Below are 57,671 nucleotides of genomic sequence, written 5' to 3'. Positions count from 1 at the left end.
GGTTAAACAGTTGCGACAATTTTTATCGGTTGATCGGTTGCTCATTTATCAATTTGAGCTACAATACCTGTCAACTGTAGAAGCCCCTGAATTGGACTGGGGAGGAGAACGAACATTAGAACAATCATCCCAGTTCAGGGGTGAAGATGTCCCAGGATATCCCTATGGAAAAGTGATCTATGAAGATCGCTCTTCTCATAAGATTCTTTCCGTTTTAAATTTATCAGAAGATCAGCATTGTTTTAAACAAGAGTGTAGTTTTTTAGATAAATATCGTCAAGGTTTTATTAAATCCGTTTCTAATGTAGAACATGACTATGCTCACACTACCTGTTTTATTGAATTTTTAAAACAATTTCAAGTTCAATCTCTCATCATTGTTCCCATTGTAGTTCAAGACAACCTTTGGGGTTTATTAATTGCTCATCAATGTCTCAAACCCCGCCAGTGGAAAACAATGGAAAAACGATTTTTAAAAAAAATTACCCAACATTTATCCATTGCGATTCACCAAGCTCAACTATACGCCCAACTTCAACAACAAAAACAAACCCTAGAACAACGAGTCCGCGAACGAACACAAGCCCTTCATGATGCTTTATTAGGCGCGCAATCTGCCAACCGAGCGAAAAGCCAATTTTTAGCCACCATGAGTCATGAATTACGCACCCCATTAACTTGCGTGATTGGCATTTCAGAAACGTTATTACGCTACTCTGGAGAACAACAAGCCAATCAAAAAATGCCCCTTGATAAGCAGCAACGGTATTTAAAAACAATTCATGATAGTGGCGAAAAGTTACTGGGACTGATTAATGATATTTTAGATTTATCTGAAGTAGAAGCCGGAAAAACCGTCCTCCAAATTAGTGAATTTTCTTGGTCTAAATTAGTCCATCAAAGTCTAAATTCTTTTCAAGAAAAAGCTCAAACTCATCAGATCAATCTCACCAGTGATATCAAAATAAAACCTCATCAAAACCGATTTACAGGAGATCATGAACGGATTCGGAAAATTATCTTTAATTTATTAGAAAATGCCATCAAATTTACCCCAGATGGCGGTCGAGTTACCTTAAAACTTAAGGTAGATAATAATATCGCTATTTTGCAAATCGAAGACACGGGAATTGGAATTCCTGATGATAAAAAGCCTTTATTATTTGAAAAATTTCAGCAGTTAAATTCCGCTTATGATCGTCAGTATGAAGGGACAGGGTTAGGATTAGCCTTGACAAAACAATTGGTTGAATTACATGGCGGTGTCATTCATGTTGAATCTACAGTGGGTGTCGGTTCTATCTTTACCGTACACTTACCCGCTTTACCTTTAATGTCTAAAAAACCTCAAGGTGAAATTACTGAATCTCCGTTTAAAACTTCTTTGCCTTCAGTGTATCTCAATTCTCCTCGTCGCAAGTGTGTTTTAATTGAACGGGATGAAGAAACCGCAACTTTAATTTGTGACTTATTAACCGCCTCTGGATATCAAGTGGTTTGGTTAATGGAAGGATTTACCGCCGTTAAACAAATTGAACTGTTACAACCGGATGCGCTCATTATTGACCTGAATTTACCGGGACAATTCAGCCATGAAATTCTCAATCAACTTCATCATCAACCCCAAACCCAAAAAATTAAAATTTTAGCCTTAACCTATGAAAGCTGCTTTCTTGATTCCAAAGTTAACCCCTCTTTTGAATATTATGATTGTTTAGTTAAACCGATTCAACCCGACGAGTTACTCAATAAAATGATAGCCTTAAAAATGAATTAAATCTTAACCCATTTTACCCTTTACTATTCACCTTAAACCATGAAATCGGAAATTTTGTTACCCTTAAAACACGGATTAATTGTATCCTGTCAAGCTCCTGTTGATTCCCCATTGCATAATCCAATTGTGATTTCAGCGATGGCGGAAGCAGCCGTTAATCGAGGTGCTGTAGGGGTGAGAATTGATACCCCAACTCATATTGAAGCGGTGCGTCAACAGGTTTCTCAACCGATTATTGGTTTATGGAAACAACAAATTTCAGGGTTTGAAGTGTATATTACGCCTCGATTTGAAGATGCTGTCGCCGTTGCTAAATCTGGTGCTGATATTATTGCCATTGATGCGACATTGCGAGAACGTCCCCAAGGAGAAACTGTTCGGAATTTAATTACTAAAATCCATCAAGAATTAGGGAAATTAGTGATGGCGGATGTGGATAGTTTAGAAGCCGCTAAAATTGCCGCAGACGCAGGTGCAGATTGTGTGGGAACAACATTATATGGTTATACCCAAACCACCCAACATCAGTCTCCCCCCAGCTTTGATTTATTAACTCAAATGGTGAATCAGTTATCAGTTCCGGTGATTTGTGAAGGGGGAATTTCTTCCCCAGAAATGGCGAAACAAGCCTTGGATTTAGGTGCTTATGCCGTTGTTGTTGGGGGGGCAATTACCGGAATTGATCTGTTAGTTCAAGCGTATCAAAAAGCGGTTTCTTTATCATAAAACAGGGAATAGGCAATAGGCAATCTTGCTATAGGGAAAGGGGAATAGAGCCAACAGTTTATGTTATTGGGTGAGAATGATCTAAAAATCGTTGATCTAATTTAGCTAATAATGCCCCCACTGTTTCAGCGATAATAGTGACTAATCGATAAAAAGTGATGACACTTAATAAAATTGGGGCGGAAAATTGGTGACTCAATAATGCTAAAGCCATTGCTTCAAAAACCCCTAATCCTCCTGGTGCGCCGGGAATTAATAACCCTAATAACCAAGAAAAACTATAAGCTCCCAATAACAACGAAATTTGATTAAAATGTACGGGCTGGAAAGCTAATAAAACAAACATAAACCCCGACCATCTTAATAAAATAAACCCCACTTCTCCCAATAAAGGTCTGAAGGGGTAATGATCTAATTGACAAGCGGGTTTTTCAGGAAGTTCAGAAAGTTTTTTTTTAAATTTTGACTTTTCTAAAAATCTAAGAATCGGGTTTAAAATAATAGGATGAATTCCAATACCCAGAACAATTAAAGCTAGAATTTGTAAGATCCAATAAGGACTACGATAGCTGACTAAAGCCACCCCTAATGCTGCCGTTGCCATCATTAAGGGTTCTAATAATACACTTAAAGCAGCAGCTTCTAGGGCAACACCAGAATCCTTCATTGCCACAATTCGCCCATAAAAATGCCAAATATTCCCCGGCAAATATTTAGCAATATTAGTAATTAAATACAGTTGTAATCCCCAACGAGGTCTAACAGGTTGCTTAAACTCTTTGACAATTCCTAACCACACCCAGGCTGACCAAGCATGGGCAAAAAGCGTCACCACAAGAGCTACGGCGAGATACATCCAACCTGTTGAGGTAATCTCAATTTCAGAAATTTCTTGCCAATGCTTTCTAAAATTTGCAGCCAAGAAAAATAAGGTTCCGCCTACAATTATCCATTTTAAATACGGTTTAACAAAACCGAGGATGATTTTTATCAGCTTGAGGAAACCTCCAGTGGTTTGAAGTTCTGCATCTGAGTTTGGCTGGTGAATTTTAAGTTTTGTGGGTTGCATTTTAGAGTCCTAATGAGTGAGTTGAAGCAGTAGGTTGATAACTAGAAATGACTCGTCCTACCCCTCGCAACTGTTGAAAATAATACTGAATACAGGCATCCCCTTCTGGTGATAAGACATCTATTTTAATTCCATTTCGACCGTGTTCACGCCCCGAACTGTGGATATATTGTCCTTCTGTGAGGTACAATCCAACGTGGGTGGCTTTTTGGGGCGTTCCAAAAAAGATTAAATCCCCAGAAAGAAGACTAGAAAAATCTAAAGGGTCTCGATGGAAGGTTATCGGTTGTGTAAAGGCTTCCTGTTGATACGCATCTCTCGGTATCCAAATTCCCGCCGAAGCAAATGCAGCTTGCATTAAACCCGAACAATCATAATTAGGGCTAACTGTCCCTCCCCACAGATAATAATTGGGGGTTTCCATTGCAGCTTGAGTAAACTCAATAACCTGGGGAATGGCCGCTTGAATTTCAGCATCGGAGAAAACCGGGGCGTGATAAGGTTGAGTCGCCATCTCTAAATGGTTTTGATCACCCGTGGGTAACCAAGCCGTATAATCGTCTTCGCAGAGTTGTACTAAAATACTCGTTGAACGATTAATCTGATTTTGGGGTTCAGGAAGCCAACGTAAATAACGTCCTTTTCTCGCTTGCGTCGCTAAAGTTTTGCACTCGCTCGAATCATAGAGATCTAAATTCTCTCTACAGATATACTCAATCGAATCTGATAAACATTCAACCATGATAGATGAGTCGATAGAAAAATAGACATCCACTGCCAACCGTTAACCATTAACCCTCAACCATCAACAACAATGACTTTTTTCCATTCCGATGAACAATTAGAAACCCTGGGCAAAGGCATTATAGATGCAACGCGCACACAATTTCCATCTGTAGCCGAAAATCAACTCGCCATGACCTGGTTAGTATATGACCCCCCCATTTCGGTCAATACCGGAGGCGCCTTAACCCCGGAAGAGTTTTGGAAATATCCTGTTCGTGGATTTCATTATCGGGGAATTGAACGAATTTATCCGGCTAGTATTGTGAAATTGTTTTATTTATTAGCTGTTTTTGAATGGAAAGAAAAGGGGATGTTACGGACAACCCCAGAATTAGAACGGGCGACGAGAGATATGATGATTGATTCAAGTAATGATGCCACCAGTTTAGTCGTTGATGTGTTAACGGGAACCACCAGTGGCCCCGAATTACCCATAGGGCCGTTCGAAACGTGGAAAAGTCAACGTAATTTGGTCAACCGTTATCTGAAAACCCTCAACTGGCCGGAATTTGAATCGATTAATGTTAATCAAAAAACGTGGTGTGATGGCGCCTATGGTCGGGAACGAATTTTTTTAGGAGAATTAATGGAAAATCGCAATATGTTAACCACGAATGCAACAGCAAGATTATTGCATAGTATTATTGGTGGTGTTGCGGTTTCTTCTATGGCTTCGGGTCAGATGATGAAATTAATCAAACGCAGTCTTGACCCCAAAGAGTTAGCAGAAAATCCAGAAAATCAAGTTACGGGTTTTTTGGGTGGTGGACTCCCGAAAACTGCAAAATTGTGGTCAAAAGCAGGTCATACTAGCCAAGTTCGTCATGATGCTGCTTATATTGAACTTCCTTCTGCTCGACCATCCGTATTAGTGGTATTTACAGAAGGAAAAGCTCAAAGTAAAAATCAAGAACTCTTACCGTTTATTTCCCAAAAGGTTGTAGAAGCAATGAAAACCCTTTAAAGCAACTCGAACGAAGATAGCTCTTTCTTAAAGTGGGTTTTTACTAAACTTTTAGAGACTAATGAACCATGTCACTTAAGGTTATAGACAGGCATGGTTTGCCAACAATGACGACAAAACCAATAAATATTTTGGTTTTGGATATTTTTATAAATCGTATACCCTGTCTTTCCTTGATAGGAAATTCCCAAATAATAGCATCTGGCTGAGAAAGTTTTGCTTGTTGTAAGCCGTCTAAAGTTGAACTAGCCACTTACACACTCCACCCCCCTAAATCAGTCAAGCAAGCCTGTAAAACTTCCCTTAAGTGTGGGTTTTTGTGAATTAATAAAATTGTTTTTGGGGTCATCACCCCCCTCTAAACCCTTCACTTACTCTGATGTAATAAATTCATCCCATCCTAAAATCTCTGCTACTTCTGTGATTAAGGTCTGAGGTTGAATGGGTTTAGAAATCACCCCATAAACACCCATCTGGGCAAATTTGGCTCGATCACTGGGTAACACTCTGGCGGTGAGTAAAATGACAGGAATTGAACCCGTGCTAGAATTCGACTGAATGCGTTCATATACAGTAATTCCATCCATTCCCGGCATCGATACATCCAGCAAAATGGCATCTGGTCGTTCAGTTTCAAGGATTTGTAAACATTGCTCACCCGATGCTGCTCCTAGGGTTTCCCATCCGGCTAGGTCTTCGAGGCACATCCGCACCAGTTCCCGTAGATGTTCTTCATCATCAACGACTAGAATTTGTTTACCTTTCATAAGCACTCACAGATAATCGGATGAGAGTTTGAGGCTCAAAACTTGACGGGAAAGGGGAGAGTGAAGAAAAATGTACTACCTTCGTTTAGTATACTCTCAGCCCAGATCCTTCCACCGTGCTGCTCAATAATACTGCGACAGATGGCTAATCCTAAACCTGTTCCTCCTTTTTCACGGGAGTCCGATCCATCAACTTGTTGAAAACGACCAAAAATTGCTTCTAGCTTATCGGTTGGAATACCCCGTCCGTGATCCCTGACTTTGAACAAAACACAATCAGCCTGGGGTTCTGCACTCAGGTGAATCGTGGAATGGGCAGGGGAAAATTTCATAGCATTACTGAGTAAATTTGTCAAGGTCTGAATAATAGCATCTGCCGCAACCCAGACTTCGGCATCGCTAAGGATAATCACTAAGGAGATTTGTTCTTGAGAAGCGATCGCCTGTATTCCATCGACCGCTTGCTGCATTAAATCCGTAGCGTTACAAACGGTTTTATCGAGAATCGCTCGTCCCGACTCCAACCGTTCTAAATCTAAAATATCATTAACCAAATTCACTAACCGCTTGGTATCTAATAACGCAATCTCAATCATGCGTCGGAACTTTTCAGGTTTTTGAGCATAAATTCCTGTATTTAAAAGTCCCAAGGACATTTGAATGGCGGTCAAAGGGGTGCGAAGTTCATGGCTAACAATTCCAATAAATTCATCCTTAATTTTTTCAATTTTTTGCCGTTCAGTAACATCTTCGCCAATACTAATCATTCCAATAATCTTTCCCTGTAAATCTTGCAGCACCGTATTATTCCAAGCAATCAATCGTGTTTCCCCGGATTTTGTCAAGATAGCATTGCGATAATAGGGATGATGATTTTGAGTTAAAATTTCTGAAAAAACTACTTGCATTGAGTCTTGAATCTCGTTAGGACAGAATTTTTCAAACCAGCTTTGACCCAAAACTTCTGTCTTGTCATAGCCAGTTAAACTCAATAAAAAAGGATTAACATAGTTAATATTGCCGTTGCAATCGAGTTCGACAACAATTAACTGCACATTATCCAACAGCGATCGCCAACGTCGTTCCGCTTCTCGTAATACCGCTTCGGTTTGTTTGCGTTCTTGGAGTTCCAGTTTAAGTTGTCGATACAGATCCGATTGCTGAATTGCGATCGACAATTGACTAGCGATTTCTTGTAATAATTCGATTTCCCAGGATTGCCATTGACGAGAGGTAGAATTTTGGTAAATTGCTAACAATCCCCAAACCGTTTCTCCTAAAAAAATCGGGAAAACCGCATAACTTTTAGCTTGAAATTGTTCTAATAATTCAATATGACACGGTTGAAGCCCAGCCGTGTAAATATCATTAACAATAAAGTTTTCTTTATTACGGAAACGACCGCCTTGAGTATCTTGGAGATAGGTATCTTCCCAAGATTTTTGAACCTGATCTCCCACCAATTTGAGCCAACCCGGAGCCACTGACTCGATAACAAAATCCCCACTCCAATCGGGATTAAATTGATAAATAGCAGCCCGATCCGTTTGTAAAGTTTGTCTAACTTGTGTTACCGCATTATTGAGAATGGCATGGAGATCTAACGATTGGCGAATGGCTTGAGTGATAGAAAACAGTAGCTCTTCCTTTCTCGATTTCTGGCGTAAGGCTTCTTCCGCGTGTTTGCGCTCGGTGATATCCTCAACCACAAAGGAAAATAGGGTTCTGTGAGTAGAACTGTTAACAATAGGGCAAACCGTAGCCGATAGCCATTTCTGAGTTGTTTCAGTGCGATGCAGATATTGAAATTTTACAGGAACACCCGTGCATTCTGCTTCCCGATAGTAATTAAGCCACATTTCTATATACTCTTGCTGGACACCGATCTCGCTGGCAAAGTGATTTTGCAGGGTATCAGATTCAATGCCAAAAAACTCGGTGGTGGCAAGATTACTCGAAAGATGAAAGATATCATGGGGGTAAATTTCAACGATACCCATCATCATTTGCCGAAACTTTTCTTCGCTATCGAGGAGGGCTTTTTCAATCCGTTTGCGATCGCTAATATCGGTAATCATACCCAATGCCCCCATAAACTGTCCCGCCTCATTGATAATTGGGTTAGTGCCGATAATGCACCACAACTCTGAACCATCTTTACAGCGAAACTTAAAGTCATGTTGCTCAGAAATTCCCTGACGGCGAGCTTCCAACTGAGCCGTAGCGAACGCTCGTTCCTCTTCATCCATAAAGACAAACAAAGATTGATCCATCATTTCTGCCACCGTATAGCCTAACATTTCAGCCATCCGAGGATTGACAAACGTGGTATAGCCTTCTGCATCAATGATCCAGACCCCTTCATTAGCCAGGTCAATAATCTGACGATACTTCTCCTCGCTGACCTTGAGAGCTTGTTCTAGTCGGTTTCGTTGAGTGATATCCTGTGCAAAGGAGAGAACCGAGACTAAATTTCCTGATTCATCCAAAAGAGCCGAGTTGTACCATTCACAATCAATCACCGTGCCATCTTTGCGATAATTGCGATTACGGCAAATGATGGGTTGACCTCTGAATAAGTCTTGCGCCTTGCGGTTAACCATTTCTTCATCTCTTTCAAAGATAAACTGCCATTCGTACATAGTTTTACCGAAGACTTCTTCCGCCGTCCAACCCAAAATCTTCTCAGCTTGTTTTGACCAATATTGTACCCTCATTTGAGAATCCCAAATGACCGTAGCCAAGGGTGTATTTTCGATATGAAAACTTAATTGTTGCAGGGTTTTCTCCAGTGATTCTTCAATTTGTTTGCGTTCACTAATATCTCGAACAATTCCATATCTAATAATACTGCCATCTGCTTGAAGATGTGCAACGGCACGGGCATGAACCCACTTTAACTGACCCGATGGGGTAATAATTCGCAACTCGTGTTCCAAGGGTTCTAGGGTTTGCAGAGAGTGAGTTAATAAGGCTTTATAGACCGGAATATCTTCTAAATAAAATTGTTCAAATATGAGAGAACTATTGTTGAGAATTGGCTCGGACTCCCATTCAAAAATAGCGCAAAAGGCAGGACTAACATAATCAAATCGAACGGAACCATCCGGGGCATAAATAATGGTATAAATCCCTCCAGGTACATTGGCAACCAGGTATTGAAATTGAGTTTCACTTTGTTCCAAAAGATGACTGGTTTGAGTCAGTTCTCCCGTTCTTTCTAATACCCGTTGTTCGAGTTCAATATTCGATTTTTTTAGGTCAAGTTGTGTCTGTTTACGCTCGTCAATATTTATGATCGTGCCCATCATCCGCACGGCTTGGCCTGTTTCGTTATAAAAGGTCTGTCCCCGTCCTTCTACCCAATGAATACTGCCATCGAGCCAAATAATTCGATACTCGTACTGATAAATCTGGTGTGTTTGGATCGCTTGTGCGACGGCTTGATTAAAACCGTTAACATCCTCTGGGTGCAAGCGAGCGAGGAAGGTTTCATATCGCTGATCATATGTACCTGCAACCCACCCCGATAACTGTTCGGCTTCCGGTGATGCTTTGAGTTCTCCAGTTAAGATATTCCAATCCCACATTCCCATCTGGGCTGCTGATAGGGCTATGCGTAATTGTTCTGCATTTTCCTGGGCTAATTGTTGACTTAATCGTTCAATCTTTTTTTTACTTTCTACAAGTCTGCTATTGAGGAGATTAATCATTAGGGCGACTACGAGGAAAACACCTAACCGCAAGAAATCCTGGGGTTGAGTCAGTACAAATTGATACTTGGGGGGGATAAAGGCATAATCAATGGCTACTGTAGATAGGATAACGGCTACAATTCCGGCTCGAAAGCTTCCATACCCGGTACTCAGAATAATGGCAATGTAGAAAAATGCTCCAACTGTGCGAACTAAAAGCGGTTCTAGCCAAAGAGAGAGAAGAAAGGCAATAGCGGTTAAACTCATAGCAACTGCATAAGGTAAAAATCGCTGATACAGTCTCATGGCGGCTTCCTCTCCCTGGCGGTATATATTAATTGTCGCTTATGGATGGCGGGAGTAGGTACGCTCAATGAGACCGATCACCCGCGTGACCCAATCGAGGATCACTCATTTGGATTGGGTTTGTTGAATTCTTGTCTTAAGGCAGTGACTTGTTCAGAAAACTGGGCGATTTCTGTTGAGGTTAGGGGGGAATCATGGATTAGTAAATGCTCAATCATCCGGGCTAGGTGGGAGCCATTGGGATATCCAAAGGTTGCTAATGATCCGGCTAATTTATGGGCTTCTAGTGTGGCAGATTGTTTTAACTCTGGATCTAATTTTCCCGTTAATAAAGCAATTTTTGCTCGTTCTAATACGGCTATTTGTTCGCTAATTACCCCTCTAAAACTGTCCAACAATTTTTTAATTTCAGCTTGAACTTTAATCCGAGATTGTTCTTTAGAGTCCCCCTTTTGGGATGAATTTTCTAGTGGAGAATCCGGCTTAAGTCGATATCCCATGCCATAAAAGGTTTCAATAATTTCTTCTGTTAAGCCCCCATTTTTAAGTTTCTTGCGTAAATCTTTAATATGAGTAATAATAGCCCGTTCTGTTGGGGCATCATCAAATCCCCAAAGGCGATCCAGAATGGCACTGCGGCTAAAAATTCGTTCAGGATTTCGCAGGAATAATTCTAGTAAATTATATTCTGTTGCTGTCAGAGGAATAACACTTTGATTAATGCTGACTCGACCCGAATCGGAGTCTAAACAAAGATTTCCCCAAGTTAATTGAGTTGATGGCTTCTGAGTCTGATTTCCGGGGGAAACTGCGGCAGAACGTCGTAATAATGTCCGCATCCTAGCTAACAAGACTTCTAGGGTGTAAGGTTTGCTAATGTAGTCGTCGGCTCCTGCATCCAAGCCTGCTACCACATCGGCATCTGAGTCTTTTGCCGTGAGAAGTAAAATGGGTTTATGGTAGTCTTGCGATCGCAATTGCCGACACAAACTAATCCCATCAACTTTAGGAACCTGCACGTCTAGTAAAATCAGGTCGTACTCAAAGGTCGTTGCTAAGTCTAGCCCTGTTTGCCCATCACCAGTGAGATCAAGAGCATAGTGATGTCCCCTTAACTCCTGTGCCAAGGTAGCACTTAGCAAGGTATCATCTTCTACTAATAGAATTTTGAGTCCCGGCTTACTCATAGCCATATTATTTTAATCAAACCCTACCTCTAAGGTAAACCCAACATACTCGGAAAATATCAAAAAATTAGTAGCTCGGTTGTAGTTAATTTTAGCCCCTAAATCGTCCATATTGGCTACAGGTCAGAACCTAATAGCAACAACACCTATCCCTCTTCTGTCAGTTTCCGAAAAACCTTGCATTTTTTGAATCCTAGAGCCTAGACAGAGCAAGTGATCGCGTTATTTTTTCTCAGTAGCAATTCCTGAGAGTGCGAAATTAGTCAAAATGCGATCGCCACATCCCAGACTGTTGACTATAACGTGGCTTTGGAAATTACTAATCATAGGAAAAACCGGAGAGTGACAGAAGAGGGATATCATAATTTTGTCAAAAAATTGTAATCTTTTAATGTTTCTGTTGTTCCTAGATGAGCAATGGGTAATCAGCAACAGGCCTTGTCAGGAACCTTGACCTTTTGGGACTCCATAGCCATAAACAATATGACCTTGACCTGCTAAGACAATGACCTGAAAATCTGGGTTATTTTTAACAAAATTTACTATCGCATCTGCCATGGTTTCATCCCATAAAATTTGAGCTTGATGATCTTTAACATTATTGTGAGTTTCCCCTAAATAAATTACCTTTGCTTGGGTTAATTCTTGAATCACAGAATCTCGATTCATTGAAGTCACAACAACTGGAGCATCTGATAAAGAAACTGCCAACCCTGATTGAGTAAAAGTTGGCAGACTACACAATAAATAAATTCCAAAAGAATAGGTTAAAACTGGTGTCAAGGAATAAATATTCATCTGCTATTTTTGACCCTAATTAAACAGTTAAGCATTTAACTGAATCACTCCACAGCCTAAACGTCCCCCTCCAGCACCGCCTTTGACTCCAGTTGTACCTTTATCTTCATCAACATGAACAATAATGGCACTACCATCTTCATCAAATAAACTTAATGGCCCTGGTGATAAACTCACCCGATTTGTGGTGTAAGTTAACACTGCTTTTCCATTCGCATCTGCCACTAAATTGGGTAAATCTCCCATGTGAAACGGATGGTTAGCATCAGGATTTGTTTCTCCAAAAGGCCCTGGATCAAAATGAGACACAAGGCCGCGTTAAAATCCGGTTCACAACTGCCTTTTTGATGAATATGAAACCCGTGTTTTGTATTAGCAGGTAAGCCATTAATTTCGGCTTGAACCCTCACTAACGGTAAAATACTATCGGTTTGAATTTGTGTTAAGGTTACTGTTCCTGATAACTGTGATTCTGAGGTTCCCTGCACAACAGCCTGAGCTTTTAAAGCATTATTCGCTTCCGAACTATTGGGTTGAGTACAACTGACTAGAAATACTAAGGTTAATAAACATCCCCAGAAAAGAGAATTGATCTTTTTTAGGATTGCCATTGGATTTTCTCATCAAGAATAATATTAGTTTATCACATTAAATCTGATTTTTACAAAGGATAGGGGGTAATCCCTATTTAACCCCCTATTAAGTCTTAGGTTTTTCTGTATTATTTACTAATCCGAATTTGTTCTCTGGAGTTAACGACCTCTGTAAAATAGTCTTGAATTAACTTGGGGTCAACAGTTATAATTCCCTGGGGGCCAAACCAACGATTAACAATTTCAACAGAACTCGCTTCTCCATCAAGATAACCTTGCATGAGTCGGATAATTGAATAGTTGACAATATCCAAGAATTTAGAGTTATTTTCAGGAACGATACAGGCAATTCCTTCTCGATTATAAGGTTGATTAACGGTGGTCATAAACGCATTCGGTTGGCTGACAGTTTGACGATATCCTTCTAAAGCAATCATATCGGATGCTAAGGCATCAATACTCCCTGAAGCAACGGCTTTAAATCCTTCTTCCAAGGTAGAAATTGAAACAAATGTTGCATTGGGTTGAACCAATTTAATCACCTGTTCTGCAATCGTTTTCGACAATACTCCAATGCGTTTACCTTGTAAAGATTCGGGCGAACCTAAACTACTTCCTGATTTTAATAAAAGGGTTGTACCACTTCTGGCTAAAGGCACAGAGAAATCAACAAATAAATCCCGATTCCAAGTAAAACCCACATTACAAGCTAAATCAATTTCTCTCTCCTCCATCTTCACCATTACATTTTCAGGGGTGATTGTGACAAAATCAATTTGAATTGAGCGTCCCAATTGTTCTTCAACTCGTGCTTTAATTAAATTCACTAAATCTACAGAATAACCGACTAATTGACCTTGATCATTCACATAAGATAAAGGAACAGCTTCCGTTAAAGTTCCAACGGTTAAAGTTCCCGTCCGTGCTGCCCGTTCTAAAACGGTTTCTGCATGGCTGGTTAAGGAAAAACCCAAAGTTAATCCTAAACTCATTAATACCGTCAACACTGTTTTTTTAATCATGGATACTCCTCGCAAATTGGGTTAAGGTGATGGAAAATAATTGTAAGATTATAGCAAACTCTTGCAATATGAGATATAATCCTGACAGAAAATAGATTGACCGGAAAATATACCACCCAGTAAAAATAACGACATGAAAATTCAAACAGCAACCGGATTTGTCGGTTTTATCTTATCTCTTTCAGCCTTAAATGTTGCTGTCGCAGAAGCTACAACTGCATCTCCATCTCCATCTTCTGAACAATCTGTGACCACCATTGAAAAACGGTTGTCTCGGTTATCGGCTACGGTGAAAGCTCAACAAGAACAACTCTCTGAATTGGCACAATTACCCCCAAATATCGGCATTGGCCTAGGTTGGGCTAATGGTAACGGTCGAGGCTGGGTAAATGGTCGTGGTGGTGGAGGTTGGGTAAATGGTCGCGGTGGTGGAGGTTGGGCTGATGGGGGGGGCGGTTTCTTTAATCGTCGTTAGAGTTTAGGGAATCAGGCTTAGAGCCTTAAGTCTTAGCCTGGTTACTGAATTGCGATTGTACTCGGTTTCATTTTATATTTTTGGTATGATTCCCGATTTTAATCTTGCTGATTTTGGGCCGATTAATTTAGTTGTTTTGCAAACAACATCCTTCTGTAATTTAGATTGTGATTATTGTTATTTACCTAATCGAGAACAAAAAAATCAATTATCTTTAGATTTAATTCATCCAATTTTTAAAACCATTCTAACGAGTCCATTTGTACAGCATGATTTTAGCGTCTGTTGGCACGCGGGAGAACCTCTGGCTGTTCCGATTTCTTTTTATGAGTCGGCTTTTGAATTAATTGAAGAAGCGAGTCAAAAATACAATTCAAAATCCTATAAAATCTGGCAATCTATTCAAACCAATGCCACCTTAATTAATCAAAAATGGTGTGATTTATTTAAAAAACATGATGTATTAGTTGGCGTGAGTCTTGATGGCCCTGATTTTATCCATGATGCTCATCGTAAAACCCGTAAAGGAACCGGAAGTCATGAAAGTACGATGCGGGGAATTTCACTATTACAAAAAAATGATATTCCGGTTTATATTATTGCGGTACTCACCGAACAATCATTAGATTATCCTGATGAAATCTTTAACTTTTTTATCGAAAATAACCTGACTGATGTGGGGTTTAATTTAGAAGAAACAGAAGGGGTTCATCAATCTTCTTCCCTAGCCAACCGAGAACTTAAAGACCGATATAAAGCCTTTATTAAGCGAATCTGGGATTTAACCACCGAAAACCAAGGACAATTTAAAATCCGAGAATTTGAAAACCTCTGTAACCTTATTTATAAGGATTGTCGTTTGGATAAAACCGATATGAATTCTCCCTTTGTCATTGTTAGTGTTGATTATCAAGGGAATTTTTCAACCTTTGACCCCGAATTATTATCTGTCAAAACTAAAGACTATGGAGATTTTATTTTAGGTCATGTATTAACCGATAGTTTGGAGTCGGTTTGTCATACAGAAAAATTCCATAAAATTTATCACGATATGAAAGCAGGCGTCGAACAATGTCAGCAAACCTGTCAATATTTCGGAGTTTGTGGGGGTGGCGCAGGAAGTAACAAATATTGGGAAAATGGAACCTTTATTTCTACAGAAACCCATGCTTGTCGTTATCGAACTCAAATTATTACAGATGTTATTTTAGAGGAATTAGAAAAAATCTATCATATAGCGTAGGGAACAGGGAACAGGGAACAGGGATAATACTTCTGGCTGTTTCATATCAGTTGTGAATTATTACAACCTATTTGCGATTGCTATAGCAAGTCTAAATAGATTGTAAAATCATAATCATGGCTGATACAAATAAACTCGCTGGCAGTGTTCTTAATCTTTTGGATAAAGCTTCCACACTCACTTACATCGGTTCTATCTACAGCATTCCTTCTCAGGATTACAATACGGTCTGGTCTGGATTTTCTGTGTTGACTTTTGATCCATTTAATTCTGTTAATCGGGTTAATAGTTCTTCACGGGATAAATGAGGCAATTGTATAATAAATTGTGTTAATTCCATAGTAGATAATGGTAATAACTGTTCGATGAAGAAGTATAATTGATCATCTAAACAACCATAATAGGAACAAAATAGGTTTTCTATTAAACTGCGTCTTTCTTTGCATCTAATTTCTTCTAACTGTTGTGTCACCAGATAAGAAACTTGCATCACTAAGTTTTGATTGATTTGGTGATCAAGGGTAGGTTGACCTCTATTTTGAGTCTGATTTCTATTCTCTTGTGTTTCATCATCCTGGGTTATAGGCTGTTGAATATCAGATTGGAAGACATTTGAATCACTGAAACCAGAACAAAATTTAGTGATATTTAAGTTAGCCCCTATCAAACTATAATCGTTTAAACTAGCTCCACTCAAATCAACTCTGTTATGATTTACAGTAGATTGATGTTTTTTAAAGTATCGTTTAATAACTGCTTTTAGATTTTCTTTTTTAACCTTTTCATCAAAAGCTTTTGATAATTTTTTCCAAAGTTTAGCTCCTACATCTTTAATATAATTAGTCTCATAGCCAGAGTCATTCGCAATTTCTCCATAAGAACGTCCAGCCCAACATTCTCGAAATACTAATTCTTGAACTTTATTGAGGTATTGATCGTCTAAAACAACTTCCACAATTGCCAGAGCTTCATCAACAGTCATATTTCAAAACGGTTATAAAATTTATTGGAATAAGTCAACAGAAGTATAGAGATTTCTTGTTTGTCTCCAGTTCAGATCGTTTGTCTTATTTAAAAGAGGTTCGCGCTATTATATCTGTGATATCCTCGACAGGTCAGGCTAGATTATATCTCTGATCAATAAAAATCTATCTTGGGAAATAGATTTTACCACAATTTTAAGCAAGATATTACTTTTTACTTACTTTTTACTTACTTTTTACGACAGTCAAAATGGATACAAACCGCTACACTCTAGGCAGAACAGTTAGCTAACTCTTCAAACCCTTCGCCTAAGTAATCATTATACAGGCGAAGCCATTCTGTTTTGACTTATTTTTCTTTGCACCAGACGTTTTATCGAACGGCTGTCCTTCAACTTAACACTCTCTTCTTTACCTTTCTATAACAATGCCAAACAACTTCAAACTGATTTTCACCTTCTCTGACTTCATTCTTGATCCAACTTGTTTATCAGGACATTTGATATTGATTTTATGAACCATTCAAGCACCCCCGCACTCCTAACCCAAGCATCACAGATTTTTCCAGTGAGCAGACAACTATTCAGATGATGAAGGTAATGCCAGATGACCAACAGCCCAGATCCCAATGGCCCTTGGAAGTGTTCAGGAAATCCGCCAGGGTCGCACCCAGAAGTCGAAAATTATGGGGACAAGTGCCTTTTGTGTCCTAACACCCGTTTAGGGAAGCCAAAACCAAACGGCGGCTCTCCAGGTAAAGATAAAAGCAAATTAGTTACTCTTGTTTCTATTTTAGTTGTAGCTGCTATTCTGGGTGTCACCTGGCTACTGCTTAAACCCCGCCAGGAGGTAGAAATAGCTGGCCCCGAACCGATACCCACACCAACAACAACATATAATCCTCCACCACCGCCACCATCCCCAACTGTCGAACGTTATAGCAGTGGGGAACGGGTTCTGTTGATTGGAAAATCCAATACTGATCGGGATCGGGGGATAGAAGCGTTTAAAGCAGGGAATTATAGCCAAGCGGCTCAAGAGTTTGAAAAGGCAGTATTGGGCGATCGTACCAATCCCGAACTGCAAATTTACCTCAACAATGCAAAAGCTCGTCAAGCAGGCACTCCGTTTGTTTTAGCTGTTGTTGTTCCCATTGACTCCAATGTGACCTCCGCCGAAGAAATCTTGCGGGGGGTAGCCGATGCTCAAACTCAGTTTAACGATGCCAAAGGCTTAAACAACCAATTATTAGAAATTGCCATTGCTAACGATGGTAATGATCCCGCTATTGCCACAGAAGTTGCCCAAAAACTTGCCAATGATCCCAATATTTTAGCGGTGATTGGACACAACAGTAGTGATGCCAGTAAAGCGGCTTTAGTGGAATACGAGAAAGCCGGAATCGCAATGGTATCCCCCACCAGTACCAGCACGGAATTATCAGGAAATAGCTTTTTTAGAACCCTGCCTTCTGATGCAGTTTCTGGGGCTAAGTTAGCTGACTATGCCTGGAATACCTTGCTTTTGGATAAAGTCGTAATTTTCCATAACCCTAACAGTAGCTATAGCAAGAGTTTAGAACAAGCTTTTGCTACCCAGTTTCAACAGTTAGGGGGACAAGTTGTCAAAACCATTAATATTGCTGATCCAAACTTTAACGCTGAACAGGAAATTAAAGCAATTCAAAATCAGGCTCAAGCTGTTATTTTGTTTCCCAATACCAAAACTACATCAACAGCCATTGGTGTTGCAGTTGCCAATAGCAACCAACCTGCTACCCAACGCCTCAAGCTCTTAGGAGGAGATGCTCTCTATACTCCTGCAACTCTAACGTCCGGTAGTAATGCGGTTGAGGGGTTAATTTTAGCGGTTCCCTGGGTTGCTGAAACTGAGTACGCCAAAAGAGCCGAGCGACGCTGGTTAGGAGGGGTAAATTGGCGAACAGCCATGAGTTTTGATGCCACCCAAGCGTTAATTAAAACTCTATCGAGTAGTGCTTCTCGGACAACAGTATTGCAAAACCTGAAAAATACAAATTTGTCTGCTTCAGAAACCGCAGGAGAGGCACTGATCTTTGAGCCCACAGGTGATCGCCAAGCCTACCCCATTTTAGTTCAAGCCGTGCGAAGTTCTGGGGGGCCAAGTGGTTCACCCTTTGCCTTTAAACCCATTAAATAAGAGGAGAGCAAATGCCACTTTATCCCAATCAACCTTTTTGGCGCTATGGGATTTTTCAGATCTTTGCAATTTTAACCGCAGTCTTCCTCGTATTAGCATTACTGACTTCTCAACTGGTTTTATTTCAAGAATTAGTCACAGTTCAAATTGCCCTAGATCTTAGCAGTAGTACATACGAAAAGACTCAAGTTTTTAGAGGCCCAGGAACCATTATGCAGCAGGAAATTGAGGCAGTTAAAGCCTATGTTGCCAAAAATGCCAACCTAGCGGAACCCAACCTGATATCGGTTTCAGGATTTGCAAATAGAGTCATTCCTATTACCCCCCAATTTACCCATAATCCCCAAGACATTTCTCGATCCATTGATCAAGTCGTCCAACCTGTCTTGGCTTCGCAAATTGGAGGTCAAACTAATATTAATTTAGCAGTTGAAAATGGGTTGTCTCAACTCAAAACTAAGTCGGGAAGATGCTCGCAATTATTAGTAATTACGGATGGAGAGTTTGATCTTGCTGAACCAACCGTTAATCAAGGTCGAAACAACGGGGTAAAATTCAATTTTTTAATTGTGGGTCAACCCGTTACTCCTCAAATTTCAAACTGGGCAAAGAAAACAGGAGGAATTGCTTTAAATGCGACTCCAGAAAATATCTCTCAACTCCTGACGAATAAAGTATTTAATCGATTTAATCAAAGTCCTTTTACCCCTTGGTTTTTAGGCTTAGGATTTATATCATTTATGTGGATGTTATTACTTCCTTTAGATCGATTCCTCTTAAAAGTCTTAAGAATTCGTCCTGATGTTTCAGGAGTTATTGCGCTTTACAATGCCTTATCTTGGACTGTATTAACACCCCTATTTCTTGTCTTTGCAGTTGGAAATCCATTAGTCGGGTGTTAATTGATAAAAATAGCCACTAAAAAATTATAATTATTAGGAGAAAAATCATGGTTCAACAACAAGACATCAAAAGCTTTGCTCGTACTTTAGTCATTGGGGTTGGGGGCACAGGATTAGAAGTGATTACTCGGATTCGGCGGTTAATTGTTGAATCCTACGGCGGTTTAGCCAACTTTCCGGTTATATCCTTTTTGCATATTGATACGGAAGAAAACTATCAAATTAAAGACAAAAATATGGCAGGGCCAGCTTTAGAAACGGCTGAAAAGTTTTGGTCAAAAGTTAAGTATGAAGATGCCGAGGATATCGTTAAGAATAAAAGCAACTATTCTTGGTATCATGAATGGCTACCCCCAGAATTAACACCCGAACAATTAACCTGTCAAGAGGGCGCAGGTCAAATTCGGGCTTGTGGTCGTTTTTCCTTTTTTCATAACCGCGATGATATTAAGCAGAAATGTCAAGAAGCAAAAAACAGAATAACTAACAACGCTCAAGTAACAATTGGGAATGAAATTTTTCCTATTAAACCCAAACTTAATATTTTTGTTGTTGCGTCTATTTCAGGGGGAACTGGAAGTGGAATGCTGATTGATTTCGGTTACTCCTTAAGAGATTGGTTTCAAGGAGAAAATCATTTAGAACTGACCGCAATTGTTCCTTCTCCTGATGCTTTTACAGGGGTTGGTGCTGGACTGAGACTCAAAGAAAATGGTTATGCAGCGTTAATGGAATTAAATTATTTTTATGATGCCAACACACAGTATAGCGTTAAATTTGGGCCTTATGAAAGTGATCGAGTCACACAACAACGTCCGCCCTATGACTTTATGTATGTTGTTGGAACACAAAATCAGTTAGTAACTATAGAAATTAAGCAAATTCGGGAAATGATTGCTCAAAATATTTTCCTCGATTTAGTTTCAGACTTTTCTGCCTATAAGCGCACGGTTCGAGATAATATTAAAAGTCAAATTAGCCAGGTCACTGATCAACCGATCAATGAAGAATCTGAACCCGTAGGGCGGAGTTACCCCCGCAATTTTTATAGTTTTGGAATCTCTAGCATTGAAATTCCCATTCATCAAATTCGTAAGTATTTATCTTCCCGTTTAACTTCTGAACTGTATCAGTGGTGGTTAAAAGCTCAAGTTAAACTTCCCAGTGATATGACCGTTGAAGTTGAGCAAGAACTCAGAGAATTAAAACTCCTGACAGAACAAATTCGGGGTGAAGTTTTAATTAGTGCTGATGGCTCTCGCTTTGAACAAAAAGTTCAACAATGGATTAAGTCTTTAGAAAAAGAAATTATCGACGATCATCTTCTTCAGTGTACCGCACAATTGCCCAACATTCCCCCCTTTGCTGAGGAGAAAGGGAAAATTTTAGAATTTAACCCTTATCTGAATGATAAAGTTGAGGAATTCCGGTTGGACAATTGCCGAGATGATCAACGAAAGCGCGGACAGTATATTGAACGGATGTATAACAATAAAGAACAATTGATCATTCTAGCAATGAATGATTTAGAACAAAAAGTGTATTTGTATCTTTTAGATAGCAGTCGTGGTTCTCTGTTTTTACAAGCGTTTTTGAAAGAAACTGAAGAAAATTTTAATCGCCAGATTGAGAAATTAGAACGGGAAGCCAGCAAGACTTGGGAAGTTGTAGAAAAAGCCAACTTAGAAAAATACACTAAAGCCATTTCAAGCATTCAGGAGTTTTGTACTCGTTGGTCAGCGACAAAAGAAAGTGATATGAAGCGATATTGTGATGATGCTTTACAAGCATTAGAGACTTATCTGCAAGCTGAATTACAACGTCAATCTCGACAGATTACGGCTGAAATTTTACGGAATTTAGTGCAAACTGTTCAAAATTTAAAAATCAGATTAGATCGTTGGATTGGACAAATTCAAGCTTCATCAGCGAAGTATAAAAAATTAGCCAAAGAAGAAGAAAATCAAGTCGAGAGCCTAGAATTTGTTGGCTTAAAGTTATTTCAAAGATTAGAACTCCAAGAACTATATAGTGATTTTTGCACAGTCCGAAATGGGCAAGAAGTTCTATTTCAACAATTAACTCAGCAAATTGTTCAACAAACCCAGCAAGAGAAGTTTTGGACACAATCTCATGGAAACCAAAGCTTTCAATTATTTGATGTCGAGAAAATTGATAACATTCAGTATCCTCAATTTGAGCAACTGGTTGATCAAATTTCCCAACAAGTAATTAAAGATGCTCCTGCTAACAGCAAGTTAGCTCAAGATTTAGATGCTTGTAATCGCTTTATGAAACTCTACCCAGATCCCAGTAATCAACAACGTGAAATTGGGTTATTATTCAACCGTTCTAAACCTTTAGTTCGTTTAGAACCCAATATTCCTAAAGGTCGATTTCAATATATTGAACTTCATCTAGCAGGAGTTTTTGGTGGCGAGAATACCAGTGAACCTGCTGCTCAAAAACAGGTAGAACTCCTGAAAAAATTCTTTACTCAAAAAGAGGCGATCGCTCCTTTATCTAACCGAGAACGTCATAAACTTTTAGCAGTTCATGAAGTCGGTGGATTTTCCCTACGTTGTTTAGCAGGAACAAAAATTCTCCGTAAAGAATATCAAAAATGGCGAGGAGAACGGATTCGGACAGAACGAGCTATTCTTAAAGGACAAAAACAAGAAAAAGATTTACCTATCCCAGTTCATCTGCAAAAAGATATGGTTTTTTGGGATCTGGTTCCGCCTGATTCTACTTTGGAAAAGTTAGTTTTAGTCAGTCGAGTTTTTGCTTTACTGCGAGAAGAAATTAACCAAAAAACTCAAAAATCAGTTATCCGTTATCGCAAAAAAACTGAGCTTGGAGAGGATGTGATTACTTTATCTTCGAGTTGGGAAGATGCTATTCAAGTCTTGGAACTACCAGATTGTCGGGAGGATAGAACTGAGATTGAACATCAGTTAGAGGAATTATTAGAAAAGGCTGAAACCGAACCGCAAAAACAGCAATTGAGAAAACAGATGGAGGATTTCTTAAAAGAACGTCTGCAAACGGTTTATCGTAAAATTGGTGCAGACGATCCGCTATATTTACGAGAACGAACTATCATTCAAGAATTCATCACTGAACATAAATTAGGAACTAATATTAACCCAACTCCTCCTAAACCAACTGCGACAACAGATCATAAATTGGGGTTTAGTGTATCTGATCAGCCTCAACCTCCTTCTAACCGTGCAGTAGAAGTTGAATATGAGCAATATTTAACTCAATTATCCGGTATTGGAATGCCAGAAGAAGCTTTGCAAATTTCAGCTAAAAATAAAGCCAATCAGCTTAATTTGAGTCAGGAAGTGAGCGATCGCATTTTAAAACGATTTCTCAATTCTTAATAAATGGATCTTCAGGGCGGGTCTATCCCGTCCTTGACTTATTGTTAATGAAAAAGTGAGGCGATAGTTTTATGAAAAGCTCAGTTACAGATTTATTAGGAAATACTTTAACAATTGCCGTCAATCAAACTGCGATCGCAGCTATTACAGGATATCAAAAATATATCTCTCCCCGTAAAGGTTTTTCTTGTGCTTATCGAGTCTTACATGATAGCGATTCTTGTTCGCAACATATCAAAAAATTGATTGCAAAATATGGTATAATTGATGCAATTCCTTTAGCTCGTAAACGATTAAAAGCTTGTAAAAACGCTTATATAATTCTCAAAAGTGAAACAGAAGAAGAACGACAGCGACGTCAAAGTCGAACCAGTTGTCAGCCCGGTTGTGATTGCAAACCTGATCTAGAAGATTGCTGTACAGGGTGTGATGGGCCTGATTGTGATGTAGGTGATTGTGGTTAAAATTCAAAATCACATCCAACTTGATGTGTTAGATTTTTGGCATCATCTTGATGATATTAGATAGCAACCCTTCTACTATAGCCTTGTTGATTTTTTTTGTAGTTGCGATCGCACCCATCAACTCCTCAAACCTAAGAGGTTCAAATCAGGGGTCAGCGTAACCAAAAGTCCGTCAACTTAACCCACGTTAGCCATGAACTCAAGTTCGGGCTGTAGAGACCTTGCATGCAAGGTCTCTACGTTATCTAAAGATGACTCAAGAGTTGCCTTTCTTAACCCGTAAAACGGGTTTGAGCTTTCAGCCCGAACTTTAGTTCAGGGCTAAGTTAACACCAATGGGCGCGCCTCGCCCCTACGATGAATTGGATTTTAAGTTCAATTTTCTTGAAGAGAAACAAGGAAACAGCCCTGGGCTTATTTACAAAACTCAAATTGAGCAATTTCTTTGGGTAAAGCTGGAGCATGGGGAACTTTAACTCCTTTGGGGGCTAAAATTCCAATTCCATAAACACAGCCATCTTTAACACTACAGGTGGCCATATTGAGATTAAGTTCATAATCTTTGAATTCGGGGGGTTTAAAAGTCATGACCGATAAGGTATCTTTCTCCGACTGTAAAACTTCTCCGCCGAGGGTTTTAATACTCAAATTCACATCGCTACAATTTTCGTCACAATAGCCGACAAATAAATATTCTATAGAAGGGTCAAGCCGCATGGTTAAAGGGGCGTTGGCTTTCGGTGGGCCTTTACGGACAACGGGCCAAAATGCCAATTCATAACCGTCTCTTCCCGCCTCCTTAACGACTTCTTTGAGTTTACAAACCACTGTTTTCTCGTCTGCGGTGAGTTCCTTAGCAACCGCAGCCCCCAGGAACACTGTACCTAACAGCAGCGCAAATCCAGGCCCGATTAAATGTTTGCTATTCATCGATAATTTTTGGGAAGGGATGGTATGTCGCAAAATTAGAAATATCAGGAGGATATCATATTTTTGCTTCGTTGTTGATAGCATTATGGGCTTTTAAGTCATCAATTGTAAATAAGCGATGAAATTCTAAGCCTTCCGCCGCGTAGAGTTCCCCGCCTCCCTGTTGTCGGTCTACTAAGGCAATAATATGATTTACCGCATAACCCGCATCTTGGAGGCGTTTAACGGCTTTCATCGCCGACTGTCCCGTTGTCACCACATCTTCTAAAACCACCACTGGAGTTCCGGGGGGTAAGGTTGGCCCCTCAATATAAGCTTGGGTTCCGTGTCCTTTGGCTTCCTTACGAATAATTAAAGCAAAAACGGGTTGGTTTTCATAGGCTGAAACCACACTCACCGCCGAAACAATCGGGTCAGCACCCAGGGTTAATCCGGCGACGGCTTGGGTATTTTCGGGTAACATTGCTAATAATAAACGGCCGATGGCTAAAGCCCCTTGAGGGTGGAGAGTAACTTGTTTACAATTAATATAATAGGAACTCTGTTGACCTGAAGAGAGGACAAAATCTCCTTCTTTGTAGGCTAACTGACACAATAAATCTAGTAGCCATTGTCGCAAAGTGGCTAAGTCTGTTGTGGCGACAGACTCGTTTAAAGTGACTTGCTGTTGTTGTTGATTCATTGATAATGAGAAGGGATTTAGTTCATTATTTTATTCTACAGGAAAGATTGCCTGCTTTTATAAAAATTTATGATTTTTGATAAAGATTAATAGTTGCCACTTGCTGAGAATTATAATAGGATGTATCCAGGTTTCTCTGGATTAACGGAAGATATGAATCGCAAACAAACAAGTCTCCTCAACTTGCAACTATTCCAGCGAATTCCGGTTTTGTTCATAACCCGGATTATTTTTCCTACAACCCTCTTCATTTGCTTATTTCCTGCTGCGATAACAGCCCAAATTATTCCGGCGCAGGATGGAACCGGAACCCAAGTTACACCCCAAGGAAATCAGTTTAATATTAATGGGGGTCGTTTATCGGGAGATGGGGCGAATTTATTTCATAGTTTTGAAAAATTAGGACTGTCTCAAGGAGAAATTCTCAATTTTATTTCTAATCCCACGATTCAAAATATCTTAGGACGAGTCACCGGGGGAGACGCTTCTTTTATTAATGGATTAATTCAAGTTACGGGGGGTCATTCTAATTTATTTTTAATCAATCCTGCCGGAATTGTCTTTGGGGAAAACGCCAGTTTAAATATTCCTGCTGCTTTTACCGCAACAACAGCAAGCTCTATTGGATTTGGGAATCAGAATTGGTTTCAATCTATCGGTGAAAATCAATGGCAAACCTTAGTTGGAACTCCTAGGAATTTTGTCTTTAATTCTGAAAATCCAGGGAGTTTAGTTAATTTAGGAAATCTCACCGTTTCCCCCGGAGAAAATATTACCTTATTAGCAGGTACGGTTTTAAATACAGGAACAGTATCCGCACCAGGGGGACAAATTACCATTGCGGCGGTAACGGGGGAAAACTTAGTCAGAATTTCCCAAGACGGACATTTATTAAATTTAGAATTAACCTCAGATATTCCCCAAACTTACTCCCCTTTTACTCCCCTATCCTTACCTGAATTATTAACAGGCGGGAACTTATCGACGGCGAATCAAGTTCAAGTCAATGAACAAGGACAGGTGATTTTAACCGCATCGGGGGTTGGCATTCCGACAGAACCTGGAACTACGATTGTATCAGGAACAATTAATGCGAGTTCTCCCCTCCAAACCGGGGGAAATATTCAATTAGCGGGAGAAAAAATTGGACTAATTAATAGTACCTTAGACGCATCGGGGTTAACTGGGGGAGGAACAATTTTAATTGGGGGAGACTATAAAGGATTAGGGGATTTTCCGACGGCTGAAAAAACCTTTATTAGTTCCGATTCTTTTGTCAATGCGAATGCTTTAGCAACCGGAAATGGCGGTCGAGTTATTGTTTGGTCTGGGGACTTAACTCAAGTTTATGGTGCGATTCAAGTTCGAGGAGGAACACAAAATGGCAATGGCGGATTTGTTGAAACCAGTAGTCGCGGTATTTTAGACATTAACATAGCACCCGATATTGCAGCACCCTCCGGGTTAGGGGGAACGTGGTTACTTGACCCGAATAATATTGATATTGTCGATGATACTCAGGGAAATACAAACCTGAATGAAAATTTTTTATCAACAGGTGAATTATTATTTAATACCACTGATGATAATGCTCGGTTAAGTGTATTTCTCTTACGAAATGCCTTAACCGAAGGAAATGTTGTTGTAGAAACGGGAGATGCGGGAAACAATTCCCAAGAGGGAAATATTACCTTTCAAACTTCCTTAAACTTTAATGGGATAGGGGGAGAACGAAGTTTAACGTTAAATGCAGCCGGAAATATTATTTTAGACGGACAAACAATTAGTGATAGTAATCCTGGTGATAGTGATCAATTAAACATTAATTTTAATGCCGATTTTGAAAATAATAATAATGGTTCTATTTTTATTCGTAACGCTATAATTGATACAAACGGAGGAGATTTCACCGCATCAGGTCAAGGAAATCCTACGTTTCTTTCTGGGGTTTGGATAGATAATAGCCAACTGAATACCCTGGGAGGGAATATTAACCTTGAGGGAATTGCCGTTGATAACTTACCCTTTAATCATGGGATTTTATTAACCAATAGTAGCTTAAATTCTACCAATGGGAATGTTACCTTAACGGGAACCAGTGGCGCACAAACTGATACCAATATGGGGGTATGGTTACAACAATCTACCATTAATTCAGACGCAGGTAGTATTAATATTTTAGGAAATAGTCAAGGCAGCCAAACTAATAATATTGGAATTTTACTCAATAATAATTCTACCTTACAAAGTACAACGGGAAATATTAGCTTAATCGGAAGTAGTGACAATGGCTTAAATAGTTTTGGAATCAATTTAAACCAAAGCCGGATTTTAACCGTTGATGGCACTATTCAACTGACAGGAACTCCCGCCGGAAGTGATGGGAGTGTGGGAATTTATGTCAGTGAGAGTAATATTGCTTCAACGGGAACCGGAATTATTGATTTGCGCGGCAATAATAACGCCACTGGGGATAATAATGATGGAATTTCTATATTAAATAACGGACTTATTTTTTCGGCTGGAACTGGAAGAATTAATCTATCCGGGGTGAGTGGTGAGGGGAATAATAGCGAGGGAATATTTATTGCTGATGGACAAATACAAACTCTCGATGGAGATGTTTCAATTCAGGGTTTAGGACGGGGTTCAAATACAAGTCCGGGGATTTTCATTGGGGATAGAGGCGAAATTGTTTCTAGTGGAATTGGTAATATTAGTTTAGATGGATTAAGTAATGCCACAGGAAGTGGGAGTCATGGTATTTCCTTATTTGGAGATGCAAACCTTACCGCAAAAACAACAGGAAATATTACCCTGGTTGGAAGTAGTAGTCAGGCTACAAATAGTCAAGGTATTTTTATTCTCGATAACCCTATTCTTCAAGTTAGTAATGGAAATCTCAATTTAACAGGAGTGAGTACAGCACCGTTTAACGGACAGGGTATTTTATTAGGAAATAGTCTGCTAACCTCATCAGGAACAGGAACCATTAATTTAAGTGGAACGGGGAATGGCACTGGGGGAGATAGTAATGGTATTCTTTTAATTAATGGTACACAAATTAATAGTTTAGGTTCTGGGGATATTAATGTACAAGGTCGTGGTGCTGCGGTTCCTGAGAGTGAAGGGATAGGAATTTTTCAAGGAAGTCAAATTCAAACTAATACGGGGTCAATTTTAATCGATGGCGTGAATAATGGTGAGAATACAACCAGTGTTATTATTGGAGAAAATAGCCCAGTTACAACAACAGGTTCAGGAAGTATTACCATATCGGGAAATCAGAATTTATTGATTAGTTCTTTGACAAATTCTGGTGGTGCAATTAATCTCAAAAGTAGCGAAGGAAGTATTAATAGTAGTTTTGGAACTCTGGATAGTAGTTCGGCTGTTGGAAATGGGGGAACTGTTACGGTTGATGCGGCGGGTAATATTACTATTGCGAGTATTAATTCCAGCACAACTGCTAATTCCAGTAATACTCAAGCGGGAAGCATCATCCTGACTTCTGCCAATGATACGGTAACAATTACTAATAATATTAATGCTTCAGCAACCACAGGTCAGGGAAATAATATTACGATTTCTGCACCTGTTCAACTGACCCAACCCACCACTACTTTTAATACCGTAGGGAGTACCAGTAGTGGGAATATTATTTTTAATAATACGGTTGATGGAACCACACCGGGAAGCAATAGTTTAATTCTGCAAGCGGGAACGGGAACGGTCAGTTTTAATGATAGTGTGGGGAATATTAACCTCCTCAATGGGTTAACAATAACGGGGGGTAATATTAATAGTATAGCACCGATTAATATTGCTACTTCTGGATTAACTATTAATGCTAGTGGAGCAGTTAATTTAGCCGATGTTTTAGCTAATAAGGGCGGAATTGTCAATATTTTAGCAACGGGAAATATTACAACTCAGGATATTATTACTGAGGGTCAAACTATAACCTTAACCAGTAGTAACGGTGACATTAATACCCAAAACGGAATTTTAGAAAGTCAGTCTGCAAATAATAATGGCGGAAACCAAATTATCAACGCATCGGGAACGGTTACGTTAGGAGAAATCAATACCAGTACCACCTCTAGTTCAAGTAATAGTCAAGCCGGAACCCTAGATATTACATCGGGAAATAATACCATTAGTTTAACCGGAGATATTAATACCTCTGCGGCTCAAGGTCAGGGGAGTAACGTTAATTTTAACGCTAATGTTATCCTTCCTAAAGATAACGTAACGATAACAACAACGGGAAATAATAGGAGTGGTAATGTTACCTTTAATGGAACTGTAAATGGAGGTCGTGATAATAATTCTGGGACTAATAGTTTAACCCTACAAACGGGAGAGGGGAATGTTAATTTTAATCAAGCGGTCGGAGATAACATTCCTCTACAAACTTTAACGATAAATAGCAGAAATATTGTTACTCAGTCTCCGGTTACTGTTGATAATGGCGGAATTAATATTACCGCAACGGAAGATGTTACCTTTGGCGATACCGTGACAACGAATAATAATAGTCCCGTTGATGTTGTCGCTGAGGGAGACATTACCACAAGGGATATTATTAGTAATGGAGAACGAATTGTGCTCACCAGTAATACGGGAAATATTAATACAACGGCGGGTATTCTTAATAGTAGTTCTACCACCGAAGATGGAGGAAAAATTAACCTGAATGCGGCTCAAAATTTAACCGTCGGTGAAATTAATACCCGGACTGAATCTAATTTAGAAACCTCTCAAGCTGGAACCCTAACTCTGGCTGGAAATAGTATCACGTTAACCAATAATATTGATACATCTGCGACTATCGGTTCGGGTAATAATATTACGTTTAATTCTCCCGTTATTTTAGATGCGGATACTGTAACTTTAACGACATCAGGAACCGCAGGAAGTGGAAATGTTACCTTTAATAATACCGTTGATAGTAATACACCCGGAAATTCTAATTTAAACATTCAAGCTGGGACAGGAACTGTTAGCGTTAATGAAACTATCGGAGGAACGAATACACTAAATGGCTTAGAGGTTAATAGTGGAGATATGAATAGTAACGCTGCTATTACTGTTGACGCAGGAGGCGTTAATCTTAATAGTAGTGGAACGGTTAATTTAACTGAACCTATCACCACCACCAATACCGGAACGATTAATATTAATGCAGAAAATAATATCACTACGGTTGACCTAAAAACCCAAGGTCAAGATATTAACCTCAATAGTAATACCGGAACTATTAATACCAGTTCAGGAACTATTAATACCAGTTCAACCAATAGCAATGGCGGTGATATTAATCTGACAACAACCGCAACCGTTACCCTCGGTGGAATTAATACCAGTACCCAAACCAACCAAGCGGGAACCCTAAGCGTTAGTGGTGAAACTATTGCGTTAACCGGAAATATTAATACCTCTGGAAATAGCGGTACAGGAAGTAATTTAACCTTCAATAACCCCGTTGAACTAACTCAACCTGTTAATATCAATACCTCTGGAACATCGGGAAGTGGAACTATTACCTTTAACAATAAAGTTAACAGCATTCCTGCTAATAATAACGGTTTAACCCTGCAAGCGGGAACCGGAGATATCCAATTTAATAATAGCGTAACTGTTGGTGGATTAGATATTACGGCCGGAACCGTTAATAGCACCTCTCCTGTTACTGTTGATACTGGAAACGTCAGAATTAATTCCAGTGATACTGTCACCCTTCCCCAAGATATTACCACCACAAATGGCAGTCAAGTTGAAATTACCGCGACTAATAATATTGTCACCGAAAATATCACCACCAACGGTCAACCTATTACCCTCAATAGTTCTAATGGAAATATTACAACAAACCCCGGAACTCTCAATACCAGTTCCGAAAATAATGGCGGTGCTATTACCATTAATACCCCAGGAACTCTCAACTTAGGCGGCGTTAATACCAGTACCAATAACGGTCAAGCTGGAACCCTCAATATCAATACTCAAAATAATCCGATTATTTTAAATAGCGATATCAATACCTCTGCAAATAATGGTGATGGAAGTCAACAACAATATAATAGTCCCGTTCAACTCGCATCCCCTAATATTACCCTAACTTCATCCGGGAGTAATAGCAGTGGAAATATTAGTTTTAATTTCCCGGTAAATGGGAATAGCAATTTAACCGTTAACGCCGGAAGTGGTAATATTACGTTCTCAACCGTTGGTGATAGTAACCCCCTCTCTAATTTACAAGTCAATACCACTGGAGTAACAACCCTACAAGGCAATTTAAACGTTAATAATATTGTTGATTTTAGTAATGCTTTAGGAGGAACCCAACTCGCCAATAATATCAGTATTAATACCGCCGCCAATAATGGCAATATTCTATTTAATAATAGTCCGATAACAGGTTCCCAAACCCTAACTCTTAATGCAGGAAGTGGAACCATTTCTCTGAATAGCGTTGGTAATAATAATAACCCCGTAAACGGATTAATTTTCCAACAAGCAAACGCCGTTAACCTGTTTGGCGATATCTACACCGCCACCGGACTCGATTTCTCTTCCGTAAATACCGCAAATATTGCTGGAAATCAAGTTACATTAAACACTAGCATTGGAAATGGAGCCATTAACTTTCTCGGCTCAACCCTTACTGGACAAGGACAATTAACCCTCAATGCCGGAAACAATGATGTAAATTTAGATACCTTTAATTCCGAAACTCCCCTCAACGGTTTAGGCATTACCGCCAGAACCGTCCAAGCAAGCGCTCCCATTACGGTAGGGTCAGGGGGACTGAATATTAATGCGAGTAATATTGTCAACCTCAATGCCAATACCCTCAGTAATAGTACGGTTACAATTACAGCCATTAACGACATTAACACCCGTGACATTACGGCTTCTGAGGGTATTAAATTCAACAGTCGCAACGGGAATATTACGGTTAATTTTCTCAACACTTCAGCCCCTAATTCTAACGCTGGGGATATCACATTAAATACCCCCCAAGGGAATATCACCACCAATAGTCTGAATAGTTCATCCCCCAATGGTCAGGGTGGGGAGATCTCCCTAAGTAGCCCCACCGGAACTGTTACAACCGGGAATATACTGACATCAGGCTTAACTGGCGGTAATATTAGTATCAATGCACAAACCAGTATTACGACCGGACAAATAAACACCCAAGGCCAAACCCAAGCTGGTAACGTATTCCTCGACCCCACCAACGATGTGCAAGTCGAATCTATTAATGCTGAATCTCCTAATGGTCGTGGTGGTAACGTTTTCGTAGAATCAACTCAAGGCTACTTCCGTGCTACTAATTCCTTCCCCACCTTATTTTCCCCAACGGGAACCGCCAGTATCTCCACGGCGGGTCGCCTGGGTAGCGGTTCGATTACCATTCGTCACGCCGGAGGGCCACTCAATCTCCCCGTTGCTCCCTTTGAAATCGGAGAAAACTTAACCCGCAATGGAACCGCCGCCGCTATTACAACCGGTGATTTTAGCATTCTTCCACCGCAAACCTTTGAGGGTTCATTTACATTAGGAAATATTGCCATTCAAACTGATGACGCGCCAAATATTCCTTTCAATGAAAATCCTACCCAAGGGAATACCGGAGTTATTATTCAACAAAATATATTAATTCCTCCCAACTCCGAGGAAAAAAACAATTTAATTCCTTCTGAATTGATCAATAATCCAACTAACTCTTCCTTACCTCAAGAACTGTTATCAACTACAGATATTGCTTTTCAATCGAATAACTTAGATTCTAGTATTTTACTTTTAGAACAGTTAAGAAATCAAGAATTTAAACAATATTTAGGAGTTCAACCTAATTTATTAAACCGTTTAGAAGTTCAACAAATTTTAAAACAAATTGAATTAAAAACGAAACAAATTTATGCGATTGTGTATATGGTTTCCCGTGAGGATCAATTAGAAATAATTGTCGTTCCTTCCTCCGGTGAACCTTTGCGCCATAGTGTTCCTGAAGCGACACGAGAAAAATTATTCTCCGTTGTTCGAGACTTGCAAAGCGAAATTACAAATCCCCGAAAACGCAATACAGTGAGTTATCAAGCTCCGGCTCAACAACTCTATGAATGGATGATTCAACCCATAGCAGAGGATTTAAAAAAATTAGGGGTTTCTACGATTCTTTTCTCCCTCGACCCCGGTTTACGCAGTTTACCCATCGCAGCATTATGGGATGGTCAACAATTTTTAATCGAAAAATATGCGATTAGTTTAATTCCCAGTACCAGCTTAGTTGACTTTCGGTATCAACCCATTGGTCAAGCCGAAGTCTTAGCAATGGGAGCCAGCCAATTTCAACAACAAAACCCTTTACCTGCGGTTCCCGTCGAATTACAAAATATTATTGAACTTTGGCCGGGTGAAGAATTTTTAAACGAAGGATTTACTCTGGAAAATTTGAAAGCTCAACGTCGTCTATCCGATTTTAAAGTGATTCATTTAGCCACCCATGCTGATTTTAAAGCTGGAGTTCCCAGTAATTCTTATATCCAATTATGGAATGAAAAATTACCCCTGACAGAATTACCCAGTTTAAATTTCGATAATCCAACAGTAGAATTATTAACCTTAAGTGCCTGTCGAACAGCATTAGGAGATCGGCGTTCAGAATTAGGATTTGCCGGGTTAGCAGTGCAAGCGGGAGTTAAATCTGCCTTAGCGAGTTTATGGTATGTGAGCGACCAAGGAACCTTAGCCTTAATGAGTGAATTTTATCAAGATTTAAGACAAGCTCCAATTAAAGCGATCGCATTACAAAAAGCACAAATTGATATGATTCAAGAAAAAACTCGCCTCGAAAATGATCAATTAATTACCACCTTTCGCACAATTCCTCTCCCTCCTGATCTCGCAGGAACAAATATTACCAGCCTATCCCATCCCTATTATTGGTCAGGATTTACAATGATTGGAAGTCCTTGGTAATCAGTTATCAGTTATCAGTTATCAGTTTTTAGTTGGGTAGTGTGAGCGTCCTCGCTCGCTAACAGCCAATAACTAACAACTAACAACCAATAACTAACAAGTAACAGTAGTCAATTATTAACCATCAATTCTCAACGTTAAAATAACAGTTATGGGGTTAGGTTGAGCGGGTTTCCAAGTTAAGAGCGATCGCCGAATTAATTCAATGATTTTAGCATCTTGAATGGTAGAAGCTTCTTCATCTAAAATCACCTGTTTAACTCGTCCTTTATGAATCTTTAACTCAAACACTAAATCACCCTTAATTCCCGTTGGAATTTTAATTGATTGTAAATGTTGAGTTAAAAAAGCGATCGCTTCTTCATCTAATCCCGTCGCGCTCACTATCTCTAAAGCCGTTAAAATAGGAGATGGAGGTTCAAATTCTGAAAATACGCCTTCCGCTTCCGCGAAAAAAGCATTCATCTCTGTTGGCTCTGAAAACGCCAAACTATTATTCATCTTGGGGCTTTGCGCTTTCATCATTCGAGGCATCATAGAACGGCTCGCTCTCGCTGGAGCAGAGGGAGCCTGTAACGCAGAACCATAGCCATAAATCGCCTCATAATTGACTGCTTCCGGCATTTCCACAGGGACTTGCACCGACACCAACGCTTCACTTGGATTCACCCGCACGTCATCACTCACTGCCACAAACGCGGTATACTGAGATAATAGCTGATAAGTGAGAGCCGTTTCCGTTACCGCCTCTACTCGCGCCTTGGTTTCCCCTTGTACCATCTGATTCATCAATGCCTTAATTCGTGAGCGTCCCCACAATTGAGCAACAGCTGGATTCCCCCCAGATTCAAAATTCAAGTTCAACTGCTGTTGATAAGCAGTGCCACCCGCAGCAGACCCCTGAATCTGCAAAATGCCAGAATTGCTATCCGGTTTCTTGCCAAATAAGACTAAGGGTTGTTCTGCAAACAAATCCGATACTAGGGTGGGATAAATAACAGGTTGTTCTCCCTCTCCTTGCCAAGAAACCTGAATATTGGTTAAAACCGGGTTATTAATCTGAGAAAAAAACTCTTGCACAACGGGTTCTACAGGTTCATCATGGCGAATAATCCGAGAAATCCCTCGCCCCAACTCAGCAATGCGGTTAATCAAAAAGCGATTAACGGAACTTCCCGCCCCAAAACTATGCAGGCGGTTTCCGGGTTTGAGATGTTGTTGTACCTCCGCCAGCACTTGATTTTCATTACCAATATATCCATCAGTCAACAACACCACCGTCCGCAACCGTCCCACATCCGCAACCGGGAAATTTAAAACCGCCTGAATTCCCCGTAATAGTTCCGTGCCTCCATCCGCCTGTAATTGATTAATATACTGCAACGCTTGGGCGCGATTTTGGGGGGTGTTCGCCAAGGGAACCGCAGACAACTGTTGCGTGGTATTGGCAAAATCAATAATACTAAAGGTGTCGTCTGGATTCAAGTGATTAATAAACTGTCGCATCAATTCCTGACATTGCATCAGTGGCATACCCTGTTGAGAACCCGAAGTATCGATGAGAAAAACCACATCTTTCGGAACAATCTGATCCGCAGCATACTCAATAGCAGGAATCAAATAAACTGCGAAATGTCCTCCCCGTTCATCGCTTTGGGTCAAAACCGTTGTTTGGGTGTGTTCTCCAGCCACCTGATACCGCAACATCAAGTCTTTATTGGGGATGGTATCTCCCTGAGCTAAGGTAATTCGGGCATTTTGTCCACTATGGTCAATCTCCAGTTGGTGGGAGGGAGAATTAATCCCCAGAATCGGCACTCCTGCATCAATTTCAACCGTTACATTAATATCATGGCGCGATCGCATCCCCTCCGGCAAAATCGGCGCATTTAAACGAGACGCATTGGGAACTAAATCCGTATCTTGATTTTGGGTTAGGGGTGCGCTGGGATCTTCAATGGCTACCCCCGGAATATAACGGGGGCCAACCACCATTGGAAACACAAATTCATAATTTCCTCCGGTAAATTTCAAGCTATCGGAATAGCAAATAATGACATCAATTTGTTCACCGGGTTTAATATTAGCCAAAGATTGAGTAAAAATATTATCCCGTTCTTGTTCTAACAGTCCGGCGGTGCGTCCTTGTTGTTTCGCCAGTTCATAAATTTGTTGGGCTTCTTCCCGTTTTTTAATGTTACCTTTAATGGTGTGATCGCCAATTTGAATCAACATTTCATCGACAGCGGCTTCATCGGGTAACGGAAAAATATAAACTGCTTCTAAGGTTGTGGTAAAAGTATTTTCAAAACTCTGGGTGACTTCCACCCGTGACAGATTCCCCGCAATTTTAGCACTAACATTCGTATGTTTAAGGGGAAAGGCGATCGGTTCTTCGTTAGGGGTTTGAATATATAACCCACTCGGTTGATTTTTAATAATTTGAGGCATAGGGAGATAACCTCTCGGCTTGTTAACTGTTTCTAGTGTAGCTTTGTTTTTTGGGAAATGCCTCTCTGTTGAGATCTTTGCGACATTATTCTTAATTTACACCTTATTGTATACTCAATTGAGGCAAACTAAATTTATAAAATTTACTGTGACTGACGAAAACCTTTATCTGAAGCGGTTTTTAGATCCCATTAAAGTTTGTAGGCGGTATAAACCTAAATTTGGATTAGGAAATCGAGAAGAAGGATTAGATTTAGCGGGATTTCTATCATTATATGGTTCAGATCCGTTTTATTCTTGGATTGGTCTGAATTCAGATTTAATGTATGCTGCTCATAAAGCTGCGGGAGGAATGACTTCTATTTATCGACAAATTGGGAGAGGTTGTGAAAGTTTATTTCGACAGATTATTATTGATCAAGCCAATTATGATGATCCAAAAGATGTTCTATGGTCTTACACAGTGCAGACAAGAAACAATAAGGAAAGAACGTTATCCTTAGATGCTCGATTAGAATTAACGGCAATTCAAAATTATGATGTTAGAGAAAGAGTCACGCAATGGATAGCAAATTATAGTCAATCTCTGGATGTTCCTGCACCTGCAAATGGAGCCGTATTTGAAGTTCGACAAGGTTATAAAAGTAAAGATAGTAAAAGACAAAATGCTGATATTGATAATATTGCCGCTGCTTGGGCTAATGGATACTTACCTGTATTTGCTATTTTTTCCTCACAAATTGATTCCGATTTAGTCTTAAGATATCGGAATAGCCGAGGAGGAATTATCACCGGAACTTTATTAGGAACTAGCCAAAATTCTCTGTTTGTTTTTTCCAAGAATGTGTTAGGCTATGATTTAGCCGATTTCTTGCACCGAAATTCTTCATTAATTCGAGATGAAATATATACAACGCTAGAAGCTTTATTAAGGGCTGAATAATGTTATCAACTGTAAAACAAAGACCGGAATATACCTTTAAACATAATCAGAATTTAGGACGACACGGATGGTTACGTCTGACTCCTGCCTATGGTGTTAAATTAGTTGAAAAGCTTTTAACTTCTGTTGAACCAGACGCAATGATTCTTGATCCCTTTTCCGGTACAGGAACGACAGGACTTGTAGCGGCAGAACAGGGAAAACAGGCAATTTTATTTGATATTAATCCGTTTTTAGTTTGGTTAGGAACTGCCAAATGTAGAAACTATTCTAAGGCTGAAATAACAGATATCAGGAACAGAATAAAACTTGCTTTTAAGGATTATAAAGCTTTAATTAATCAAGACAATTGGATACCCGCTATATTTAATATTGAAAGATGGTGGTCTAGGCATACCCTAAAATTACTGACAGCTTTGCGAACCGCTTTAGTCAATTATTTTGGTGAACCCGAAAATAATCATTATAGTTTAGTGTGGATTGCTTTTTGCCGTCTGATTATCGAAACTTCTTCCGCCTCGTTTAACCATGTTTCTATGTCATTTCAGGAAACAGTTAACCAGTTTGATATAGAATATACTGAAGACTTATTTCTGACTATTCTTGAGTTTATTTTAAAAACAGCAGAAACCAATATTTCAGGGATGATAACTATTATTGAGACAGATTCTAAAACTCTAATCGGATTAGATCATATTAAAGCTGATCAAGTGATTACTTCACCACCTTATCCTAATCGCATGAGTTATATTCGTGAACTGCGTCCTTATATGTATTGGACTAAGTTTATAACTGAAGCAAAAGAAGCTGGTGAAATTGACTGGTTAACAATTGGGGGAACTTGGGGAATTGCTACCAGTCGTTTAAATTCTTGGCAAATCGAAGAAAAAAATTTACCTAAAGAACTATTTATAACTGTAGATAAAATCAACAAATCTGGGGGTAAAAATGCTGATTTAATGGCTATTTATGTGTTAAAATATTTTCATGATATTCATCTTCATTTATCTTCACTGAGGTCTATTCTTAAAGATCAAGCAAATTTATATTATATTATTGGTAATTCAAATTTTTTTAACAATACTGTTGATACAGCATTAATTTTATCTGAGTCTCTGAAAATTTTAGGTTATAAACAGATCAATTATGAAATTATCAGAAAACGAAATTGTCATAAAGCATTATATGAATATTGTGTTTCTGCAAGTCGAACCGAAAGTAAGACATAAACAGACAAATACGCCTACCTTGACTCACTAGGTTATAGAGTTTAAATGGGTAAAAGCTTAACACCTGTTCAAACTCCCCCAGTTTTTGGTAAAGAATTTTTAAGGTTACGTCTATATCTTCTAAATGTTGACGAGCGCTCATTTGTTTTTTCTAGCTTCAATTCCGATGATTATTAATATGGCGAATTCTTGCCCCAGCCCATTGTAATTTTTCTCTTAAAGTTTGATAAAACGAATAATTCTCACGCAGAATAATAAATTTTGCCTCACAATTTGCCATGGAAACATCCACCCGTTGACCGGGCCAAACCGACGTTGCTAATACCCCATCCATCCAGAGTTTAGTATCATGTTCCGGGTCAGCTAACGGCCAAACACTAACAACTGAACCGGGAGGTAAAACGATGGGACGGCTGGATAAACTTAAGGGGCAAATGGGAGTAACCGTAATAGCTGCCATTCCAGGGTGTAAAATCGGCCCTCCGGCGGATGTATTATAACAAGTGGAACCGCTTGGTGTGCCCACAATTAAACCATCCCCTTGATATTGATCAACAACTTCTCCATCCACTTCCATTTCTAAAAATGATGTAGGCATTCGATAAGCAGAAGCTGGTTTTATACACATTTCATTTAAAGCTAAAAAGCGATCACTAACGGGTTCTAAATTCGTGCGATTTCCTTCATAAACAGTCGCTTGTAACATCACCCGACTTTGCACAGCATAACGATCTTGAAACAATCTATCAATCACGGCTTCTGTATTTTCAACATCTTCAAAATACTCGGTTAAAAATCCTAAATGTCCCCCTATATTAGCGGCTAAAATTGGAATTCCTTCCGGGGCTAAATGTCGAGCGGCGGCTAAGGCTGTTCCATCTCCACCTAATACAATGGCTAAATCGATGGGAATGTTACTAGAAGCGAGAAAAACCGGATAGGGGTTATCTTTAGCACCACTTGGCCCCATTAATACATGACATCCCTGCTTTTCTAAATATTTAGCATATTGTTCCGCCCAGCGTTGGCTTAACGGATCTCTAGCTTTATGCGCGATAATAACCTGTTTAATTTCCACGACGCTATCCCATTTTTGCTCAAAGTCTTGTTATTATTATCCCTGATCGATTACCAAATTTGGATAAATTGATTACACTAGATTGGTAGAGCTAAAATTAAGTTAGGGTTCAACTCAAATCTGCCGAGTTTTTTATTGAATAAACCCGGTTTCTAAGATCTAGCACGGGGCCAAGGAATAGACGGGTTAGCAACAATTGTTTGGGCAACGATACTAGCTCCATAACGGTTTAAATGACTGGGATCTGCAAAATAATTATATTGAGTTAATGCCTTTTCAGATAAATCAATAAAAATAAAACCATACTCTTGAGATAACTGTTGCATTTGTTCTTGAAATTCAACTTCAGCCGACCAGCGAGTGCCATCTAAATAATCATCCGTGAGAGGTAAATTCACAAACACCAATTGAATATTATTAGAACGAACAAAAGCGACAACTGAATCAAACGCTCTCGCTTGTTCTCCTCCTAAATTAAAGGCTCGATAATCTCCATCATAAGCTCCAGAAACATAAGGTTTTTGCTGATAATAGGTCTTGGGGTTAAACCGAATCGATAAAGGTAAAAATCCATTGGCTTCAATGGCATCTAAAGAAACAAGAGTTGCAGAAACATTAAATTCTGAAGGGCGATAGAATAAATTCTGATAGCTAGATAGAGTATTATCATTAGAAATTGCAGCTAAACTAGAATCATAATCTTGAATAAAACTAGAAGTTTCAAACTGAAATTTAGGGTTGTCTTTCAGTTTACAAGAGTTTGGTAATTGATAACATTTGGTTTTAGAATTTGGTTCAGCTTTAGCTAATTGGGGACGAATTCCAGCCGCTATTTTTTGATGGGCTTGTGAAGCCATAATTGCCTCATAGGTGCGATCAATTCGACCACTATTAAACGCCCTCACTCCATCCGCCCAAATAATTAATTTAGGGAGTTGTTCTGGGGTTAAAACTTCTCTTAAAATATAATCGACAACTTGCGCCGTTGCACCATTAACTCCAAAGTTAAAAATCCTTAAATTTTGATATCCTTTTTTAGCTAACGCTTGCTGCATTTGTGCCGGATCAACCCCTTGTAAGGCGCGAGAACTGCCCACAATTAAAATATCAGGTCTACCAACGGTACTCAAATAAGATAAATATAATTGTAATTGTTGATCTAACGGTTCACTATCAAAACTGGGAAACTGAGCAACGGAACCCGAACGTGCGGCTTGCTGTTGAGAATAAGCTAAATTTCGCATATATTCAATCACTTTTTTCTCAGCAAATACTCGTTTAGGACTATTAGCAGGAACCGCTTGCATCCACGCCACCGCTTGTAACCATAACCGGGCGACTTCATCCCATTCTGATTTAGATTTAGCGGTTTGGGCTAAATTAGCAGCTTGCAAAGCAAATTTCATCGATTCATCTAAATGATTTTCTTCAATACAAGTTTGAGATTTAGAAAGAGTTTGATTCGATAAATTTTCCTGTCCCACTAATATTTTGTTGGCATCTAATTTCGGAGAATTGGGAATAATAGAAGCTGCGATCGCAGTCTCAGAAGAAGCAGGAGGTTGAGAAGATTGTTTCAATGATGAACACCCAACCGTTAAGAGAATAAAGGGAACTGTAGCGATCATTAAGCTATGTTTACCGTTTGATCGCATCAACAAGTTCAATATAGACAATAGACTCATAGCAATTGTTAGCTAGGCGTAAATGATTTAGGTTAATCGGGCTGTCTCTGACATCATTATAAATGAAAAAGCTCCGGTTAAACCTTCCCTTCAATCATTCCCTCGGCTTGATGAACAATTGCTCTTAACTGTTCGATCCTATCTTGACTTGCTGTTTGCCACATTTTTCGTTGATAAGCTTCTAATAATCGTTCTGCCATATCCCGTAACGCCCAAGGATTTTTTTCTTGAATAAATTGTTGTACTTTCTCATCAAAAATGTAAGTATTCGCGACCCCTTCATACATAAAATCCTCAACACAATTGGCGGTGACATCATAAGCGAATAAATAATCAACGGTTGCTGATAGTTCAAACGCCCCTTTATAGCCATGTCGCATCACGCCAGCAATCCATTTTGGATTAATTACACGAGAACGATAAACTTTAGCAATTTCTTCTTTTAAAAGTTTGACTTTTGGGTTTTCAGGAATCGCATTATCCCCAAAATAAGTTTGAGGATTTTTCCCCGTTAACGTTCTAACTGCAACGGTCATTCCTCCTTGAAATTGATAATAATCATCTGAATCTAATAAATCATGTTCTCGATTATCTTGATTATGAAGAACAATTTGCATCTTTTCTAGGCGATTTTGAAACGCTTCAGACGCAGAAATTCCCTGTTGATACCCAGAATTTGCACTCGTATAAGCGTAACTACTCCAGTTAATATAAGCCGTCGCTAAATCTTGATCATCTTGCCAATTTTGCGACTCAATTAACCCTTGTAAACCTGCTCCATAAGCACCGGGTTTAGACCCGAAAATTCTCAAGCGCGATCGCAAATTTGCCTGTTCTATTGTTAAACCTTCTTTCATCCAAAATTGCGTTTCCTGTTGAACTTGTGCAGCTAAAGGGTTTTGATCTGCGGTTTCATCTAAATTAGAAATAGCAATTACCGCCTGATCAAATAAATCAATTAAATTAGGAAAAGCATCTCTAAAAAACCCGGAAATTCTCAAAGTAACATCCACACGGGGACGACCTAAAATTGAAATCGGTAATATTTCAAAATCAATTACTCGCCGTGAAGGATAATCCCAGACTGGTTTTACGCCTAATAATGCTAAGGCTTCAGCGATATCATCTCCCCCTGTTCGCATGGTTGAAGTTCCCCAAACCGATAACCCTAATGTTTGAGGATATTCCCCATTTTCTTGAGTATAACGTTCAATTAATGCGGTGGCGGCTAACTCCCCAACTTTCCAAGCGGTTTCTGTTGGAATTGCTCGAATATCAACGGAATAAAAATTGCGTCCTGTGGGTAAAACATCGGGTTTTCCCCTAGTAGGAGCACCGGATGCACCACTGGGGATAAATTGACCATCTAAACCTTTTAATAAATTTGTAATTTCTTCAGAAGTTTTTAATAAATTGGGTAATAATTTGTTGTAAATCCAGTTTAATTCCTGTTGAATTAATTTTCCTTGATTATGAAAATTGGGTAATTTTTCAATTAATTTAATCGCATATTCTTCAATTACAGCCACCCCATCCCCAACAGTTCGACAGAATTGATCATTAATGGTTTGATTAATCATTTCCCCATAATCTGAGGTTAATGGATCAAATTCTAACTGCCAATCTTCGGCGATCGCACGAGTTAATCCTAATCGTTTAGAATCAGGATGACGTGCGATCGCTATGATTAAATCCCTTAATTGTTCACCTTGGGGACATTGCCCAAAAATATGTAATCCATCTCGAATTTGTGCTTCTTTTAATTCACATAAATATCGATCTAATTCACTAAAAATAGTATTTTTATCTTGATTAATCGCTTTTTTATTAAATTTCGGTAAACCCAATTCTTCTTCTAAATTTTCCTGTTGAATTAATTGAATTATTCTTTCTGAAATTAACGATAACCGAGAGGGATCTAAACTTTGCGCTTCATAATATTCATCCATTAACCCTTCTAATTTTTGTAATGACCCATATAATTCAGCACGGGTTAACGGCGGTGTTAAATGGTCTAAAATAACCGCTTGAGAACGACGTTTGGCTTGGGTTCCTTCCCCTGGATCATTAACAATAAAGGGGTAAAAATTCGGTAATGCACCTAACGCAATTTCAGGATAACAGTTTTCTGATAATCCCACACTTTTTCCGGGTAGCCATTCCAAATTTCCATGCTTTCCTAAATGAATAATTGCATCGGCTTGAAATTGATGTCGTAACCAATAATAAAACGCTAAATAATCGGGTGTGGGTTCTAAATCCGGTGCATGATAATTTAAACTCGGATCAAGATCATATCCCCTTGAGGGTTGGATACCAATAAAAATATGACTCAGTTGAATTCCTGAAATTGCAAAACCTTGAGAGGTCTTTTGTTTCTCCTGAAAATGATGATTCCATCGCTTATTAATTGCTGTTTGAACAGATAGCGGTAGCGTTGAAAAATACTGTTGATAGTCTTCAAAGGATAAACGTTGATAAACAGACCGTAATTCCCACCCTTCAGGATCATTCGTCACACCAGAAGTTAATTGATCAATTAATTGTTCTCCGGTTTCAGGATAATTTTCTAAAGAATATCCAGCATCTTTTAACGCTTGTAGAACTTTAATACAACTTGCTGGCGTATCTAAACCCACCCCATTTGCTAACCGTCCATCTCGACAGGGATAATTCGCTAAAATAATCGCAATGCGTCGTTTTACTGGAGGTTTTTGTTGTAAATTAATCCAATTTTTCGCTAACTCTGCGACAAAGTTAATCCGATTTTCTACCGCCACATATCGCACAACATTTGTTTCTAAGATTGAATTCCAATTTTCAACAGCCTTAAAAGAAATAACCCGACTAATAATCCGTCCATCTACTTCCGGTAAAGCTACATTCATAGCAATATCCCTAGGGGAAAGTCCCATAAAATTATTCTCCCACTGTTCTAATGTTCCCCCACTTAAAATGACTTGTAAAACCGGAATATTTAAAGAAAATAATGGCGGTTGGCTGTCATCTTCTGAAATCGAAGAAATTGAAAAACTGGTAGTATTAATTAATAATTGAGGTGTTTTAGGCTTAAAATAGGTTAAAACTTCCGTTTGTAGATCAGGATCTCGTAGAGAAGAAACAAAAATAGGAATAGGTTTTAACTGATATTTAACTAATGCTTGACACAGAGAATCTATCGGATCTAAATTACCAGATAAGTAATGAGCGCGATAAAATAAAATTCCAACAGCAGCAATATAATTATCAGTTTTTATATTATAATTCAATTGATAATAACCCACTTTAGGAATAGTAACGGGAGGAATAACAGAATAATTTTTATTAAAAATATGATTAGCAATTAATAATAATGCTTGAGTAAAATTATCAACACCTCCTTCGGTTAAATATCGCCAAATTTGATTAACAATAGATAACGATACCGTTGAATGACTGATTAAATCCGGGTCAGGACGATCATCACCAGGGAGAATAATTAATTGAGCTTTTGTTTTAGCAAAAATTTCCTGTAATACTTCTAACCCATACGACCAATAGGAACGTCCTCCTAATAATCTTAAAATAATGATTTGTGCTTTTTCTAAAATGGTTTCTGCATAGGTATCAATGGTTAATTGTTGTTGTAATTGTAATAAATTCGTAACTCGAAAAGCCGGAAAATCAGCCGGAAGTTTAGACCCAACTGTTGCTAAAGTTTGAATATCTGTATCCGCCGCCGTTAAAAAAATAATGGGTGCAGGAGTTTGTTCAATAAAAATTACCCCTTCAGTATCGGGGTTCCATCCCCCCGGTGTCGCTGCAATTCTGTGCATTTTAATTCCAAAATAAAGTTAATCCTGATCCTGATCTCGATGCACAATATTCGGAGAAAAAGCCGGAAGACAAACCGCCACATATTCCGCGCCATCTTGCGTTGGTGTACTATAACGTACCCATTCTCCTTTATGCGTAATTACCGCTTGTCCTGCTAAAATATCCCGTTGACCTCCTTCATATTCTACCCGTAATACTCCCTTTAAAACCACTGTAAATTCATCAAATTCGGGTCGCTGTCCCGGTTCAATCCATCCCCCCGGAGAGTTCATATAAGCTATACTAACGGTATCGGTTTGACTGTTAACTCGTCCGATGTATTCATCAATTAATTTGGGTTTATTACCCGCAGATGTAATCCGACTCGGTTGTTCAATAAAATCAGGCATGGTAATTGTATAACGAAAGTTTAAGGTTTCATAATTTATACAAATTTTAACCTATTATATCATAATTTTAGGTGACGGATTAATAAAAATTTGCCACAATCAAGACTAGAAAAACCAGTTCTTAAGTTTTGACAGGGTTTGTATGCTGAATACGATTCTTCGCAACCGTTATAAAATCATCTGTTCCATTGCAAGTGGGGGATTTGGCGAAACCTACCTAGCGAAAGATTTAGATTTACCAGGACATCCCCAATGTGTTGTTAAGCAACTCAAACCTCAGTCTTCCCAACCTGCTATTTTAAATACTGCTCGTCGTTTATTTGAAACAGAAGCTCAAACCCTTTATCAGTTAGGAGAACATCCTCAAATTCCTCGTTTATTAGCCCACTTTGAAGAAAATAATGAGTTTTATTTAGTGCAAGAATTTATTCAGGGTTGGGATTTACGTCAGGAATTGATCTCTGAATCCTATGGGGATGAAATAAAAGTGATTAATCTCCTTCAAGAACTGTTAAAAATTCTCGAATTTGTTCATGATCATAACGTAATTCACCGAGATATTAAACCCTCTAATTTAATGCGTCGCAATCCAGATCGAAAGCTAGTTTTAATTGATTTTGGTGCGGTTAAAAAAATTATGATTGAAACGGCTAATTCTGAAGCAGTAATTACCTCTAGTATTGCTATTGGAACTTCGGGTTATATGCCCCCAGAACAAACCCAGGGTAAACCTCGATTCTGTAGTGATATTTACGCGGTAGGAATGTTAGGAATTCAAGCCTTAACAGGAGTATTACCCCATCAACTTCCTGAAAATCCCCAAACTCATGAAATTCAGTGGAGATCTCTGCTATTAAAAAATAATACTCAAACTCAACTTCCGCTTTTATATGATATTTTAGATAAAATGGTACGTTATGATTTTCGCGATCGCTATCAAACGGTAACAGAAGTTTTACAAGACTTATCTGGATTAATAGATCCCACTCCTGCGGTTAAATCTTCGTTTATACCCAATAAAATCAGAGAAGAATTAGAAGATTTACCCTCTGAGTTAAATAATCGTCAAACTCTAGCAACTATTGTTTTTACAGATGCCGTTGGATTTAGTGCCAGAATGTCTAAAGATGAAGTGGTAACTCTAAATTTAATTCGTCGTGATTTGCACCGAATGAGAACATTATGTCAGGAGTTTAATGGATTTGTAATTAAATCTACAGGGGATGGATTATTAATGTACTTTTCTAGTGCAATTCAAGCAGTTAACTGTGCAATTAAAATTCAAGAAGATTTAGCAAAAACAGCACAAAATTTACCAGAAAATGAAATTTTATTACATCGAATTGGTATTCATTTAGGTGATATTTTTATTCAAGATCAAGATGTCATGGGAAATGGAGTTAATATTGCTGCACGTTTAGAAGGAAAAGCTCAACCCGGGGGAATTTGTATTTCTAAAATCGTTTATGATGTAGTCAAAAATTCTTTGAAAGTTCCTGTTAGTTATTTAGGTGAATTAGACTTAAAAAATATTCCCGAAGCCCTGCCAACTTATTTAATATTACCTGTTTCATCGTCAATTCAAACCTTGGTAAAAACCCCAGTTAAGCCTGTAAATCAATCTTCTCTTAAATCAACATTTCCGAATGATAGAGATCGACATATTTTAATCAATAAAGTTAAAAATTTTTGGGTAAAAGGCGTTTTAGAAACATCCTTATATGGTCGAGCAATGATAGAATTAGGGTTAGAATTTCGTTTAGATTTGGTTGAAAGACCTTGGGATATTTTATGGGGAACTCCTGATGATCATCAAGACCGTTTATTGCAAGGAATAAAAGTGAGTCAAAAGTTTTTAGAATTGGGAGAAGGACGATCACTTTTAATTTTAGGAGAACCCGGATCAGGAAAAACCACAACTTTATTAGAATTGGCGAAAGATTTAATTGAACACGCTGAACAAGATATTAATCAGTTAATTCCTGTGGTGTTTAATTTATCTTCTTGGAAAGGTGGAAAACAAGCGATCGCTGATTGGTTAATTTCCGAATTGAATACTCAATATCAAGTGTCTAAAACCTTGGCAAAACGGCTAGTTGAGTCGAATCAATTATTGTTATTATTAGATGGATTAGATGAAGTGAGTTTAGAAAATCGAGAAAATTGTGCGATCGCATTAAACCAATTTTTGCAAAAAAATGGGGATCATGAAATTGTTGTTTGTAGTCGCATCAGTGATTATCAAGCACTCAAAACTCGCCTCAAATTACAAACTGCTATTTGTTTACAACCCTTAACTGTCGATCAAGTTCAAGACTATTTTAATCGTGCAGGTTCAGAACTTACCACAGTAAAAGAGGCATTAAAAACCGATATGATTTTACAAGAATTAACAAAATCTCCCTTAATGTTGAGTATTATCACCCTCGCTTATTCAGGAATTTTACCTTCAGATTTCTTAGAATTTAGCACCATTGAAGGCAGAAGAACCCATTTATTTGATACTTATATTAAACGGATGTTCTTACGTCGCCGTGTAAACAAACGCTATTCTCAGGAAAAAGTTATTCATTACTTAAGTTGGTTGGCTAAAAATATGGTAAAACACTCCCAAACCGTATTTTCAATCGAATCTTTACAGTTAACTTGGTTAGATAAAAATTGGCAAAAAGATATCTATACTAGCTTAGTGTATTTAATATTTAATCTAATTTTATGTGTTTTATTTCAAGTTATTCTATCCAGTGTTGTAACTTTATTTCGAGACACAATTCAGATTTCTAATGATTCTATTATAATTATTTTTGATGGTTTATTTTTGGGATTATTGAATGGTTATATATTGGGAACAATTTTTATTTTACTGAGGAAAAGATTATCAAATCCAATCGGAGCTATTTTATTAATCTTAATTAATGGATTCACTCAATTTATATTGTGGATGATCATTTCGCAAAATTCTATGGATTTTGGACTGATTGGCGGTTTGTCTGGCGGATTAATTGCACTGATTAATTTACAATTAATTAATGATAAAATTGTTCCTACAGAGACCTTGAAATGGTCATGGAATCAGGCTAAAAAAAGTTTAACCAGAAGTTTGTTTTGGGGATTAGGGATTGGAGCTTTCATTGGCATAACTTATACCTTTATTACGCTTTTAAATTTTGCTTTTACAATGACCTATAATAGTATTGATGAATCAATACCAACTTTTTCTTTTAAACTGGCAGAACAGCCTATTGTTCTTTTTGTTTTTATGTTAATTAACATTATGGTGTTCAGCTTAATTTTTGAAATCATTGGAGGAATCATCGGAGGAATTTTAGGGGGATTAACGGGGACAACTATTGAAAACAGGACTATCCCGAATCAAGGAATTTTTCAATCGCTTAAAAATGCAGTTATTTTAAGCGTTGTTTCTATAATATTTTTAGAAATTTTTTCTAAAATTTTAGGTTTTTACTTACCCATTTCAAACAAAATTACATTAGGAATCTTAGTCGGATTAATAGGAGGAGGTGGCGCAGCTATTAAACATTTTATTCTGCGGTGTATTCTCTGTTTAAATCGATCTATTCCTTGGAATTATGCTAAATTTTTAGATGTCGCTGTTGGCTGGATATTTTTACAAAAAATTGGAGGAAGCTATATCTTTATTCATCGCTTACTCTTAGAACATTTTGCTCAATTAAATCGTTAATTCAACATGAAAAACACAACCCGATTATTAATTATTTTAAATATAACCTTAATCTCGATTGCCTTACTTTGGGTCATTGGGGGAAATATCTATGCTCAACAGCAAAAGCAACCTATCGATCAATATCGGGATAATTTTTTTGAAAAAAAAATCGGAATAGTAAAAACCAATCAATCAGCTTTAAAACTCGAAAAATTAAGATATACTTTTATTTTTTTTGACAATTTAAATAATAGGGAAGCAATAAAGTTATATTTAGAAAATCAACTAGAAAATCAGTTAAAAACTATTGATATTGCCCCTCAAAAAATACATGATATTTTAACTGATTTTGAGCCTAAAGTAACGGCAATTCGCCATCAAATTTTAACGATTGATCCTCCTCAATGGGATACTGAAATCTATTTGAATGCGACTTGGGAAACTCCTTTACCTGGCTTTTTGTCCTTTGCTAATTTACAACAATTTTTAGCTTTAGATAGTTTAGATAAAATCCGTTCAGGTCAAATTCAAGAAGTTTTAGATAATTTAGAACTCAGTTGGAGAATCCGAGAATCTATCAGAAAACAACCCACATTAATTGCTCAACTTGTTTCTCTAATTATAGATTCTTATTTGATTGGTTTATTTCGTAAGCTCGATTATGTACCTCCTGAATGGCAAGGTCGCATTAATCAGTTATTGAATCAGGATTACTATAACTCTTTTTTGATCAGTAATGAGATGGAAATATGGGCTGCATATAATAGTTTATCTAATTTGTCAACTTTTGACTTTAAACTTGTCAATAAAGATGATAACCCATCCCAAAATCTTTTTGCTCAATTTATTTATTTATTTCATAAACCTTACTTAAGGTTTTCAGTAATTGATCTTTTTATAAAAAGACATTTATTTCTTCAATCTATCCCTAATAAAAATTTTTGTGATTTTGATCCTGAGAAATTTCAAAAGTACAAAAATATATATTTACAACCTCTGGCATCATGGAGTTTAGTCAATAGTTTAGATGAGGAATCAATAACATCATTAACAAATCAATGGCCGAAATTATTCCGAAGATTAATTGATTGGGAACTAACACTCAAGATTATACAAGTCAAGGAAATTGCTGCAAAACAAGGCAAATGGCCGGAGAAAGTTCCTGGACTAGAAACCTCAATTTGTGAAGATCGTCAATGGATTTATAAAGTTTCTCCCGATGGTAAAACCATGTCAATTTCTTATAGTAAACTGCCTTCTTGGTGGCAAAAGCCAAAAATAGGAAAAGTTGACTACCCTTTAACTTATAGTAGCCAACAGATTCCTCGACTGAAACCTAAGTCAAAATCTTAATATTTAATGGCTATTCCTGAACCCAAATAGAAACAGAACCCCCCTTACAAGAAAATTCACCCCAACCAGAATCATTCGTTTCAATGGGCTCTTGAATATTCCCTGTTAGGTCATAAAATTTAGTGTTGGCTTTACCCACTTCCATCGGTTTAATTCCTTCTGGGCCATCACTTAAAATCACTGCCATTGCTTTCGGATGTTGTTCATCTCCTAAGCGAGTCCAACCAATAATATCGGGGTGATCAAAATAGTCATATTGAGAGCCGTAGCAGAAATTTTGACGCGCATAAAGACACTGATCAATAAACTCTTTATGGGAGGGTAAAACAATTTTATAAGTATTGCTATCCCGTCCTTTATCTTCATATTCTGCACCGTAATAATCGGCATAAAAAATACAAGGATAACCCTCTTGACGCAATAAAATAATGGCATAAGCTAAGGGTTTAAACCAAGGTTCAACGACTGATTCTAAGGCTTGTAACGGTTGAGAATCATGGTTTTCAACAAAGGTAACGGCATTCATTGCCCGTCCTTTAATTAAACTTCCATCCAAAATGGTTCGCATATCATAATATCCCCCAGCTTTACTCGCATAGTGGAAATTATAATGAAGGGTAACATCAAACACGGACATTCGTTGACCTACGCTGTCTAAATACCAATTCAATATGCCCGTATCCGGTGCCCAATATTCGCCAACGGTAAACAATTTCCGACCGACATATTTTTCCATTTCATCTAACCATTCTGGGAAAAACCAAGTTGAGATGTGTTTAATGGCATCTAAGCGAAATCCATCCACATCCGTTGTATCGAGATACCATTTCCCCCAGTTGATAATTTCAGTTCTGACTTCTTCATATTGGAAATCTAAATCTGCTCCCATTAGATAAGCAAAATTGCCATTTTCCAAGGCAACATAATCATCAAAAATTTTGCCTTCAAATAAATAAACGGTTCCTGATTCTTTGGTAAATTCATCATAATCAACAGCATCAAAATGCCACCAATGCCACTCAAATTTAGAATATTTTCCTTGGCGACCTGGAAAGTTAAAGATAGTATAAGCTTTAATATCTCGTAAATCTCCTTTTGGATTTTTCCGATCATATTGAGGAAAAGGAGTTGCTTTTGCCACTTCTGTTCCATCTGCCCCGATTCTGTGATTTAATACCGTATCAGCATAAACTTCAATTCCTGCTTGATGTAAGCTGTTTATCGCATCTAAATATTCTTGACGAGTGCCATATTTCGTTCTAATTGACCCTTTTTGATCAAATTCTCCCAAATCATAAATATCATAAACGGCATATCCCACATCCATTCCACCACTTGCGCCTTTGTAAGCCGGGGGTAATCATAAAGCCGTAATTCCTGCATCCGCTAACTCTTGGGCGTTAATTTTTGTTTTATCCCACAAGGTTCCATCAGCCGGGAGATACCAATGGAAATATTGCATCATCACACCATTAATTTTTGCCATGTTCCCTCATTGATATAAAATCGTAAGTATGGATTGGGTTTGGGGTTAAGTCTCTTAAATCCTTTGATTTAGATTAAAATAATCGCCTTTCTCTTTCCCTGGGAATATTATACTGAGAGTAATCATCCTAGACACCTTTTATAGAAATTTAGCGAGATTGTTGATATGGTAATGTTTGAACGATATGAAGACCAGGGACATATTATATTTTGATTGGCTCGTAGGGTGAGCAAGGACTCACCCTCTGATGAATTTAACCTCTCATTTTTTCCGACCAAACGCGAGTCGGTAAACCCCAAACATAAATGAAACCTTCGGCTGCTTTGTGATCAAAAACATCCTCAGAACCATAGGTTGCTAAGTCGTGACTATAGAGAGAATTTTCAGATTTGCGACCCACAACAGTTGCATTTCCTTTGAACAATTTCACCCGAACTGTACCAGAAACTCGGGCTTGAGTTTGTTGGATAAAGGCATCTAAAGCTGCTTTTAACGGACTATACCACAGGCCATTATAAACTAACTGACTATAGGTTTCTTCAATGCCCCGTTTATACCGAGTCACATCGGCGGTTAACGTTAAACTTTCTAAATCTCGGTGGGCATTAATTAACACAATCATCGCCGGAGATTCGTAAATTTCTCGTGATTTAATGCCGACTAAACGGTTTTCAATCATGTCAATGCGTCCGATGCCATGATTTCCGGCAATTTCATTTAATTTTCCAATTAACTGAACCCCGTTCATAGTTTCCCCGTTTAAACTGATAGGAACCCCATTCTCAAACCCAATTTCAACATATTCCGGTTCGTTAGGCGTTTCAGCAATGGGTTTTGTCATTGCATAAACTTCTTCTAAAGGTTCCGTCCAAGGATCTTCTAATGGCCCTGCTTCAATGGCAATTCCCAATAAGTTTTTATCTAAACTGTAGGGTGAGGATTTTTTCACCGGGAATGTAATACCGAATTTTTCCCCATAGGCGATGGTTTCTTCCCGACTCATTCCCCATTCCCGCGCGGGGGCTAAAATTTTCAATTTCGGGTTTAATGCACCCACAGACACATCAAACCGCACTTGGTCGTTGCCTTTTCCGGTACAACCATGAGCAATAGCATCCGCACCGTATTTTTCGGCGACTTCCACTAAGGTTTTCGCAATGAGCGGACGAGCTAAGGCTGTAGCGAGAGGATAACGGTTTTCATACAACGCATTGGCTTGAATGGCGGGGAAAGCGTAATCTTTAACGAAACTCTCCTGCACATCAATGACTAACGATTCTACAGCACCAGAGTCTAAAGCTTTTTGTTTGACTGGCCCCAGTTCATCCCCCTGTCCTAAGTCTACGGCGAGGGTAATCACTTCTTTAACGCCAAATTCATTTTTCAAGTAGGGGATACAAACGGAGGTATCCACTCCACCGGAATAAGCAAGCACAACTTTTTCAGCGCGACCCATGATTAATATGTTCTCCTGAAGTAACCAAATGTTACATTATCTCGTCTTTGATGCTCTTTGGATGTCAGGGATTGAGAATATTTAGTTTAGGGTCGCAGAAACACGAGGCGGCTAGATTTTCTGACTGTGAGTAGTTAATAATAAGATTGATTGAGGTTTTAGGTTATAAAAACTGTGTTTTTAAGTGTTGTCATTCCCACCTATAATCGTTTACCGATTTTACAAAAGTGTTTACAAGCCTTAGAACAACAACAATATCATTATCCGATTACCGATTATGAAGTGGTTGTTGTCGATGATGGTTCAACGGATGGCACATTAATCTGGTTAGAGGAAAATCGGTTAAAATTGCCCCATGTCCGGGTATTTTGTCAATCCCATCAAGGGCCAGCGGCTGCCAGAAATTTAGGGGTAGAACAGGCAAAAGGGGAGACTATTATTTTTATTGATAGTGATTTAGTGGTGACAGAAACGTTTTTACAATCCCATGCAGAGACATTAGCAGAAGGATACAAAACTTCAGATAAAATTTTTACCTATGGTCGAGTGATTAATACTTGTAATTTTGAGAATCCCACGTCTGAACCTTATAAAATTACAGATTTTTCTGCGGCTTATTTTGCGACAGGAAATGTTGTGATCGCTCGTCATTGGTTAATTGAAGCGGGATTATTTGATTGTCAATTTAAACAATATGGTTGGGAAGATTTAGAACTAGGGGTTAGGTTAAAAAAATTAGGCTTAAAATTAATAAAATGCCCTGATGCTGTAGGATATCATTGGCATCCAGCTTTTAGTTTAGAGCAATTACCAAAATTAATAGATCGAGAAATTCAACGGGGAAAAATGGGGGTTTTGTTTTATAAAAAACATCCTTCTTTTGAAGTTAAAATGATGATTCAAATGACTCTATTACATCAAATATTATGGGGTTTATTGTCTTTTGGAGGACGTTTAAATGAAAAAACAATGGCAGGATTTTTACAAAATTTAATTAACCAAGGAAAATCACAGTTAGCACTAGAAATAGCCAGGATATTTTTGAATTGGTATAATGTGAAAGCGGTTTTTGCTGCTTATCAGGAGTTGAAATAAAACTCCAGGTTATCCATCACACAGTTTGCTAAACTTGGGGTGTAAATACCAATTTATATAAAATAGTAGTTCTAAAATCAATCAAAGCTTACTATTTAAATGCTGTTGATTGTGCTTTAGAAATGGGTCAATGTTTATCAGAATTAAACCAAAAATGGCAACAACAAAAATTACCTGTGGTGGGAATGCGAATCGGGATTTATACCGGGACTGTCACTGTCGGCAGTTTAGGGGGAAAAAATCGATAAGATATACCTGTTCTAAACACGGATAACGAAAGGTGAAATCACACCCCTAGCCTTTGCAGAGATCCAAATTCCCGTTAAAGCCCTGATTTCAGCAGATTAATAAGTGTTTATACCTGTATTTTCCCCCAGGTTTCTAACCCAAATCTTAAAGATGAGCAAAGATTTATTGATTATTTCCCAATCGGATGTAATCTAAAAATTTGCATCTGTAATCCACAATTCACCAAAATATGGGAGAACAAAAACGCATTGGTATTTTAACCAGTGGGGGAGACTGTGCAGGTTTAAATGCAGCAATTCGGGCTGTGGTATATCGGGCATCTGGAACCTTTGGATGGGAGGTTTTCGGCATTCGAGAAGCCACCCAAGGGTTAATGACTCGTCCCGTGAACAGCGTTCCTCTAACGATTGATAAAATCGATAATATTCTCACCGCCGGGGGGACAATTTTGGGAACTACCAACAAAGGTGATCCCTTTGCCTTTCCCATGGCGGATGGGAGTTTACTGGATCGCTCTGAGGAGATTATTGAAGGGTATCATCTCTTAGGATTAAATGCCTTAATTGGCATTGGAGGAGATGGCAGTTTAGCGATTTTGCGACGCATTGCCCAACAAGGAAATCTTAATTTAATTGGTATTCCTAAAACGATTGATAATGATGTGGGAAGCACGGATTTATCCATTGGTTTTAGTACAGCCGTTGATATTGCCACGGAAGCTTTAGATCGTCTGCATTTTACTGCCGCCAGTCATAGTCGCGTGATGATTTTAGAAGTTATGGGGCGAGATGCAGGACATATTGCCCTTCATGCGGGAATTGCCGGAGGTGCAGATATTATTTTAATTCCTGAAATTCCTTACAGTTTGGATCGAATTTGTCAGCAAATTGCAGAACGACAAAAACAAGGAAAAAACTATTGTTTAGTGGTTGTTGCAGAAGCGGTTAAAACAGAAACGGGAGAACCTGTAACTAATATTAATCGCATGGGACAAGCTCGTTTAGGAGGCATTGGGCAATATTTAGCGGATGAAATTTGCGATCGCAGTGGCGCAGAAACTCGCGTGACAGTTCTGGGTCATATTCAACGAGGGGGAACTCCTTCACCGATTGATCGCATTATTGCTTCTGCTTTTGGGGTCGCAGCCGTTGATTTAATTGCGGAAGACAAATATGATCGAGTGGTGGTTTGGCGAGATCGTCAAGTAGCCAATATTCCAATTTTGGATGCGATCGCTCAATATCGGGCTGTTAATGCTAATGATATCTTAGTCGAAACGGCTCGAAGTATGGGAATTTGTTTAGGAGATTAATTCTGTTTAATTCTCCCTGATTGATTAATCATCTACCTCCCTTTCCCCGCTCCGGGAGGGGGATAGTGATTAATTAAAACCCACATTTCGCAGAGGTAATTCAGAATCAATTTATCAATGCGGATGGCGAGACTCGAACTCGCAAGGGAAGCCCACACGCCCCTCAAACGTGCGCGTATACCAATTCCGCCACATCCGCTTATGAACACTGCCTTGAATTAATTTAGCAGCTAATTTACTAATATAGCACAGCCTCCTAAAAGTGTCACCCTTTTTTCCTACTTTTTTCCCGGATCCCCTCTTCCCGTGATGACCAAAATCCTCTATCCTAACTGAATGGTGAACAGCAACAGCAAGAGCAACAAAAGATGCGATTCTCAAAAATCTTAATTGCCAATCGAGGGGAAATAGCGTTACGGATTCTTCGCACCTGCGAGGAGATGGGTATTGCGACGGTTGCTGTTCATTCAACGGTAGATCGTCACGCCCTTCATGTCCAACTTGCGGATGAAGCGGTTTGTATTGGGGAACCCAGCAGCAGTAAAAGTTATTTGAATATTCCTAATATTATCGCGGCGGCTCTAACTCGCAACGCCACAGCCCTTCATCCCGGCTATGGGTTTTTAGCGGAAAACGCCCGGTTTGCCGAAATTTGTGCCGATCACGAAATTGCTTTTATCGGCCCTACCCCAGATGCGATTCGGTCTATGGGGGACAAATCAACCGCCAAGGAAACGATGCAGCGTGTCGGGGTTCCCACCGTCCCCGGTAGTGACGGACTCCTGAGCGACGAAAAAGAAGCCCTGGTACTAGCCCAAAAAATCGGTTTTCCGGTCATTATTAAAGCTACCGCAGGGGGTGGCGGTCGCGGAATGCGATTAGTCAAGCACGAAGAGGATCTCCCCAAACTCTTCGCGGCTGCCCAAGGGGAAGCAGAAGCCGCCTTTGGAAATCCGGGGGTTTATTTAGAGAAATTTATTGAACGTCCTCGCCATATTGAAATTCAGATTTTGGCTGATAATTATGGCAATGTGATTTATCTGGGAGAACGAGATTGTTCGATTCAACGCCGTCACCAAAAACTATTAGAAGAAGCGCCTAGTCCGGTGATGACTCCAAAACTGCGGCACAAAATGGGAATGGCGGCGGTAAAAGCAGCAAAATCTATTAATTATACCGGGGCGGGAACGGTAGAATTTCTGGTTGATCAATCGGGTAATTTCTATTTTATGGAAATGAATACTCGCATTCAAGTGGAACACCCGGTTACGGAAATGATTACCGGATTAGATTTAATCGCCGAACAAATTCGCATCGCCCAAGGAGAAAAATTATCCTTAACTCAAGATAAAGTTCAACTGCGGGGTCATTCCATTGAATGTCGGATTAATGCAGAAGATCCTGACCATAATTTCCGCCCCCACCCCGGTCGTATTAGTGGCTATTTACCCCCCGGAGGAAATGGGGTCAGAATTGATTCCCATGTCTATACAGACTATGAAATTCCGCCTTAT

37 protein-coding genes, 1 tRNA gene and 2 pseudogenes (2 of these 40 running past the window's edge) are annotated in these 57,671 nt (G+C 38.8%); 18 read left to right on the top strand and 22 right to left on the bottom strand.

Annotation, left to right across the window (positions count from 1 at the left end; genetic code table 11):
- Both NMK36_RS09010 and NMK36_RS09005 read left to right on the top strand, forming a co-directional pair.
- Positions 1-1,777, top strand: partial view of a hybrid sensor histidine kinase/response regulator gene (locus NMK36_RS09010; protein WP_072721089.1) — the 3' portion only. Its footprint begins 104 nt before the window's first position; 1,777 of the gene's 1,881 nt are visible here — the last part of the coding sequence; its start codon lies off the left edge, out of view; it ends in the stop codon at positions 1,775-1,777.
- A 39-nt stretch (positions 1,778-1,816) separates the two neighbouring features.
- The gene (locus tag NMK36_RS09005) at positions 1,817-2,503 is read left to right on the top strand and encodes an N-acetylmannosamine-6-phosphate 2-epimerase (RefSeq protein WP_186440436.1); all 687 of its coding nucleotides are present in this window, start codon (positions 1,817-1,819) and stop codon (positions 2,501-2,503) included.
- A gap of 58 nt (positions 2,504-2,561) precedes the next feature.
- On the opposite strand, the gene NMK36_RS09000 is transcribed toward NMK36_RS09005, so the two are convergent.
- Positions 2,562-3,572, bottom strand: coding sequence for a lysylphosphatidylglycerol synthase transmembrane domain-containing protein (locus NMK36_RS09000; RefSeq protein WP_083580131.1), 1,011 nt, complete (start codon positions 3,570-3,572; stop codon positions 2,562-2,564).
- A gap of 1 nt (position 3,573) precedes the next feature.
- Positions 3,574-4,314, bottom strand: a complete 741-nt coding sequence (locus NMK36_RS08995; RefSeq protein WP_072721086.1) for a C40 family peptidase — start codon at positions 4,312-4,314, stop codon at positions 3,574-3,576.
- A gap of 72 nt (positions 4,315-4,386) precedes the next feature.
- On the opposite strand from NMK36_RS08995, the gene NMK36_RS08990 reads away from it, so the two are divergent.
- Entirely contained in the window at positions 4,387-5,322 is a 936-nt protein-coding gene (locus NMK36_RS08990) for a serine hydrolase (protein WP_072721085.1), read from the top strand.
- A 58-nt stretch (positions 5,323-5,380) separates the two neighbouring features.
- On the opposite strand, the gene NMK36_RS08985 is transcribed toward NMK36_RS08990, so the two are convergent.
- From NMK36_RS08985 to grrP, 8 genes and pseudogenes are all read right to left on the bottom strand, one after another.
- On the bottom strand, positions 5,381-5,575 hold the full coding sequence (locus tag NMK36_RS08985; RefSeq protein ID WP_072721083.1) for a hypothetical protein: 195 nt from the start codon (positions 5,573-5,575) through the stop codon (positions 5,381-5,383).
- Positions 5,576-5,693: 118 nt separating this feature from the next.
- Positions 5,694-6,089: a response regulator gene (locus NMK36_RS08980; protein WP_072721081.1), complete on the bottom strand. Its 396-nt coding sequence runs from the start codon at positions 6,087-6,089 to the stop codon at positions 5,694-5,696.
- Between the two features lie 35 nt (positions 6,090-6,124).
- Complete coding sequence (locus NMK36_RS08975; RefSeq protein ID WP_254173571.1) at positions 6,125-10,090, bottom strand: PAS domain S-box protein; 3,966 nt, start codon at positions 10,088-10,090, stop codon at positions 6,125-6,127.
- A gap of 101 nt (positions 10,091-10,191) precedes the next feature.
- On the bottom strand, positions 10,192-11,283 hold the full coding sequence (locus tag NMK36_RS08970; RefSeq protein WP_254173570.1) for a response regulator: 1,092 nt from the start codon (positions 11,281-11,283) through the stop codon (positions 10,192-10,194).
- Positions 11,284-11,736: 453 nt separating this feature from the next.
- Positions 11,737-11,862 (bottom strand): annotated as a pseudogene (locus NMK36_RS29095) (ChaN family lipoprotein); the annotation flags it as partial.
- 240 nt (positions 11,863-12,102) lie between these two features.
- Positions 12,103-12,384, bottom strand: coding sequence for a superoxide dismutase family protein (locus NMK36_RS08960; protein ID WP_254173569.1), 282 nt, complete (start codon positions 12,382-12,384; stop codon positions 12,103-12,105).
- Positions 12,300-12,686, bottom strand: coding sequence for a superoxide dismutase family protein (locus NMK36_RS28965; protein WP_083580130.1), 387 nt, complete (start codon positions 12,684-12,686; stop codon positions 12,300-12,302). The genes NMK36_RS08960 and NMK36_RS28965 overlap by 85 nt, the downstream gene beginning before the upstream one ends.
- A 110-nt stretch (positions 12,687-12,796) precedes the next feature.
- The gene (grrP, locus tag NMK36_RS08955) at positions 12,797-13,690 is read right to left on the bottom strand and encodes an extracellular substrate binding-like orphan protein GrrP (RefSeq protein ID WP_254173568.1); all 894 of its coding nucleotides are present in this window, start codon (positions 13,688-13,690) and stop codon (positions 12,797-12,799) included.
- 133 nt (positions 13,691-13,823) lie between these two features.
- Here grrP and grrA point away from each other — a divergent pair, with 133 nt between their 5' ends.
- A complete protein-coding gene (grrA, locus tag NMK36_RS08950) occupies positions 13,824-14,165 on the top strand; it encodes a GrrA/OscA1 family cyclophane-containing rSAM-modified RiPP (protein WP_254173567.1) in 342 nt (113 codons plus the stop codon).
- Between the two features lie 85 nt (positions 14,166-14,250).
- Entirely contained in the window at positions 14,251-15,408 is a 1,158-nt protein-coding gene (grrM, locus tag NMK36_RS08945; RefSeq protein ID WP_254173566.1) for a cyclophane-forming radical SAM/SPASM peptide maturase GrrM/OscB, read from the top strand.
- Between the two features lie 217 nt (positions 15,409-15,625).
- Here grrM and NMK36_RS08940 read toward each other — a convergent pair whose 3' ends face one another.
- Positions 15,626-16,390, bottom strand: coding sequence for a hypothetical protein (locus NMK36_RS08940; protein ID WP_254173565.1), 765 nt, complete (start codon positions 16,388-16,390; stop codon positions 15,626-15,628).
- 607 nt (positions 16,391-16,997) lie between these two features.
- On the opposite strand from NMK36_RS08940, the gene NMK36_RS08935 reads away from it, so the two are divergent.
- The 4 genes from NMK36_RS08935 (at position 16,998) to yidD (ending at position 23,324) form a co-directional block, all read left to right on the top strand.
- On the top strand, positions 16,998-18,569 hold the full coding sequence (locus NMK36_RS08935; RefSeq protein ID WP_254173564.1) for an ABC transporter substrate-binding protein: 1,572 nt from the start codon (positions 16,998-17,000) through the stop codon (positions 18,567-18,569).
- A gap of 11 nt (positions 18,570-18,580) precedes the next feature.
- Complete coding sequence (locus NMK36_RS08930) at positions 18,581-19,471, top strand: vWA domain-containing protein (RefSeq protein WP_254173563.1); 891 nt, start codon at positions 18,581-18,583, stop codon at positions 19,469-19,471.
- A 47-nt stretch (positions 19,472-19,518) separates the two neighbouring features.
- Positions 19,519-22,860 (top strand): tubulin-like doman-containing protein, encoded by a 3,342-nt coding sequence (locus tag NMK36_RS08925; RefSeq protein ID WP_254173562.1) that lies wholly within the window; start codon positions 19,519-19,521, stop codon positions 22,858-22,860.
- Between the two features lie 71 nt (positions 22,861-22,931).
- Positions 22,932-23,324, top strand: coding sequence for a membrane protein insertion efficiency factor YidD (yidD, locus tag NMK36_RS08920; protein WP_254173561.1), 393 nt, complete (start codon positions 22,932-22,934; stop codon positions 23,322-23,324).
- A 414-nt stretch (positions 23,325-23,738) separates the two neighbouring features.
- On the opposite strand, the gene NMK36_RS08915 is transcribed toward yidD, so the two are convergent.
- Both NMK36_RS08915 and pyrE read right to left on the bottom strand, forming a co-directional pair.
- On the bottom strand, positions 23,739-24,254 hold the full coding sequence (locus NMK36_RS08915; RefSeq protein ID WP_254173560.1) for a hypothetical protein: 516 nt from the start codon (positions 24,252-24,254) through the stop codon (positions 23,739-23,741).
- 55 nt (positions 24,255-24,309) lie between these two features.
- On the bottom strand, positions 24,310-24,936 hold the full coding sequence (gene pyrE / locus NMK36_RS08910; protein ID WP_254173559.1) for an orotate phosphoribosyltransferase: 627 nt from the start codon (positions 24,934-24,936) through the stop codon (positions 24,310-24,312).
- Positions 24,937-25,056: 120 nt separating this feature from the next.
- Here pyrE and NMK36_RS08905 point away from each other — a divergent pair, with 120 nt between their 5' ends.
- Positions 25,057-33,930, top strand: coding sequence for a CHAT domain-containing protein (locus NMK36_RS08905; protein ID WP_254173558.1), 8,874 nt, complete (start codon positions 25,057-25,059; stop codon positions 33,928-33,930).
- Positions 33,931-34,047: 117 nt separating this feature from the next.
- On the opposite strand, the gene NMK36_RS08900 is transcribed toward NMK36_RS08905, so the two are convergent.
- Positions 34,048-36,381, bottom strand: coding sequence for a VIT domain-containing protein (locus NMK36_RS08900; RefSeq protein WP_254173557.1), 2,334 nt, complete (start codon positions 36,379-36,381; stop codon positions 34,048-34,050).
- Between the two features lie 148 nt (positions 36,382-36,529).
- On the opposite strand from NMK36_RS08900, the gene NMK36_RS08895 reads away from it, so the two are divergent.
- Positions 36,530-37,324 carry a hypothetical protein gene (locus NMK36_RS08895; RefSeq protein WP_254173556.1) on the top strand — a complete coding sequence of 265 codons (795 nt, stop codon included), beginning with the start codon at positions 36,530-36,532 and terminating at the stop codon, positions 37,322-37,324.
- A complete protein-coding gene (locus NMK36_RS08890) occupies positions 37,324-38,553 on the top strand; it encodes a DNA methyltransferase (RefSeq protein ID WP_072721063.1) in 1,230 nt (409 codons plus the stop codon). The genes NMK36_RS08895 and NMK36_RS08890 overlap by 1 nt, the downstream gene beginning before the upstream one ends.
- Before the next feature lie 157 nt (positions 38,554-38,710).
- On the opposite strand, the gene NMK36_RS08885 is transcribed toward NMK36_RS08890, so the two are convergent.
- From NMK36_RS08885 to NMK36_RS08870, 4 genes are all read right to left on the bottom strand, one after another.
- A complete protein-coding gene (locus tag NMK36_RS08885; protein ID WP_072721061.1) occupies positions 38,711-39,631 on the bottom strand; it encodes an NAD(+) kinase in 921 nt (306 codons plus the stop codon).
- Positions 39,632-39,783: 152 nt separating this feature from the next.
- Positions 39,784-41,286, bottom strand: a complete 1,503-nt coding sequence (locus NMK36_RS08880) for a D-alanyl-lipoteichoic acid biosynthesis protein DltD (protein WP_254173555.1) — start codon at positions 41,284-41,286, stop codon at positions 39,784-39,786.
- A 107-nt stretch (positions 41,287-41,393) separates the two neighbouring features.
- Entirely contained in the window at positions 41,394-45,131 is a 3,738-nt protein-coding gene (gene cobN / locus NMK36_RS08875) for a cobaltochelatase subunit CobN (protein WP_254173554.1), read from the bottom strand.
- An 18-nt stretch (positions 45,132-45,149) separates the two neighbouring features.
- Positions 45,150-45,521, bottom strand: a complete 372-nt coding sequence (locus NMK36_RS08870) for a cupin domain-containing protein (RefSeq protein ID WP_254173553.1) — start codon at positions 45,519-45,521, stop codon at positions 45,150-45,152.
- Between the two features lie 142 nt (positions 45,522-45,663).
- Here NMK36_RS08870 and NMK36_RS08865 point away from each other — a divergent pair, with 142 nt between their 5' ends.
- Together NMK36_RS08865 and NMK36_RS08860 are read left to right on the top strand one after the other, a co-directional pair.
- Complete coding sequence (locus NMK36_RS08865; protein ID WP_254173552.1) at positions 45,664-49,224, top strand: protein kinase domain-containing protein; 3,561 nt, start codon at positions 45,664-45,666, stop codon at positions 49,222-49,224.
- Between the two features lie 6 nt (positions 49,225-49,230).
- Entirely contained in the window at positions 49,231-50,559 is a 1,329-nt protein-coding gene (locus NMK36_RS08860; protein WP_254173551.1) for a hypothetical protein, read from the top strand.
- A 10-nt stretch (positions 50,560-50,569) separates the two neighbouring features.
- Here the strand turns inward: NMK36_RS08860 and NMK36_RS08855 are convergent.
- The 3 genes and pseudogenes from NMK36_RS08855 to NMK36_RS08850 all read right to left on the bottom strand — a co-directional run.
- Positions 50,570-51,907: pseudogene (locus NMK36_RS08855) on the bottom strand (alpha-amylase); the annotation flags it as partial.
- Positions 51,908-51,919: 12 nt separating this feature from the next.
- Positions 51,920-52,045: a hypothetical protein gene (locus NMK36_RS28960; RefSeq protein ID WP_367997174.1), complete on the bottom strand. Its 126-nt coding sequence runs from the start codon at positions 52,043-52,045 to the stop codon at positions 51,920-51,922.
- Positions 52,046-52,298: 253 nt separating this feature from the next.
- Positions 52,299-53,501, bottom strand: a complete 1,203-nt coding sequence (locus tag NMK36_RS08850) for an argininosuccinate synthase (protein WP_072721052.1) — start codon at positions 53,499-53,501, stop codon at positions 52,299-52,301.
- A 174-nt stretch (positions 53,502-53,675) separates the two neighbouring features.
- Here NMK36_RS08850 and NMK36_RS08845 point away from each other — a divergent pair, with 174 nt between their 5' ends.
- The 3 genes from NMK36_RS08845 to NMK36_RS08835 all read left to right on the top strand — a co-directional run bounded on the left by NMK36_RS08845 (position 53,676) and on the right by NMK36_RS08835 (position 56,157).
- Positions 53,676-54,596 (top strand): glycosyltransferase family 2 protein, encoded by a 921-nt coding sequence (locus tag NMK36_RS08845; protein ID WP_254173550.1) that lies wholly within the window; start codon positions 53,676-53,678, stop codon positions 54,594-54,596.
- A 122-nt stretch (positions 54,597-54,718) separates the two neighbouring features.
- Positions 54,719-54,844 carry a hypothetical protein gene (locus NMK36_RS08840; protein ID WP_139295104.1) on the top strand — a complete coding sequence of 42 codons (126 nt, stop codon included), beginning with the start codon at positions 54,719-54,721 and terminating at the stop codon, positions 54,842-54,844.
- Positions 54,845-55,074: 230 nt separating this feature from the next.
- Positions 55,075-56,157 (top strand): ATP-dependent 6-phosphofructokinase, encoded by a 1,083-nt coding sequence (locus tag NMK36_RS08835; protein ID WP_072720206.1) that lies wholly within the window; start codon positions 55,075-55,077, stop codon positions 56,155-56,157.
- A 118-nt stretch (positions 56,158-56,275) separates the two neighbouring features.
- Here NMK36_RS08835 and NMK36_RS08830 read toward each other — a convergent pair.
- A tRNA-Leu gene (locus NMK36_RS08830) sits at positions 56,276-56,356 on the bottom strand.
- A gap of 169 nt (positions 56,357-56,525) precedes the next feature.
- Here NMK36_RS08830 and accC point away from each other — a divergent pair.
- Positions 56,526-57,671: the 5' portion of an acetyl-CoA carboxylase biotin carboxylase subunit gene (gene accC, locus NMK36_RS08825; protein ID WP_072720207.1), read on the top strand. Its footprint extends 207 nt past the window's final position; only the first 1,146 of its 1,353 coding nucleotides appear in the window; the start codon lies at positions 56,526-56,528; its stop codon lies beyond the right edge, outside the window.

This window comes from Planktothrix pseudagardhii (assembly GCF_904830925.1).
In the GTDB taxonomy this organism is placed as follows: domain Bacteria; phylum Cyanobacteriota; class Cyanobacteriia; order Cyanobacteriales; family Microcoleaceae; genus Planktothrix; species Planktothrix tepida.
This window is presented reverse-complemented; position numbering and strand designations above follow the sequence as displayed.

Excerpts from the sequence above, each read along its gene's own strand:
- NMK36_RS09005 (WP_186440436.1), top strand. The coding sequence starts at position 1,817 with ATGAAATCGGAAATTTTGTTACCCTTAAAACACGGATTAATTGTATCC.
- NMK36_RS09000 (WP_083580131.1), bottom strand. The coding sequence starts at position 3,572 with ATGCAACCCACAAAACTTAAAATTCACCAGCCAAACTCAGATGCAGAA.
- NMK36_RS08995 (WP_072721086.1), bottom strand. The coding sequence starts at position 4,314 with ATGGTTGAATGTTTATCAGATTCGATTGAGTATATCTGTAGAGAGAAT.
- NMK36_RS08990 (WP_072721085.1), top strand. The coding sequence starts at position 4,387 with ATGACTTTTTTCCATTCCGATGAACAATTAGAAACCCTGGGCAAAGGC.
- NMK36_RS08980 (WP_072721081.1), bottom strand. The coding sequence starts at position 6,089 with ATGAAAGGTAAACAAATTCTAGTCGTTGATGATGAAGAACATCTACGG.
- NMK36_RS08975 (WP_254173571.1), bottom strand. The coding sequence starts at position 10,090 with ATGAGACTGTATCAGCGATTTTTACCTTATGCAGTTGCTATGAGTTTA.
- NMK36_RS08970 (WP_254173570.1), bottom strand. The coding sequence starts at position 11,283 with ATGGCTATGAGTAAGCCGGGACTCAAAATTCTATTAGTAGAAGATGAT.
- NMK36_RS28965 (WP_083580130.1), bottom strand. The coding sequence starts at position 12,686 with ATGGCAATCCTAAAAAAGATCAATTCTCTTTTCTGGGGATGTTTATTA.
- grrP (WP_254173568.1), bottom strand. The coding sequence starts at position 13,690 with ATGATTAAAAAAACAGTGTTGACGGTATTAATGAGTTTAGGATTAACT.
- grrA (WP_254173567.1), top strand. The coding sequence starts at position 13,824 with ATGAAAATTCAAACAGCAACCGGATTTGTCGGTTTTATCTTATCTCTT.
- grrM (WP_254173566.1), top strand. The coding sequence starts at position 14,251 with ATGATTCCCGATTTTAATCTTGCTGATTTTGGGCCGATTAATTTAGTT.
- NMK36_RS08940 (WP_254173565.1), bottom strand. The coding sequence starts at position 16,390 with ATGACTGTTGATGAAGCTCTGGCAATTGTGGAAGTTGTTTTAGACGAT.
- NMK36_RS08935 (WP_254173564.1), top strand. The coding sequence starts at position 16,998 with ATGACCAACAGCCCAGATCCCAATGGCCCTTGGAAGTGTTCAGGAAAT.
- NMK36_RS08930 (WP_254173563.1), top strand. The coding sequence starts at position 18,581 with ATGCCACTTTATCCCAATCAACCTTTTTGGCGCTATGGGATTTTTCAG.
- NMK36_RS08925 (WP_254173562.1), top strand. The coding sequence starts at position 19,519 with ATGGTTCAACAACAAGACATCAAAAGCTTTGCTCGTACTTTAGTCATT.
- yidD (WP_254173561.1), top strand. The coding sequence starts at position 22,932 with ATGAAAAGCTCAGTTACAGATTTATTAGGAAATACTTTAACAATTGCC.
- NMK36_RS08915 (WP_254173560.1), bottom strand. The coding sequence starts at position 24,254 with ATGAATAGCAAACATTTAATCGGGCCTGGATTTGCGCTGCTGTTAGGT.
- pyrE (WP_254173559.1), bottom strand. The coding sequence starts at position 24,936 with ATGAATCAACAACAACAGCAAGTCACTTTAAACGAGTCTGTCGCCACA.
- NMK36_RS08905 (WP_254173558.1), top strand. The coding sequence starts at position 25,057 with ATGTATCCAGGTTTCTCTGGATTAACGGAAGATATGAATCGCAAACAA.
- NMK36_RS08900 (WP_254173557.1), bottom strand. The coding sequence starts at position 36,381 with ATGCCTCAAATTATTAAAAATCAACCGAGTGGGTTATATATTCAAACC.
- NMK36_RS08890 (WP_072721063.1), top strand. The coding sequence starts at position 37,324 with ATGTTATCAACTGTAAAACAAAGACCGGAATATACCTTTAAACATAAT.
- NMK36_RS08880 (WP_254173555.1), bottom strand. The coding sequence starts at position 41,286 with ATGCGATCAAACGGTAAACATAGCTTAATGATCGCTACAGTTCCCTTT.
- cobN (WP_254173554.1), bottom strand. The coding sequence starts at position 45,131 with ATGCACAGAATTGCAGCGACACCGGGGGGATGGAACCCCGATACTGAA.
- NMK36_RS08870 (WP_254173553.1), bottom strand. The coding sequence starts at position 45,521 with ATGCCTGATTTTATTGAACAACCGAGTCGGATTACATCTGCGGGTAAT.
- NMK36_RS08865 (WP_254173552.1), top strand. The coding sequence starts at position 45,664 with ATGCTGAATACGATTCTTCGCAACCGTTATAAAATCATCTGTTCCATT.
- NMK36_RS08860 (WP_254173551.1), top strand. The coding sequence starts at position 49,231 with ATGAAAAACACAACCCGATTATTAATTATTTTAAATATAACCTTAATC.
- NMK36_RS28960 (WP_367997174.1), bottom strand. The coding sequence starts at position 52,045 with ATGGCAAAAATTAATGGTGTGATGATGCAATATTTCCATTGGTATCTC.
- NMK36_RS08850 (WP_072721052.1), bottom strand. The coding sequence starts at position 53,501 with ATGGGTCGCGCTGAAAAAGTTGTGCTTGCTTATTCCGGTGGAGTGGAT.
- NMK36_RS08840 (WP_139295104.1), top strand. The coding sequence starts at position 54,719 with ATGGGTCAATGTTTATCAGAATTAAACCAAAAATGGCAACAACAAAAA.
- NMK36_RS08835 (WP_072720206.1), top strand. The coding sequence starts at position 55,075 with ATGGGAGAACAAAAACGCATTGGTATTTTAACCAGTGGGGGAGACTGT.